The organism is Pelosinus propionicus DSM 13327 (genome assembly GCF_900114615.1).
Lineage (GTDB): Bacteria > Bacillota > Negativicutes > DSM-13327 > DSM-13327 > Pelosinus > Pelosinus propionicus.
This window is the reverse complement of sequence record NZ_FOTS01000003.1, coordinates 1-57,671: the sequence shown is the minus strand read 5'-3', so window position 1 is coordinate 57,671 and position 57,671 is coordinate 1. Positions and strand designations below refer to the sequence as shown.

General features: G+C 36.2%; 57 protein-coding genes, 1 tRNA gene and 1 riboswitch (1 of these 59 running past the window's edge). Of the genes, 3 read left to right on the top strand and 55 right to left on the bottom strand.

Going from position 1 to position 57,671, the window contains the following annotated elements:
• The 34 genes from BMZ99_RS02130 to BMZ99_RS01965 form a co-directional block, all read right to left on the bottom strand.
• Positions 1–457: the beginning of a DHH family phosphoesterase gene (locus tag BMZ99_RS02130; protein WP_090932482.1), read on the bottom strand. Its footprint begins 503 nt before the window's first position; 457 of the gene's 960 nt are visible here — the first part of the coding sequence; the start codon lies at positions 455–457; the stop codon falls past the left edge of the window.
• Positions 458–460: 3 nt separating this feature from the next.
• On the bottom strand, positions 461–817 hold the full coding sequence (gene rbfA / locus BMZ99_RS02125) for a 30S ribosome-binding factor RbfA (protein WP_007934215.1): 357 nt from the start codon (positions 815–817) through the stop codon (positions 461–463).
• Between the two features lie 15 nt (positions 818–832).
• Positions 833–3,289 carry a translation initiation factor IF-2 gene (gene infB / locus BMZ99_RS02120; protein WP_090932480.1) on the bottom strand — a complete coding sequence of 819 codons (2,457 nt, stop codon included), beginning with the start codon at positions 3,287–3,289 and terminating at the stop codon, positions 833–835.
• 42 nt (positions 3,290–3,331) lie between these two features.
• On the bottom strand, positions 3,332–3,640 hold the full coding sequence (locus BMZ99_RS02115; protein ID WP_090932478.1) for a L7Ae/L30e/S12e/Gadd45 family ribosomal protein: 309 nt from the start codon (positions 3,638–3,640) through the stop codon (positions 3,332–3,334).
• Positions 3,637–3,903 carry an RNase P modulator RnpM gene (gene rnpM, locus BMZ99_RS02110; RefSeq protein WP_090932476.1) on the bottom strand — a complete coding sequence of 89 codons (267 nt, stop codon included), beginning with the start codon at positions 3,901–3,903 and terminating at the stop codon, positions 3,637–3,639. The genes BMZ99_RS02115 and rnpM overlap by 4 nt, the downstream gene beginning before the upstream one ends.
• 9 nt (positions 3,904–3,912) lie before the next feature.
• On the bottom strand, positions 3,913–4,950 hold the full coding sequence (gene nusA / locus BMZ99_RS02105; protein WP_090932474.1) for a transcription termination factor NusA: 1,038 nt from the start codon (positions 4,948–4,950) through the stop codon (positions 3,913–3,915).
• A 28-nt stretch (positions 4,951–4,978) separates the two neighbouring features.
• Positions 4,979–5,437 carry a ribosome maturation factor RimP gene (locus BMZ99_RS02100; protein WP_090932472.1) on the bottom strand — a complete coding sequence of 153 codons (459 nt, stop codon included), beginning with the start codon at positions 5,435–5,437 and terminating at the stop codon, positions 4,979–4,981.
• Between the two features lie 248 nt (positions 5,438–5,685).
• Positions 5,686–9,351 carry a PolC-type DNA polymerase III gene (locus BMZ99_RS02095; RefSeq protein ID WP_090932470.1) on the bottom strand — a complete coding sequence of 1,222 codons (3,666 nt, stop codon included), beginning with the start codon at positions 9,349–9,351 and terminating at the stop codon, positions 5,686–5,688.
• A gap of 219 nt (positions 9,352–9,570) precedes the next feature.
• The gene (cobC, locus tag BMZ99_RS02090) at positions 9,571–10,182 is read right to left on the bottom strand and encodes an alpha-ribazole phosphatase (protein WP_090932467.1); all 612 of its coding nucleotides are present in this window, start codon (positions 10,180–10,182) and stop codon (positions 9,571–9,573) included.
• Positions 10,182–11,279 carry a threonine-phosphate decarboxylase CobD gene (gene cobD, locus BMZ99_RS02085; protein ID WP_090932465.1) on the bottom strand — a complete coding sequence of 366 codons (1,098 nt, stop codon included), beginning with the start codon at positions 11,277–11,279 and terminating at the stop codon, positions 10,182–10,184. The genes cobC and cobD overlap by 1 nt, the downstream gene beginning before the upstream one ends.
• Complete coding sequence (locus BMZ99_RS02080; RefSeq protein WP_090932463.1) at positions 11,257–12,153, bottom strand: GHMP family kinase ATP-binding protein; 897 nt, start codon at positions 12,151–12,153, stop codon at positions 11,257–11,259. The genes cobD and BMZ99_RS02080 overlap by 23 nt, the downstream gene beginning before the upstream one ends.
• Positions 12,154–12,222: 69 nt before the next feature.
• A complete protein-coding gene (gene cobS, locus BMZ99_RS02075) occupies positions 12,223–12,969 on the bottom strand; it encodes an adenosylcobinamide-GDP ribazoletransferase (protein ID WP_090932461.1) in 747 nt (248 codons plus the stop codon).
• 65 nt (positions 12,970–13,034) lie between these two features.
• Positions 13,035–13,985, bottom strand: a complete 951-nt coding sequence (gene cbiB, locus BMZ99_RS02070; protein WP_090932459.1) for an adenosylcobinamide-phosphate synthase CbiB — start codon at positions 13,983–13,985, stop codon at positions 13,035–13,037.
• Positions 13,985–15,505: a cobyric acid synthase gene (locus BMZ99_RS02065; RefSeq protein ID WP_090932458.1), complete on the bottom strand. Its 1,521-nt coding sequence runs from the start codon at positions 15,503–15,505 to the stop codon at positions 13,985–13,987. Before BMZ99_RS02065 ends, cbiB begins: the two co-directional genes overlap by 1 nt.
• Positions 15,498–16,079: a bifunctional adenosylcobinamide kinase/adenosylcobinamide-phosphate guanylyltransferase gene (gene cobU, locus BMZ99_RS02060; protein WP_090932456.1), complete on the bottom strand. Its 582-nt coding sequence runs from the start codon at positions 16,077–16,079 to the stop codon at positions 15,498–15,500. The genes BMZ99_RS02065 and cobU overlap by 8 nt, the downstream gene beginning before the upstream one ends.
• A gap of 23 nt (positions 16,080–16,102) precedes the next feature.
• Positions 16,103–17,497, bottom strand: coding sequence for a cobyrinate a,c-diamide synthase (locus BMZ99_RS02055; RefSeq protein WP_090932455.1), 1,395 nt, complete (start codon positions 17,495–17,497; stop codon positions 16,103–16,105).
• Between the two features lie 41 nt (positions 17,498–17,538).
• A complete protein-coding gene (locus tag BMZ99_RS02050) occupies positions 17,539–18,165 on the bottom strand; it encodes a precorrin-8X methylmutase (protein ID WP_090932453.1) in 627 nt (208 codons plus the stop codon).
• The gene (locus BMZ99_RS02045) at positions 18,162–18,926 is read right to left on the bottom strand and encodes a cobalt-precorrin-6A reductase (protein ID WP_090932451.1); all 765 of its coding nucleotides are present in this window, start codon (positions 18,924–18,926) and stop codon (positions 18,162–18,164) included. Before BMZ99_RS02045 ends, BMZ99_RS02050 begins: the two co-directional genes overlap by 4 nt.
• On the bottom strand, positions 18,923–19,621 hold the full coding sequence (gene cobJ / locus BMZ99_RS02040) for a precorrin-3B C(17)-methyltransferase (protein ID WP_245754779.1): 699 nt from the start codon (positions 19,619–19,621) through the stop codon (positions 18,923–18,925). The genes BMZ99_RS02045 and cobJ overlap by 4 nt, the downstream gene beginning before the upstream one ends.
• Positions 19,622–19,647: 26 nt before the next feature.
• Positions 19,648–20,709 (bottom strand): cobalt-precorrin 5A hydrolase, encoded by a 1,062-nt coding sequence (locus tag BMZ99_RS02035; protein WP_090932447.1) that lies wholly within the window; start codon positions 20,707–20,709, stop codon positions 19,648–19,650.
• A complete protein-coding gene (gene cobM / locus BMZ99_RS02030; RefSeq protein ID WP_090932445.1) occupies positions 20,706–21,461 on the bottom strand; it encodes a precorrin-4 C(11)-methyltransferase in 756 nt (251 codons plus the stop codon). The genes BMZ99_RS02035 and cobM overlap by 4 nt, the downstream gene beginning before the upstream one ends.
• 43 nt (positions 21,462–21,504) lie before the next feature.
• Positions 21,505–22,086, bottom strand: coding sequence for a precorrin-6Y C5,15-methyltransferase (decarboxylating) subunit CbiT (gene cbiT / locus BMZ99_RS02025; protein ID WP_090932443.1), 582 nt, complete (start codon positions 22,084–22,086; stop codon positions 21,505–21,507).
• Complete coding sequence (gene cbiE / locus BMZ99_RS02020; protein WP_090932441.1) at positions 22,083–22,709, bottom strand: precorrin-6y C5,15-methyltransferase (decarboxylating) subunit CbiE; 627 nt, start codon at positions 22,707–22,709, stop codon at positions 22,083–22,085. Before cbiE ends, cbiT begins: the two co-directional genes overlap by 4 nt.
• Positions 22,694–23,794 (bottom strand): cobalt-precorrin-5B (C(1))-methyltransferase CbiD, encoded by a 1,101-nt coding sequence (gene cbiD / locus BMZ99_RS02015; RefSeq protein WP_090932439.1) that lies wholly within the window; start codon positions 23,792–23,794, stop codon positions 22,694–22,696. Before cbiD ends, cbiE begins: the two co-directional genes overlap by 16 nt.
• Positions 23,795–23,875: 81 nt before the next feature.
• Positions 23,876–24,050: riboswitch (cobalamin riboswitch) on the bottom strand.
• Between the two features lie 139 nt (positions 24,051–24,189).
• Positions 24,190–25,731, bottom strand: coding sequence for an ArnT family glycosyltransferase (locus tag BMZ99_RS02010; protein ID WP_090932437.1), 1,542 nt, complete (start codon positions 25,729–25,731; stop codon positions 24,190–24,192).
• A gap of 116 nt (positions 25,732–25,847) precedes the next feature.
• The gene (locus BMZ99_RS02005; RefSeq protein ID WP_090932436.1) at positions 25,848–26,765 is read right to left on the bottom strand and encodes an NAD-dependent epimerase/dehydratase family protein; all 918 of its coding nucleotides are present in this window, start codon (positions 26,763–26,765) and stop codon (positions 25,848–25,850) included.
• 13 nt (positions 26,766–26,778) lie between these two features.
• Positions 26,779–27,768, bottom strand: a complete 990-nt coding sequence (locus tag BMZ99_RS02000; RefSeq protein ID WP_090932434.1) for a lysylphosphatidylglycerol synthase transmembrane domain-containing protein — start codon at positions 27,766–27,768, stop codon at positions 26,779–26,781.
• On the bottom strand, positions 27,761–28,615 hold the full coding sequence (locus tag BMZ99_RS01995) for a ChbG/HpnK family deacetylase (protein ID WP_090932432.1): 855 nt from the start codon (positions 28,613–28,615) through the stop codon (positions 27,761–27,763). The genes BMZ99_RS02000 and BMZ99_RS01995 overlap by 8 nt, the downstream gene beginning before the upstream one ends.
• Before the next feature lie 139 nt (positions 28,616–28,754).
• Positions 28,755–29,543: a GTP cyclohydrolase FolE2 gene (gene folE2, locus BMZ99_RS01990; RefSeq protein ID WP_090932431.1), complete on the bottom strand. Its 789-nt coding sequence runs from the start codon at positions 29,541–29,543 to the stop codon at positions 28,755–28,757.
• A 3-nt stretch (positions 29,544–29,546) separates the two neighbouring features.
• Positions 29,547–30,227: a 7-cyano-7-deazaguanine synthase QueC gene (gene queC / locus BMZ99_RS01985; protein ID WP_090932429.1), complete on the bottom strand. Its 681-nt coding sequence runs from the start codon at positions 30,225–30,227 to the stop codon at positions 29,547–29,549.
• A gap of 122 nt (positions 30,228–30,349) precedes the next feature.
• The gene (larC, locus tag BMZ99_RS01980) at positions 30,350–31,585 is read right to left on the bottom strand and encodes a nickel pincer cofactor biosynthesis protein LarC (protein WP_090932428.1); all 1,236 of its coding nucleotides are present in this window, start codon (positions 31,583–31,585) and stop codon (positions 30,350–30,352) included.
• Positions 31,586–31,589: 4 nt separating this feature from the next.
• Positions 31,590–32,342 carry a nickel pincer cofactor biosynthesis protein LarB gene (gene larB / locus BMZ99_RS01975; RefSeq protein ID WP_090932426.1) on the bottom strand — a complete coding sequence of 251 codons (753 nt, stop codon included), beginning with the start codon at positions 32,340–32,342 and terminating at the stop codon, positions 31,590–31,592.
• Positions 32,343–32,478: 136 nt separating this feature from the next.
• Positions 32,479–33,504 (bottom strand): HD-GYP domain-containing protein, encoded by a 1,026-nt coding sequence (locus tag BMZ99_RS01970; RefSeq protein ID WP_245754768.1) that lies wholly within the window; start codon positions 33,502–33,504, stop codon positions 32,479–32,481.
• 230 nt (positions 33,505–33,734) lie between these two features.
• Positions 33,735–33,932, bottom strand: a complete 198-nt coding sequence (locus BMZ99_RS01965) for a hypothetical protein (protein ID WP_090932424.1) — start codon at positions 33,930–33,932, stop codon at positions 33,735–33,737.
• A 223-nt stretch (positions 33,933–34,155) separates the two neighbouring features.
• Between BMZ99_RS01965 and BMZ99_RS26165 the strand changes: the two genes are divergently transcribed.
• From BMZ99_RS26165 to BMZ99_RS27290, 3 genes are all read left to right on the top strand, one after another.
• Positions 34,156–34,323 carry a hypothetical protein gene (locus BMZ99_RS26165; RefSeq protein WP_175490452.1) on the top strand — a complete coding sequence of 56 codons (168 nt, stop codon included), beginning with the start codon at positions 34,156–34,158 and terminating at the stop codon, positions 34,321–34,323.
• A 913-nt stretch (positions 34,324–35,236) separates the two neighbouring features.
• Positions 35,237–35,812, top strand: coding sequence for a hypothetical protein (locus BMZ99_RS01960; protein ID WP_245754767.1), 576 nt, complete (start codon positions 35,237–35,239; stop codon positions 35,810–35,812).
• A 45-nt stretch (positions 35,813–35,857) separates the two neighbouring features.
• Positions 35,858–35,980, top strand: coding sequence for a hypothetical protein (locus BMZ99_RS27290; RefSeq protein WP_281246730.1), 123 nt, complete (start codon positions 35,858–35,860; stop codon positions 35,978–35,980).
• A 161-nt stretch (positions 35,981–36,141) separates the two neighbouring features.
• Here the strand turns inward: BMZ99_RS27290 and BMZ99_RS01955 are convergent, their stop codons facing one another.
• From BMZ99_RS01955 to BMZ99_RS01855, 21 genes are all read right to left on the bottom strand, one after another.
• Complete coding sequence (locus BMZ99_RS01955) at positions 36,142–36,327, bottom strand: hypothetical protein (RefSeq protein ID WP_139214732.1); 186 nt, start codon at positions 36,325–36,327, stop codon at positions 36,142–36,144.
• Positions 36,328–37,015: 688 nt separating this feature from the next.
• Positions 37,016–37,092, bottom strand: a tRNA-Pro gene (locus tag BMZ99_RS01950).
• A 46-nt stretch (positions 37,093–37,138) separates the two neighbouring features.
• On the bottom strand, positions 37,139–38,047 hold the full coding sequence (thrB, locus tag BMZ99_RS01945; RefSeq protein ID WP_090932420.1) for a homoserine kinase: 909 nt from the start codon (positions 38,045–38,047) through the stop codon (positions 37,139–37,141).
• Between the two features lie 31 nt (positions 38,048–38,078).
• Positions 38,079–39,374, bottom strand: a complete 1,296-nt coding sequence (locus BMZ99_RS01940; protein WP_090932418.1) for a homoserine dehydrogenase — start codon at positions 39,372–39,374, stop codon at positions 38,079–38,081.
• Between the two features lie 17 nt (positions 39,375–39,391).
• On the bottom strand, positions 39,392–39,838 hold the full coding sequence (locus BMZ99_RS01935; protein WP_007934159.1) for an ACT domain-containing protein: 447 nt from the start codon (positions 39,836–39,838) through the stop codon (positions 39,392–39,394).
• A 168-nt stretch (positions 39,839–40,006) separates the two neighbouring features.
• Complete coding sequence (spoIVA, locus tag BMZ99_RS01930; RefSeq protein WP_090932417.1) at positions 40,007–41,485, bottom strand: stage IV sporulation protein A; 1,479 nt, start codon at positions 41,483–41,485, stop codon at positions 40,007–40,009.
• Between the two features lie 223 nt (positions 41,486–41,708).
• Positions 41,709–42,323: a glycerol-3-phosphate 1-O-acyltransferase PlsY gene (gene plsY / locus BMZ99_RS01925; RefSeq protein WP_090932415.1), complete on the bottom strand. Its 615-nt coding sequence runs from the start codon at positions 42,321–42,323 to the stop codon at positions 41,709–41,711.
• A gap of 26 nt (positions 42,324–42,349) precedes the next feature.
• On the bottom strand, positions 42,350–43,672 hold the full coding sequence (gene der / locus BMZ99_RS01920; protein WP_090932414.1) for a ribosome biogenesis GTPase Der: 1,323 nt from the start codon (positions 43,670–43,672) through the stop codon (positions 42,350–42,352).
• 37 nt (positions 43,673–43,709) lie between these two features.
• Complete coding sequence (locus BMZ99_RS01915) at positions 43,710–44,246, bottom strand: cob(I)yrinic acid a,c-diamide adenosyltransferase (protein ID WP_090932412.1); 537 nt, start codon at positions 44,244–44,246, stop codon at positions 43,710–43,712.
• A 4-nt stretch (positions 44,247–44,250) separates the two neighbouring features.
• Entirely contained in the window at positions 44,251–45,558 is a 1,308-nt protein-coding gene (locus BMZ99_RS01910) for a DUF512 domain-containing protein (RefSeq protein ID WP_090932410.1), read from the bottom strand.
• Between the two features lie 214 nt (positions 45,559–45,772).
• Complete coding sequence (spoIIP, locus tag BMZ99_RS01905) at positions 45,773–46,975, bottom strand: stage II sporulation protein P (protein WP_245754766.1); 1,203 nt, start codon at positions 46,973–46,975, stop codon at positions 45,773–45,775.
• Entirely contained in the window at positions 46,923–47,678 is a 756-nt protein-coding gene (locus BMZ99_RS01900; protein WP_090932406.1) for a DUF1614 domain-containing protein, read from the bottom strand. Before BMZ99_RS01900 ends, spoIIP begins: the two co-directional genes overlap by 53 nt.
• A gap of 75 nt (positions 47,679–47,753) precedes the next feature.
• Entirely contained in the window at positions 47,754–48,818 is a 1,065-nt protein-coding gene (gene fni, locus BMZ99_RS01895) for a type 2 isopentenyl-diphosphate Delta-isomerase (protein WP_090932404.1), read from the bottom strand.
• A gap of 12 nt (positions 48,819–48,830) precedes the next feature.
• On the bottom strand, positions 48,831–50,798 hold the full coding sequence (locus tag BMZ99_RS01890; protein WP_090932402.1) for a bifunctional 4-hydroxy-3-methylbut-2-enyl diphosphate reductase/30S ribosomal protein S1: 1,968 nt from the start codon (positions 50,796–50,798) through the stop codon (positions 48,831–48,833).
• A 142-nt stretch (positions 50,799–50,940) separates the two neighbouring features.
• Positions 50,941–51,531, bottom strand: a complete 591-nt coding sequence (locus BMZ99_RS01885) for a lysophospholipid acyltransferase family protein (RefSeq protein WP_245754778.1) — start codon at positions 51,529–51,531, stop codon at positions 50,941–50,943.
• Between the two features lies 1 nt (position 51,532).
• Complete coding sequence (gene cmk / locus BMZ99_RS01880) at positions 51,533–52,207, bottom strand: (d)CMP kinase (protein WP_090932398.1); 675 nt, start codon at positions 52,205–52,207, stop codon at positions 51,533–51,535.
• A gap of 26 nt (positions 52,208–52,233) precedes the next feature.
• The gene (aroA, locus tag BMZ99_RS01875) at positions 52,234–53,535 is read right to left on the bottom strand and encodes a 3-phosphoshikimate 1-carboxyvinyltransferase (protein WP_090932396.1); all 1,302 of its coding nucleotides are present in this window, start codon (positions 53,533–53,535) and stop codon (positions 52,234–52,236) included.
• Between the two features lie 102 nt (positions 53,536–53,637).
• Positions 53,638–54,171 carry a DUF5359 family protein gene (locus tag BMZ99_RS01870; protein WP_090932394.1) on the bottom strand — a complete coding sequence of 178 codons (534 nt, stop codon included), beginning with the start codon at positions 54,169–54,171 and terminating at the stop codon, positions 53,638–53,640.
• Between the two features lie 114 nt (positions 54,172–54,285).
• Positions 54,286–55,530 carry a BaiN/RdsA family NAD(P)/FAD-dependent oxidoreductase gene (locus BMZ99_RS01865; RefSeq protein WP_090932393.1) on the bottom strand — a complete coding sequence of 415 codons (1,245 nt, stop codon included), beginning with the start codon at positions 55,528–55,530 and terminating at the stop codon, positions 54,286–54,288.
• Between the two features lie 69 nt (positions 55,531–55,599).
• Positions 55,600–56,322: a pseudouridine synthase gene (locus BMZ99_RS01860; RefSeq protein ID WP_090932390.1), complete on the bottom strand. Its 723-nt coding sequence runs from the start codon at positions 56,320–56,322 to the stop codon at positions 55,600–55,602.
• Positions 56,323–56,340: 18 nt separating this feature from the next.
• Positions 56,341–57,309: a hypothetical protein gene (locus BMZ99_RS01855; protein WP_090932388.1), complete on the bottom strand. Its 969-nt coding sequence runs from the start codon at positions 57,307–57,309 to the stop codon at positions 56,341–56,343.
• Between the last annotated feature and the right edge of the window lie 362 nt (positions 57,310–57,671).

The window sequence follows — 57,671 nt, the reverse complement described above, 5'->3', positions numbered from 1 at the left end:
ACAAACAGGTTGCTATTGTAGGAGTCATTTTTGCATTTAATAAGTATAACAATTCTAAAATGATTTCTCCAGTTGCTGCTGATTGACTATTGATGTACCAATAGTCAGCAAACTTAGTATTAGAGATATGATGATCAATATTTAATATAGGGGCATTTACATGCTCTTTCACTTTGCCAATTCGTTCAATATCACTGGCATCAAGTACTACTAGTAAATCAGCGCTAATTATTTTAGTTGTTGGTTTTCCAATGGTTTCATAGCCAGGAAGAAAATTATATAGTGCAGGCACTTCATCATCAAGTACCATTTTTACACTCTTTCCTCGTGAGCTAAGATATTCATTTAGCGCCAACATCGATCCCAAACAGTCACCATCAGGGTGAACGTGAGCAGTAATAATAATAGTGCTGCTATTTTGTAAAAGTTCAGCAATCTGTTTAAGTGAAAAATCCATAATTTATTGATTGCCCTCTTCCTGCTTGATTTTAATTAATAATTCTTGAATATGCGCACTATAATCTAAAGACTCATCAAGATGCAAAGATAATTCAGGTGTGATTCTCATTCGAATGCGCTTACCAATCTCGCTGCGCATGTATCCTAAAGAACTTTGTAATCCTTTCCAAGTATCAGCTTTTTGCTCGTCACTACCCATTAAGCTTACATAAATCTTTGCACTACGCAAATCACCCGTAGCCTCAACTTGGGTAATTGTTGCAAAACCAACACGTGGATCTTTTAATTCAGTTAGAATAATTTTGCTAATTTCTTGCTTTATAAACTCCTGAACTTTTTCAACTCGGAGCTGGCTCATATAAATCCTCCGCCTTTAACCTTTAGGTTTTATTTCTTCCATTGTGAAAGCTTCAATAATATCGCCTTCTTTAAGATCACGGAATTTATCAATTGTAATACCACATTCGTAACCTGCAGCTACTTCTTTTACATCATCCTTGAAGCGACGTAAGGATTCTAATTCACCTTCATGGATCACAATACCATTGCGAATTACACGAACTTGAGACGAATTGAGTATTTTACCTTCTAATACATAAGCACCAGCGATAACAATCTTTGAAATTGTAAACAACTGACGTATTTCTACACGACCTTGAAGTGCTTCTTTGTATTCTGGCGCCAACATGCCTGTCATAGCAGCTTCCACATCATGCAACGCTTCATAAATGACACGATATAGCCTAATGTCGATCTTTTCAGATTCGCCAGCTTTACGAGCATTTCCATCTGGACGGACATTAAATCCTATAATTAATGCATTAGCAGCAGAAGCTAACATTACGTCGGATTCATTAATTGCACCTACTCCAGCATGCACAATGCTCACTCTAACTTCTTTATTTTTAGCATTTAATGCTAGCAATGATTGACGTAACGCTTCAACAGATCCCTGAACGTCAGCTTTTATAACAATATTGAGATCTTGGATGTTTCCATCTTGAATTTGTTTAAATAAATCATCTAGTGAAACTTTTTGTGATTGCATTAATTCATCTGTACGTCTTTTTGCAATACGTTTTTCTGCTACTGCTCGCGCTATTTTTTCATCAACTGAAACCAGAACATCGCCAGCTTGTGGTACATCAGCCAAGCCAAGGACTTCTACAGGGGTAGAAGGTTCAGCTTTTTTCACTTTCTCACCACGGTCATTTACCATGGCTCGAACTTTACCATAAGCAATTCCAGCAATAATGGTGTCACCAATATGCAAAGTTCCTTTTTGCACTAATACAGTGGCTACTGGACCGCGTCCTTTATCAAGCTTCGCTTCAATAATTGTACCATAGGCTTGGCGATTTGGATTTGCTTTAATTTCTTGCATCTCTGCTACTAGTAATATCATCTCCAAGAGCTCATTTATACCAGTTTTTTTCTGTGCGGAAACTGGTACCATAATGGCGTCACCACCCCAGTCTTCAGCAACAAGGCCATAATCAGATAGTTGTTGTTTGATTCGATCAGGGTTGGCACCTGGACGATCTATTTTATTAATTGCTACGATGATAGGAACATTAGCAGATTTAGCATGATTAATAGCTTCAATAGTTTGTGGCATAACACCATCATCTGCTGCTACTACTAGAATTGCAATATCTGTTACTTGTGCCCCTCGAGCTCGCATCGCTGTAAAAGCCTCATGGCCAGGAGTATCAAGAAAAACAATTTTTTTACCTTGGCAAGTTACTTTATATGCACCAATATGCTGTGTAATTCCACCAGCTTCTTGAGAAGTTACATGTGTTTGCCTAATCGAATCCAATAAAGACGTCTTACCATGATCGACATGCCCCATGACGGTAACAACTGGTGGTCTAAGAACAAGGCTGGAAGGATCATCTTCAATTTCAGCAATTTCAGTAGGGTCTTCTTCAGGTGGCAACTCGAGTACTTCCACTCCAAATTCTGTTGCTAACAATGATGCTGTCTCAAAATCAAGATCTTGATTGATAGTAGCCATAACACCGAGCATCATAAGTTTTTTGATTACTTCACCAACATCACGACACAATTTACTCGATAGCTCTTTAACCGTGATAGATTCACCTAATTTAACACTTTTAGGTTTTGGTGGCTCAACTTTAACAGCTGGCGCGGTACCACGGGATTGGAAATTGCGATTTGTTTGAGGGCGTTTATTAAAATTACCTCCTCCTTGATTTCGTTGGGTGTTATTATTGTTTGTAGAGCGGTTGTTATTTGATTGAAATTTATTAGGAGCAGCAGGTCTAGATTGTACAGGAGGTTGTTGGGTTCCTACATTCCTGGGTTGAAAATTTTGTTGTGGACGTTGTTGATTATGAGTATTTTGTTGTGGACGTTGTCCTTGGAAAGGTGCTTGCGGTAAACGTTGCTGATTATGAGTATTTTGTTGTGGGCGATGTCCTTGGCTGGGTGCTTGCGGTGGACGTTGTTGGTTCTGCTGCGGTTTGTTTTGGTTAGAATGATTTTGCCAAGGGCGTTGTGGCTGTGAATTAGTAGCAGGACGCTGTTCCCCACTGTTACTTAGAGCTTGTTGCCTGCTATCATTTCCAGTAGAACTTGTTGCGGGTTCTTGAGTTCTCGATTTATTTTCATTAGTTGAAGTCCCTGTTGCAGGTGCGGTAGTTATCTTATGTGCAAAAGTTCGGGTAATAACATTTTTGGCATCATCATCCACACTACTCATATGATTTTTGGCTTCCATATTGTTACGGTTTAAAATATCAATAATAACTTTACTTGTGGTATTAAAATCTTTGGCTAATTCATATATTCTATATTTGGACATTCATCTACCCCCATTTTCTTTTTCAATAGTGCATTGTATTACTTAACTATTGAGTAATTTCTTAACTGCATTTGTAAATCCATCATCTGTTATTGCTAATGCAGCACGATATACTTTTCCGATACATTGTCCTAATTGTTCTTTTGAAAATATTTCATAAAGATCAACTTTATAATAGACAGCCATATCATTATAACTTTTCTTTGTAGCATTCGAGCAGTCTATGGCAATAATAATAAGTTTAGCTTTACCCGATTTTATAGCCTTTTCAACAGATAATTCTCCAGAAGAAATTTTCCCTGCTTTTTGTGCTAAACCGAGCAATGAAATTATTTTTTCTTCTTTGATCATGTTACAATTCCAGAGCGTAATTGTTCATATATCTCGGGATTGACTACTCTTTTTAATGATCGTTCTAATCTTTTTTCTTTAAATGCTTTTATCAAGCATTGTTCATTACAGCAAAGATATGCGCCTCTTCCCGATTTTTTACCAGTCGAATCCAAGATAATATCATCATCAGGAGTGCGGACAATTCGCAATAACTCTTTTTTATTTTTCATTTCTTGACAACCAACACACATACGTTGAGGAGTTTTTTTCTGTATAACCATAAAATCCTCCTAAGAACCAACTTGAGATTCGCTTTTGATATCAATTTTCCAACCAGTCAATTTTGCAGCTAGACGAGCATTTTGACCTTCTTTACCAATTGCTAGCGATAATTGATAATCTGGCACTACTACTCTCGATATTTTCTCAACTTCATTAATTTCTACACTGACTACCTTAGCTGGACTTAATGCATTAGCAATGTATTTAGCTGGATCAGTGTTCCATTTAACAATATCAACCTTTTCACCTTTCAATTCATTAACGATTGATTGTACACGCATGCCCTTGTGACCAACACAGGCGCCTACTGGATCAACATTTTCATCACGTGAATATACTGCAAATTTCGAACGTAAACCTGGTTCACGAGCAACAGACTTTATTTCAACAATTCCATCGTGAATTTCTGGAACCTCTAATTCAAATAATCGTTTTAATAATCCTGGATGTGTCCGGGATACTAATATTTGAGGTCCTTTCGTTGTTTTCTTTACTTCAATTATGTACGTTTTTAATCGATCACCATGCTTGTAGACTTCCCCGGCGATTTGTTCAGAGGGCGCTAAAATAGCTTCTGCTTTGCCAAGATCAATAAAAACATTTTTTTGTTCAATTCGTTGAACAATACCAGTTAGAATATCACTTTCTCTATTTGAAAATTCATCATAAATAATACCACGTTCCGCTTCCCGAATACGTTGAACTACTACCTGCTTGGCTGTTTGAGCTGCAATACGACCAAAATTTTTCGGTGTAACTTCGACCTCGACAATATCTTCTAAATCATAGCGTACATCTAATAATCTTGCCTCAGTGAGATCAATTTCCAGACGTGAATCAGTTACTACCTCAACAACTGCTTTGCGGGCGTAAACATGAATTTCACCTGTTGTGCGCTCTAACGATACCCTTACATTTTGAGCTGAGCTAAAGTTTCTTTTGTAAGCTGAGATAAGTGCTGCTTCTATTGCCTCAAACAAGACTTCAGGGGCAATCCCCTTCTCCTTGCCTAATTGTTCAAAAGCCTGCATAAATTCTGCGTTCACCTAAATTCCTCCTATTCAATTTTGCGTATTAGAAATCGACAAATAACCTAACTTGTGAAGTTTGATTGCGTGGAATGATCATTTCAACACCATCAACATCAATACTGATATTACCATTACTTAAGTTGTTTAATGTACCAACGGTACGTTTCTGACCATTAATTGGTGCAAATGTAGTAATTTCAATTTTATCGCCAATATGACGGACGAAGTCCCTGTCTTTTCTTAATGCACGGTCAAGTCCTGGTGAAGAAACTTCTAAATAGTAACTTTCTTTAATAGGGTCAAGCTCTTCTAATTTTGCTTCAAGCTGCTCGCTTACCCAATGGCAGTCTTCAATTTCAATACCGCCTTCTTTATCTAAAAAGATGCGAAGATACCATTCGCGTTCTTTGATATATTCTACATCGACTAATTCAATTTGGCTGTTAGCGACAATATTTTGAACAATTTTTTCTATCAAATTCTCAATATGCTCTTTTGACATACAAAACCTCCTACCTAAGTATATTTTTCTATTATCTTAGTCTTGCCTAAAAATATGTAAGCTTATACCCTATATTTGGTAGGCTAAAATAACCACTAAGCTGAAAGAGTGGGTATTATACCCACTCTTTCAGCGCGAAAAAAACATTTATACTATCATTTAGTATATCATTATATAGTGGCATTTACAATAACATTTTGCTTTAAACAAGGAATTTGGAATCGGTTCTAATAAATTTATTGTTTTCATTATCCAAAAAGCATCATTTGATCCGATTCAGGTAAATCATTGAGGCATCCGTGGGTTTTTAATATATCTACCACTGTTTTTGATAGACGTGCTCGATTTCTCATGTCCTCCATAGAAGAAAAAGGAGTTCCTTCACGTGTAAGAACAATATTTTGCGCTGCATTTTCCCCCACACCTTGTAGTGAGGATAAGGGGGGTAAAAGTCCAGTATCTTCAATTAAGAACTTAGTTGCATCTGATTTATATAGATCAACTCTTTGAAAAGTGAAACCACGCAAATACATTTCCAAGGCCATTTCAATAATAGTAACGAGTCCCTTTTCTTTAACAGTTATGTTATTTCCTTTTGATTCAAATTCATTTAACTTGTTGCGTAATACAACCTCTCCCTGTAACACAAGTTCTGCGTCAAAATCAGTACCTCTTACCGTAAAATAAGAAGCATAAAAGGCTAAAGGGTGATGAACTTTGCAATACGCTATACGAAAAGCCATCATAACATAAGCAACTGCATGGGCCTTTGGAAACATATATTTAATTTTCTGGCAAGATTCAATATACCACTCTGGTACATTTTTCTCATGCAATTTTGTGACATCCTCTGGTTTGATGCCTTTTCCTTTACGTACCCCTTCCATAGTCTTGAAGGCTAAAGAAGGATCAACACCTTTGTGAATCAGGTACATCATAATATCATCACGGGCTGAAATTGCTTCAGATAATTTAGCTGTACCTGCTTTAATCAAGTCTTGAGCATTATTTAACCATACATCTGTTCCATGAGAGAATCCACTGATCCTTACTAATTCACTAAATGTTTTGGGTTTAGTGTCTTCCAACATCTGTCGCACAAACTTTGTTCCAAATTCGGGAATGCCAAATGTTCCAACAGTGCTTCCTAATTGTGCAGGTGTTAAATTTAATGCAGTAGTTGAGGAAAACAAGCTCATCGTTTCTGTATCGTCTAATGAGATGGTTTGCGCATCAATTCCAGTTAGATCCTCTAACATTCGTATGACCGTTGGATCATCATGACCGAGAATATCAAGCTTAACTAAGCGGCTACTAATGGAATGATAATCAAAATGAGTGGTAATTGTTCCAGAAGTCTTATCATCAGCGGGGTGTTGTATAGGAGTAAAATGATGAACATCCATATCCCTTGGTACAACCATAATCCCTCCTGGATGTTGTCCAGTAGTTCGCTTTACTCCAGTGCAGCCACTAATCAAAGCATTAATGTAAGCATTGCGTGGGGTTATTCCTTTATCAGTAAAATAATTTTTCACATAACCATATGCTGTTTTATCTGCAACAGTAGCAATCGTTCCTGCACGAAATACATTGTCTTTGCCAAATAATTCTTCCGTATATTTATGAGCTGTAGGTTGATAATGTCCAGAAAAGTTTAAATCAATATCAGGAACCTTGTCACCATGAAAACCCATGAAAACAGCAAATGGAATATCATGGCCATTTTTTACTGTAGGAGTGTTGCATTGTGGACAAATTTTATCAGGCAAGTCAAATCCGCCTCCATAGCTCCCATCCGTAACAAATTCACTATATTTACAGTTCGGACAGCTCCAGTGCGGAGGCAGAGGATTCACTTCCGTTATATCTGTCATAGTCGCAACAAAAGAAGAACCAACAGAACCTCTTGAGCCTACCAGATAGCCATCATCTAATGATTTCTTCACTAATTTATGAGCAATAAGATACAAAACAGCAAAACCATTATTAATAATGGAATCCAATTCATATTTTAATCGCTCTGCTACCACTGGTGGCAATGGATTACCATATAATTGTTCTGCCTTATGATAAGACATCGATCGGATCTGATCTTCAGCGCCAGGAATTTGTGGTGAGTAAAGCTCATCAGGAATCGGTTTAATTATTTCAATGAGCTCGTTAATGCGTCGTGGATTTTCTACAACAACTTCATAAGCCTTGTCATTGCCAAGATATACAAATTCATTCATCATTTCTTCTGTAGTACGAAAATATAAGGGGGGTTGTTGATCAGCATCACTAAAGCCTTTACCAGCCATCATGATTCGGCGATATACTTCGTCTTCGGGGTTTAAGAAATGTACATCGCAGGTTGCTACCACAAGCTTATTAAGCTTAGCACCAATTTCGCAGACTTTGCAGTTAATTTGTCTTAATTCCTCTTCATTTGCAACCATCCCTTCTCGGATTAAGAAAGAATTATTGCCGATAGGCTGAATTTCCAAATAATCATAAAAATCAGCAATTCTAAGTAATTCCTCGTCACTTTCTCCACGCAGTATAGCTTGAATCAACTCACCTGCTTCACAGGCTGATCCTAATAATAAACCTTCTCGGTACTCCATCAGTATCTTACGAGGAACACGAGGTGTTCTATATAAATATTTTATGTGGGATAATGAAACTAAACGATATAAATTTCGCAAACCAGTACTATTTTGGGCCAATATAATAATGTGACGAGCTTTCTTTAGATCTTCGTCAACTAGGTATCCTTCCATACCGTAAATTACTTTAATGCCTGCTTTGAGGGCAGCTTCATGAGCTTCTGGGAACGCTTGGACTACACCATGATCAGTAATTGCAACTGCAGAGTGCCCCCAGTTAGCAGCAGTCTTGATAAGATCTTTGGCTGATACCACAGCATCCATATTACTCATGCGCGTATGAGCATGTAATTCAATTCGTGTTGTTGGAGCATTATCCATGCGTGTGACAATATTAACCTTGCACATACTGTCAGCATAGAGAACTAGTTCGTTGCTGTATTTATCAAATTGAACAGTACCTTTTGCTTTTACAGTCATCCCTTTTTTCAAAACTGCAGAGACTTTAGAAAACTGTTCTTTATCTTTATCTTCAAAGAATACTTTGCCACTAAGACCATCTGTTAAATCACCCATATCAAAAGTTAAGAGTTGTCTTCCTGAACGCAATTCTCGTAATTCAAAATTTACAAGTTGACCCTCTACTACAATATTACGAGCTTCATCTTGAATACCACTCATAGGCACTGGGTCAGCTTTAATATTTCTGCCAAAAATTATGGGATTATCGGTCTTTGTCTCACTCGGTGATTTATGTTCAGTTAATGCTTCTAAATATTCAGGAGTTAATAAGTCTTCATGACGAGTAATTTCAGTAGTAGCTGTAGTGATACATTTGACGGTGCAGTTTCGATTAAACTCAGCCGATATAAAGGACTGCATATTTTGTATAGTTCCATGGGTAGAAAAGATTTCAGCAGCTAAATCACCGACGGTTTCAATCGTTAAAGTTTGACCATCAAAATTCCACTTAGCATTTGTAAGTAAATGTTTAACAGAATGTATATTATTCGAAACTTGGTTAACAAAATCTAACCAATTATGCGCTAAATAATCTTCTAATACTCTAATACGTTGAATAAAATTTACTTTTTTTAAGCCGCAATCAGTGCAGAATTTTTCTTCCGCTACTAATAATATGTTTTTGGATAATTCTTTTGGTACCGTTATAAATATATCCCAAGTACTTAGTGTAGTATGAACTTCAACCTTGGTAATTTTACAACATTGAATTAGTTCTTTATCTTCAGCTTTCATTGGCAATTGTGAAAGGAAAGACAAGAATTTTTCGGGATTCTCAGGTATAATACAATAACTATACATAGTCACAAACCTCTTTCGCGCTCTAACACTCTTTAGAAATATAAGCTTTAATAAGGAATAAGAGAATTTTGATACTTTATTATTCTTTTATTTTAGCATAGTTTTTATAAAATAGAGAGTGTAATTGAAGATTCTTAGCATATATCAGCAAAAAGTATACATCAAAAGAAAATTTAGCTCTTTTGGTGTATACTTTTTCTACTAGCAAAGGGTATTGATTTAAGAAATATTTAAATGATGTGTGCTATTTACTAATGAAACTAATACTTGATTGTCATAATATTCAAGTATATTAATCGCGGTATTATCTTGCTTTATATTCCAGAGATAATTCAAATGAATATTAAGCACTGCACATAAAATTGTACGTATGGTTCCGCCATGAGAAACAACAACAATTGTTTGATCAGGGTGTTTTTCTACCAATTTTGTTAAGGCAGCGGTAGATCGTTCTTTTACTGCTCTAAAGGTTTCACCCTCTGGGATTTCTATTTCATCAGGATGAGTGAGAAGCTTAGTCATCAGATCTGACCACTGATCATTGATAGCAGCGTAGGTTAGTCCTTCCCATTTGCCAAAATTAATTTCCCTAAGTTCAGGTATAGTTTCCACCTGCAGTTGATGTTTTTTGGCAATACATTTGGCGGTCGTAAAAGCACGGCATAAATCACTAGCATATACCGCAGAAATTGATTCTTCTGCTAGACTATTTGCTGCATAATTAGCTTGTTGTATGCCTTCTTCAGTTAAAGCTACATCACAATGTCCTTGGTATTTCATTTCCAAGTTCCATTGTGTTTGTCCATGACGAACTAATATCACTTTTGTCATTAAATGCCTCCTAATAGCTTTTTAAATGCATCGATTAAAATATGATTTTGTTCCTTATGTTTTACAGCTAGCCGGATGTATTCTGAAGATAATCCTGGGTAATTACTGCAATCACGAATTAAAATATTATGGTTTTCCATAGTGTTCCGTAATTGCTTTGCTGTCATAGCAGTCTCTTTAATATTTATTAAAATAAAATTAACAGATGGTGAGTATGGTTTTAATTTTTTAATTGCTAATAAGTTATTGTATAATTCTATTTTTGCCTCTGCAACATAGTCTCGGCTTAGTATTTGATAATCATTGTCAGATAATGCCACAACACCAGCATTTTGTGCTAAAGTATTGACGTTCCAAGGATCTTTTCCTGCATGTAACATCATCGTAACTTTAGGGCTGGCTAGACCAAAACCAAGTCGTAGCCCTGGTATGGCATAAAACTTGGTAAGTGAATGCAAAATGATAAGGTTTTCATATTGCGCTATTAAATGACGACAAGTGTACGTAGCTGCATTGGGTAAAAAATCGATAAATGACTCATCAATGACTACATAGGTATCCTGGATTTTAGCGACTTCCAATAGCTTTTCTAGCTTTTTATTTTCCAATAAGGTACCAGTAGGATTATTAGGATTGCAGATGAATATTACATCGATGTCAGTTAAGCTTTTCATTAGTTTTTCTATATCAATCTCAAAATTATCTCGCTCATCAAGATAAAAATATTCTATATTTGCTCCACTGGCTCTTGCTGCACTTTCGTATTCACTAAATGTCGGTGCAGTTACCAATACTCGATTAGGAGCTAGCATATGACATAAAATATACATCAGCTCTACTGCTCCATTACCTATTGTTATTGATGCAGAGTCTACTTGATAATGTTGGCTGAGTGCATGCTTTAAAGCATAACCTTCTGCATCAGGATAATGGATAATAGATTCTAGAGACTCATGTAATGTTTGTCGAATTTTATCTGAAATACCTAAGGGATTAATATTAGCACTAAAATCTAATATTTCAGATAAACCGCCACCTGTCTCTCGCATTTTAGCATACAAATTACCGCCATGTTCAAAAACATTGAGTCCACTCATTACTATCACCTTCTTGTTTCTTTAATCCACCAGAAATAAATTTTACAATACGCAAGAATTTAACATCATTACAGTGCCTATTGATCTCTTCGATACAAGGTGAACAACGATGCAGTTGATTTGGCGGAAATAAAATTCCAACCACAGTACCGCTGTGAGCAACATTTACTCCTACTGCTCCCCAGGATAAACTAATGCTGATCATTTCTTCTAAATAGGGTTTAAATAATATTTTTTGATTCGCTAATGCACTAAGGGTAGCGCCTTTACCGAGAAGAGAGAGATCATTTGTAGTAAGTCCTTTAAGAATTAAATTCATAGCCTCTTGTACTTGTAACTCTTTAGCTTGGTTTAATTTTTCTAAGTCATTGCGTTGATTAAAGTAAAGAGTATCTATTTCTCCTCCAACATCAAAAATAGCAATATACATTGGAATTGCATTTCCTAAACATTGACGAATATGTCCTTGTATATGGTCAAATAATACAATCCCCGGATAAAATATACCATCGGTAGGTTCTATGGATAAAGCAATATCTGCTATTTCATCAGGCGATAAAATTCTTCCGGTACTTAAAGCAATACTTTGGCAAGTGGCACTAATATCTGCACTGCTGGAAGCCATCCCTTTACCTATTGGTAATTCTGACCTTAGATTAACATAAAAGTTATCAGTAATTTGTAAATAATGGAGTGTTTTCTCGATGGCGGATATAACCTTATTGCCAACATTCAATGATGACGTATCCTCACATGGTTTTACTGTAACTTCAGAATATAGATCAATAGGACAAGTAATCAAAAAGTTTTTTCCAGCAATTGTACCTTGTGCTAATTCACCACAAGACCCAGGAGCTTTGACTGTTATCCTCATACAATTGTTCTCCAATGAAGTTATTATTTTAGATGCATATTACATTTGACGATTCACAATATATACCAATTAGTACAAAAATACGAGGAGTAAAACTATTTCGGTTATTTCAGTAATTGCACCATAAATATCACCTGTCAAACCACCGATTAGTTTTTTTACATAACTAGAAAATAGTAGAGTAACAATAATCACAGCAAATAGGCTCACAATAGCCTGTTTACCTAAAGGTATTACAAATAGTAAGGTAAGTATAGTGGCAATACACAAAGTGTATTTACCTGCATATTGAGCAAAAGCTTTACCGATACCATCAGGACGAGCATAGGGAAATACAGTAATTCCAATGACCATTGCAAAACGGCCTAATAATGGCATCATAAATAAGGCTGTAGGAAGCCCTTGGGGAGGAATGTCCATAATGAGTGACCACTTTAGTATGGCAAGCAATACAAAAGCCATCACACCATTAGCCCCAATTCTGCTGTCTTTCATTATTTCTAACATTCTGTCTTTAGATCGACCAGAAAAAATGCCATCCATAGTATCCATGAAACCATCACAAGTTAGACCACCAGTAAGTAAAACATTAGAAATGATCAAAAAAATTGATAATACATGGGGGGAGAGATACATTCCACCATTAGGGAAGAATTCAGCCAATACATGATGTACTAGCACGAGAATAATCCCAAGAATAGCACCTATTAAGGGGAAATACTTGACACTTCGACCAAAGCTTTCAGGTGACCATTCCGATTGTTTAGCAACTTGAATTCGCGTTAAAAACTGTAATCCGGTTATAAAATTATTCATTTTTATTCTATAGCGTAAGTACGCTATCCTCCAACATAGTCATTTTTAGCACTGCTTTAAAAATATTATACCATCAGCTTAGAATAGATGAATAAACTCGCAACAAAAAAAGCCGTTGTTATGTACATGATATGAATTGTCTGTTTGATATGAATTGGAATTAAGGAGACTTTTGCTTCTCCCATATAAGCACGTTGTGAAGCGATTCCCCCATAAAAATTTAAACCACCTAAGCGGATACCTAGCGCCCCAGCGACAGCTGCTTCAGATAGTCCACTATTAGGACTAGGATGTTTTTTTGCATCTTTCCAAATTGTCTTACTTGCTCCGATAAAATTAAAGCGCAGCACAATTGTAGCAAGCAGAATGAAGAGCGCTGTTAAACGCGCTGGAATATAATTAAAGAGATCATCAACACGAGCTGCGCACATGCCGAAATCCTTATATTTATCGTTCTTGTATCCTACCATAGAGTCCAGAGTATTTACTGCTCGATATAAAAACGCTAATGGAACTCCACCAACTATAAAATAAAAGAGGGGTGAAATAACGCCGTCAACAATATTTTCAGCGATGGTTTCTACTGTTGCTCTTGTAATTTCTGGAACAGTAAGTTTATCTGTATCCCGCCCAACAATCCAGCCTACTTTAAATCGAGCTTGTTTTAAATCACCAGATACTAAGTAATGGTAAATTTCATTTCCTGCCTTAGCTAAACTATTAGGTGAAATGGTAAGGCTCAACAAAAGAGCTCCTCCAACAAATTCGGCCCAGGGATGGATTTGAGATAAGAGTTTTAATATCCACCAAGTAACACCATAAGTGATCCCTAAAACTAGGATTACAAGTAGCATACCAGTTATTTTTTTTAATCTATGAGAATACTGAGGGTTTAATAACTTTCTTTCCCCAAAAGCAATACAATTGCCAATCATTACTACAGGATGCAGAGAGGAACGAGGGTCGCCGAGAAGCGAATCAATTAATATGGCAGCTAGGGGCAAATATTGCTCCATTATTTTGAACCCAGAAGTGTATAAATTAATTTCATATTAAGGCTATTCCTCACTGTGTCTGCTAAACGATTATAACTATTTTCTTTTCGGGTGTGAGTGTCATTTACTGATTCAATAGGAGCTAAACCTTTACGTATTCTTAAAGCGTTTAGTAGGTTACGGCGATATTCATCATTATCAAAAATACCATGGATATAAGTTCCCATGACTAAGCCATCCGAACGTACCACCCCATCAACAGATGTTAGTGGCTGATCTGATCGACTAGTTATCGTAAAAGCGTGTTGTAGATTCTCCAAAAACTCAGTACGTCCCATATGAATTTCATATCCTGTCAAATGATCACAGCTAAATTTTACGCCCAAGAAACCATTATCATTACAGATAGCAGTTACTTGATGTGTTACTTTACTAGGTGTAAATGTTGTGGCAATGTCTAATAGACCGATACCTGCAATACTATCTAAATTCGACTCCGTATGTTCAGGATCGGCTATTTTTTTCCCTAACATCTGATACCCACCGCAAATACCAATAAGCGGTGTACCTGAGTTTACTAATTCAAGGATTTGTTCTTCATATCCTTGTTGGCGTATATATAATAAATCTTCAATTGTATTTTTACTTCCTGGTAACAATATAAGATCAGGTTTACCAATGGACTCGCCTTGTTTAATATAACGGACATTGACATCTATTTCACTGGCAAAGGCCGCAAAATCGGTAAAGTTAGATATTTTAGGTGTTCTAATGACTACAATTTCAAGTTCACGGACACTCATGATTTGTTTATCATCAAGAGAGACGGAATCTTCATCGTCAATGCCTAATTGATCAAGATGTGGCACTACGCCTACGACAGGTTTACCCGTTTTTTCTTCTAAAAATTCTAAGGCGGGCTTTAATAGATCAATATCGCCACGAAATTTATTAATAATAATTCCCTTAACTAAATCACGTTCATCAGGATCTAATAATTCCAAGGTACCGACAACAGATGCCAAAGCGCCTCCGCGATCAATGTCGGCAATTAATAAAACGGGTGCTGTCAGCATTTTCGCAATATGCATATTCACAATATCATTTGCTTTAAGATTTACTTCAGCTGGGCTGCCAGCTCCTTCAATCACGATGACATCAAATTCAGAATCTAAATGGTCCAAACACTCTTTAATAACACCTAATGCTTTGAGACTGTAACCAGTATGATATTCTTTAGCCGTCATATTACCGATGGGTTTACCCATTAAAACAACCTGTGAACAAGAATTACCCGTTGGTTTTAATAAGACTGGATTCATTTCTACTACAGGTTCCAAACCAGCAGCTTCTGCTTGGGCAACTTGAGCTCGACCCATTTCGCCACCTGTTTTAGTTACATATGAATTTAAAGCCATATTTTGTGCCTTGAAGGGTACTACCCTTTGTCCATCTTGCAAGAAGATGCGGCATAAAGCGGTTGTTATTATGCTTTTTCCCACATGTGAGCTTGTTCCTTGTAGCATAATGGTTTTAGCCATGATGCACCTCCTTAGAAATCTCTAAAGCTATTTTCTTTAATTCGACAGGCAAACCACAAATGACCAAGTAAACTTCATCAGATTCGGCGGCTATTTTTTGATTAACCATACCTGCGATATCACGATATTCACGAGCCAGCGCATTTTCTGGCACAATACCCATACCTACTTCATTTGTAACAAATATTACGGTAGCTTGACTTTTACGAGAAGAATACAATAATTTATCGATTTCTTCCATGATGTATTGATATCTTTCTTCTCGCTTGGCAGGTGTACTATCTGACAATAACAAATTACTCGTGTATAATGTCAAGCAGTCGAATAAGATAACATCTGCTTTTTTAGCAGCTTCCAGGAATATTTGGTCAGCATGATATGGTGCTTCAAATGTTTGCCACGTATCTGGCCGACGTTTACGGTGCAGATTTACGCGGCTTTGCATTTCTTGATCATAAATATGAGCAGTAGCAATATACGCTACTTGATCGGATTGTGCAGCGGCATATTGCTCAGCAAAAACACTTTTTCCACTTCTGGTACCACCAGTAATAAGAACAATTTTTCCTTGCATTTATATCAATCTCCCAAGGATCTTTATTTTCTTCCTTGCTTAAACTCCATACATTTAGTAAGAAAACGCAGGGCATTCTGCTCATTGCCAGCAAAATGCATATGCAAATAAGAGGCAACTATGTTTTTCTCAGCATAACCGCCAGAATAAACTGCTCCTGTACGTGTTTTCTTAAACTCAAAAGCCCAGGGAAATGATTCCTGAATATCGTCGTCATGAGTCATCTGTGAAAAATGAAACTCATGACCTCGTAAGACATCTCCGGCAGCACATAAGACACTATCAGTCAACGCAGTTGCTTCTACATAACCCACCGTTTGCAATTTAGATTGCATATTGCAATTGGCTGGTATTACTCCCACCATATTATATCCTTGGCCATTAAAATCAATAATCTTTTTGGTCAAATACATAAAACCGCCACATTCAGCATAAAGGGGCATCCCCTCCCGGCAGGCTTGCCGAATGGATTCATGCATGCTTGTATTGTTAGTTAATTCATTGACAAACATTTCGGGAAATCCACCGCCAAATATCAAACCATCAACTGGAGGAAGTGCACTATCGTTGATCGGACTAAAGGGGATGATTTCTGCCCCCAACGCTTTAAGAACATCAAGACTTTCTGGATAGTAAAAGGAAAAAGCTTCATCTTGTGCAACACCGATACGTACATGTAGTGGCGATTGATGAAAATCATTTGTCCTTTCTGATTTTGTATTTAAGGTTGAAGATTGATAAGCGATTTTTAAAAGTTCTTCAAGATCAACTTGCGCAGAAATTTGTTCTTGCAATTGACTCATCATACCATAAGCGTCATGTTCCGTAACTGGAGTTAAACCTAAATGTCGTTCTGGCATATGTAAGGCTTCATTACGATAAATACAACCTAATACAGGAATTTTTATTTTTTCTAAGGCTTCACAGATCATATTCTGATGATTTTTTGAACCCAATCGGTTAATGATGACCCCTGCCAAATTGACCTCTTGGTCATACATTTTAAATCCTAGTGCAATGGCTGCAGCACTTTCACCGATAGATTTTGCATCAATTACTAAAATGACAGGAGCATCGAGCAGCTTTGCTATAGCAGCTGTGCTGCTTATCCCTGTACGGCCTCCATCATATAACCCCATTACTCCTTCAATAATAACGATATCATTATCAAGAGCTGTTTTAGCAAAAATAGGTACTAACTTATCGGCCGGGATTAACCAAGTATCTAAATTATGTGCGGCTTTTCCACTTGCTAATTGATGATATCCTGGGTCAATATAATCAGGTCCTACTTTATAGGATTGAACCGTAAGACCCTTTTGCTTTAAAGCTGCTAAAATTCCTGTAACAATCGTGGTTTTCCCCACGCCGCTGTTTGTGCCCGCGATAATGATACGTGGGATCTTAAAGTGGGACATAGTTCTCCTCCCTCCTTAGTACATTGTATCTTATTAACGCTTTATCTTCTATGCATATACAATAGAGCATTTGTGACTGCAGCAGCGATTGGACTGCCACCTTTATTACCCCTGACTGTAATATATGGAACAGGTGACGTTTCAGCTAAAAAGTCCTTGGATTCACTGGCACCAACAAAGCCTACAGGAACACCAATAATAAGGGCAGGCCTGATTGCTGTTTCCTTCATCAAATTAAGTACTTCAAATAAAGCAGTTGGTGCATTGCCAATAGCTACAATCGAGCCGTGCAAACGTTCACCGAACGTACGCATAGCTACCATTGAGCGAGTTATACCAAGCTCTTTTGCTGTAGATGCGACCTTTTCATCTCCAATCAAACAATGGACAGTTCCACCATTGTCTGCTAAACGACGCTTATTTATGCCAGTACGCACCATTTCCACATCACAGAAAATATCGCATCCACTCTCCAATGCAGCACATCCGGCCCGAATAGCATCTTTATGAATTTCAATAACTTTCGAATATTCCGGGTCACCCGCTGCGTGAATGATCCGTGAGAAAACCTTGACTTCTTCCGGTGTCAAATTAAGTTCAGCCAAATAAGGAGCAATGATTTCCATACTGCGCTCTTCTATAGCCATAGGTTCTGTTATATAGTTCATTTATGTACCTCCCTAATAAACTTTATTACATCCTTTGTATCATATACTAAATTCTGATATGGAATAACCGGTCTATCGATCATTACTAAAGGCAGATTTAGTGACATGGCAGCAGTAATTTTAGTATCGCTACCGCCAATTTGTCCACTATTTTTTGTTATAATTACCTCGGTGTTATATTCTTGAAATAATGCGATATTCAGATTATGAGAAAAAGGCCCTTGCATTGCTACGATATCCTTAGGCTTAAATCCTAACGATAGGCACTCTGTTAATACGCTTGGCTCAGGTAATACACGGGCAATTAACCTGTGATTTTGCAGACAGCTTGTGTTTCTAAACAGTTTGAGGTGGCGACTGCCAGTAGTGAGAAAGACAACCTTGCCTAAGACGGAGGCTACTTTTGCAGCCTCATCATAATCATGGACAACATGTAAACCCTGATATGCTGGCAAAGGAGCTTTAGGGCGTTCATATCTAACATAGGGTATGCCAGTAGATTGACAGGCTTTCATTGCATTTTGGGAAACATTAACAGCATACGGATGGCTAGCATCTACAATTAAATGAATCTGATTTGTGCCGATAAAAGAAATAAACCCATCTGTATCTAAAGGACCAGTATGCACTAATTCTTTATCCAGTTGTATCAAATCACGACCATAATCACTAAAAACTGATACTATGACTGGGTATCCCTTTTCGGTTAATAAGGCTGCCAGATCCCGTCCATCTTTTGTTCCTCCAAGAACTAAAATCATAATTTGTATCCACGAGGTGTAATCATACGATTTTCTTGTACATAGGTTTGACTATTCCCGATAATAACTAAAGAGAACATATCGATGAATTCTTGAGTAAAGTCATTAAGATTAGAGATTACCATGTTCTCGCCTTCCCTAGTGGCATGATGGACAATTCCTACAGGGGTGGCTGCTGTTCGATGCTTCAGTACAATTTCCCGCACTTCTCTAATTTGGCTGGTCCGACGCTTACTCTTTGGATTATATAAGGCAATAACAAAATCTCCTGCTGCTGCCATTTCTACCCGCTTTCTAATAACATCCCAGGGGGTTAAGAGATCGCTTAAGCTAATTACAGCAAAATCATGCATGAGCGGTGCTCCCAATACCGCAGCAGAAGCTCCTACTGCACTTATTCCTGGTACGATAATGACTTCTGGGCGAACAGCTGCTTCGTATTTCATGGCTAATTCTAAAACCAGACCTGCCATACCATATACACCTGGGTCACCGCTGGAAATAACTGCAACCTTTTTTCCTGCTAATGCTTGGTCCACGGCACTTTGACAGCGTTCAATTTCTTGCATCATACCAGTGCCGATAATTTTTTTATCAGTTAATAATTCAGAAACTAATTGAACATAGGTATTGTAACCCACGATTACATCCGCATTTTCAATACTTTCTCTGGCTCTAGGACTCATATCAAGCAAACTGCCTGGCCCTATTCCAATTACTGCTATTTGACCGGGGCAATGGCCACCGTTACATTCTTGTACTTGGTCTTCGGAAGAAGAAGTTTGTTCGACTGTCCCGCTAAGATTGCTGCTGCTGCACATACATTTCCCACTCCTATCTTTTTTTTGACAAAATTTGATTCTTCTAATTGATATGTTTCAATACATTCCTGCAATTGCTCGTTAACGAAGAAAATACTAGGTACATTCAACTGTTGTATGACTGATAGTAAGCCTTTTTCATCCTGTTTTACAATCGTACTGCCAATAATTGAAATGCTGTTTATACTATGTCCAATTTGAGTACAAGCATCTTTTATTGCTGCTAAGATTTCTTCTTTGCTAGTATTGCGCCTGCAACCGATACCAACTGCAAGAGTCAAGGGACGTAAATATAATTGATTCTTGTTGATGGGCAATAATTGATCCGTAATAATAACAGCGGCATCATATTCTTCATTAGGTAATAGAGATAAATCTTTAAAAACAACACCTTGTTTTACTGCTTCCTGCTCATATCGATTTTGATTATTCAAGGTTTTATCTAAGAAAAATTTGACAGTATCATTATTGACAATCGCAGAATTAATTGCTTTTAATTGGGTAAATGGTTCTATCTTTAAGTTCAGTTTTACGGCTAACATATCTGCTGCTGGCTTTTGTGCAAGATCGGTAGCTGTAGTAATGACAGGCTCAGCATCTGAGATTTCTGCAATTAAGTGGGCCAGTTCATTGGCTCCACCAATATGCCCTGACAATAGACTAATTACATGTTCTCCATTATCCCCCATAACCACGATAGCTGGGTCGACACGTTTATCAGAGATATGGGGAGCTATCACTCTCACCACAATACCTGTTGCCATTATAAACAAGAAACCATCATATTTAGAAAATATATCACTGATTAGCTTGCTTAATAAATCATAAGATATTGAGTTCATTGGATTGCGTCCTGCTTTAGCAAAAACATCCGCTTTCTTTCCCAGTTTAGCCAGCTTTTCTGCTAATGCATCACCCAGTAATGCGCCCTGGTTTGTTACGGAAATGATTGCTAACTTCATTTTGCATCTCGGTACATATGCCCAAATTCGGGGGCATACAATCTAGAAAGTGCATATTGACTGTCTAAACATCGCCCTACAACGATCATCGCTGTGCGATCAATTTTCGCATCAGTGACAATTTTTCCAATTGTAGAAACTGTACCTCTAAAGATTTTTTGATCAGGCCAAGATGCTTTTTGTACGATTGCTACTGGAGTATCTTGTTGATAACCACCATCTATTAATTCTTTCATAACGCTGTCTATCATATGTACACTCAAAAAGATACACATAGTAGCATTATGACTGGCCAATAAAGCCAGCTTTTCTTTTTCGGGCACTGGTGTACGGCCTTCAAGACGTGTAATGATAACTGTTTGTGAAACATCAGGTAACGTATATTCACGTTGTAAAGCTGCGGCAGTTGCCAAGAAAGAACTGACACCAGGTATCACTTCATAAGAAATACCTTTCTTATCTAAGGCGTCCATTTGTTCTTGAATTGCCCCATAAATACTTGGATCTCCAGTATGTAAGCGAACCGTTTTCTGACCACGTTCTGTGGCTTTTTCCATAACTTTTATAACTTGATCCAAAGTCATAGAAGCACTATTATAAATGGAAGTTCCCTGTTTTGCTAGTGACAGCAAGGCTGGATTTACTAACGAACCTGCATAGATAATAACATCAGCCTCACCTAATAAACGTTGTCCTTTTACAGTAATAAGCTCAGGATCCCCCGGACCTGCTCCTACAAATGATACATGCATGAATGAACCTCCTGATTAATTAAAAATTCTCTAATGAATAGAGTTAGATATTCTTAGTGGATGTAATAACATAGATTGGATTTAAAGCCTGCAGCATATTACTTGTTTTAATATGTTTGATACGTGTTACTTGCATACCGAAAGCTTCTACGGTAAATTCAGGTTTAGCTTGCATCGTATGCAAGGTTTCATATAAAGTTTCAACAGTAATTGCCGTAATTACTAATCGTCCGTTTGATTTTAACAAATCATTACTTTGTTTTAAGATTTCCTGTAAATGACCACCGCTGCCTCCAATAAAGATTACATCAGCCTTTGGAATGTTCTGTAATGCTGTGGGGGCAGTTCCAGAAATGACTTCAACATTAGCCGCACCAAATTTTACAGCATTCGCACGAATTAAATCAACTCCCTCTGGATGACGTTCTATAGCATATACAGTACCTTGATGAGCCTGAAGTGCAGCTTCAATTGAAAGAGATCCAGTACCTGCACCGATATCTATAATAACATCGCTGGGGCGTATCTTCGCTTTATTCAGAACTAAGATACGAACTTCCTGCTTCGTCATTGGAATGTCGCCCCGCAGAAATTCATCATCGTTAATACCGGGAAAATATGTCATATTGCCACCACCATTACACAATGAGTAAATCCATCGACTTCTTTGATTTCACCTAATGTTAAATGTTTAATTTTTTCATTTTCATAAGATAAATTAGCACATAACCATACCTTTGAATGTAATGGCCACCCATGCTCAAGGAGTAGGTTTGCAATATATAACGGATTTTGTTCAAAATCCGTTAATATACCAAGTTTTTTTTCTGGAGCATAATTCAGATCAATATCTTTGGCTTGTCGTCCATGCATACTAATTAAAACTGCATCCTGCCAAATGTCAGTGATCCTGGCAAAAGCTAACTGCATCGAACTAATACCAGGAATAACCGTAATCTGTGCCGAAGAAAATTTGGTTTTAAGGGTAGCTAAAAAACTATAAAAGCCGGGATCACCGGAAACCATTACAACTACATCGTTATCCCTTAGGGAGGCAGCGATAAATGTTAATACCCCTTTTAGGTCATTGTCAATTACCTTAGTAATCGCATGATCAGGAGCAAAGGTTGCAAGAGCACGCTTACTGCCTGCTATCACCTTTGCATCTGCAATGATGCGGCTAGCCACTGGCAAGATGTAATCAGGTGAACCTGGTCCTATTCCTACAACGATTATTTTATGTTCCATCCTAACTTGCCTCCAATTTCTCGTGCCGTATCGTCAACCGCCAATAATTCACCTTGCAGAGTGATCATTGCGGTACCTACTTTTAAATCACCAAATACATATCGTTCAGACCGAATGCTGACTCTTTCAGCAATTACACGATACACATCATTTAATTTATATTGTGTAATTATGGGCATAGCGGCTTCTGTAGTATTGCACGTTAATATTTCTTGTATAGCCTGCTGCGGAGCACCAAGGGCAGCCATATAGGCTGCTAACGTTTCAAAGCGCGCATCAGCTACGCGGTTATGAGTATGAAAAATTCCAGCAGCTACTTTTACGAGCTTTCCTAAGTGCCCAAAGATTAATACTTGTTTCATACCATACTGCACAGCACTTTCTAACATATGTCCTATAAAATTACTAGTTTGGATTACCGTTTCTGTTGGCAGATGATATCGGTTAATAGCAATATCCTGACCAATTTTCCCAGGAGCAAAGACCACTTCGTCATATCCTAAGGCTCTCACCATTGATATTTGCGGTGACAATGAATTTTTAAAAGCTTCCTCTGACATTGGCTCAACAATGCCTGTAGTACCTATAATCGATAAACCGCCGATAATACCTAAAGTAGAATTTAAAGTACGTTTTGCTAATTTTTCACCTTCAGGTATCGAAATAGTAACCGTTACGCCATGACCATCAGGTAATACATCCTGTATTGCTTGCATGATCATTTTGCGTGGACCAGGATTAATCGCAGGTTGTCCAACTGCTACAGATAGACCTGGTTTCGTTACGATACCTACTCCAACACCAGCTTGCAGTATTATTTCATTCGTAGTATTAATTTCTATTTCGGCAGATATGATGGTACCATGTGTGACATCCGGATCATCGCCTGCATCTTTAATTACACTGGCTTTTCCACCAGAACTTAGACGTTGACTTGTTGCAATTTCCACTTGAATCATATGTCCCTGCGGCGATGCAACAGCAACCATTTTAGGTAATTCACCTTTCCAAGCTAATACAGCCGCTTTAGTGGCTGCAGCTGCACAAGTACCTGTAGTAATTCCAGATCGCATTTTCTTTGACAAAATAAATCCCCCTGCAGACAGGGGGTACAATAAACCAAGTGAATAATTTATTCTACCACCTGCCTATCCTTCGTAGGTCATAATGGTGTGTTAGAATAGGCAGGTCTCCTGACTCTGGCTCATTACACACCTAAACCTTCCCGGGGATTCCCCAGTGGCATATCTTAGTTGCATTCCCCAATACAGTGGCGGGACCGCGCTGGCTTCTAACCAGTCTTCCCTTTTAAGCGTAAGCACCTATTCCCATAGATCTATTAAATTATTATTATATTCTAAGACTTCTATAATTATATGTATTCCACTAGCAAATAAAATTTTCCTGCTATTCTTTCATTAAATATCAATGTTAACTATATTTTGGTAGTGAATAACATTTTTTCCCACATATTTAAGTATCATTCTTTTAGCAACAACACTTTGTCACCAATGCTGGATAAAATAATAATAGATTGTCGATTTGCGACTGTTAAACGATCATATTCAGATTGTCTGATTAGAAAATAGGAACGCTGGCTTTGTTGAATCAATTCATTAAAATCTGTGCCTAACAAAATTTCTTTGCCATAAACGTTGGTGTAGAAAGCAAAACCAGGACGTAAGAATTTTACCACATACACTGGAGATTTGCCATCATATTGCTGGTTAAATTCTTGAGCAATATTTTTAGTTGTGAGCATAGGTGCTGCAATGGGAAAAAGTATAGCAGTTAAAACTATGGAGAACAATGCCATAGATATGATTTTGGTCCAAAAAGCACGACTAATATCTTTTTTCCATAAAAAAAATCCTACTAAAGAAGACATTAATACAAATATTATGGCAGAGATATATATACCATTTGCTAATATAGGCACAGCCTTAACACCAATAATCATAAGGCCTATAAGTAGTATTGTTACTATGCTTAGACCTATAGTCCAACTTGTAAAAACAAATTTACCATGTGATGTCCAAAGACGATCGATATACCAACCGACAATCATAGACAATGGTGGATACATAGGTAAAATATAAGATACCAATTTAGTTTGAGAAATTGTAAAAAAAACAAAAATAAATAATGCCCAAATATTTAAAAATAATAACGTTGAAAAATGGAATGTACTTTTTGTTAAAGAATTCCATATCGATTGAATCATGACACCTGTCCAGGGGAAGAAGCCAAGAATAAGAACTGGAATATAATAATACCAGAGTACGCCCTCTGGATGCTCTGGAGACGTAAACCTTGTAATATTATGAAAACCAAGGAACGTATCGACAAAGATGCTTCCGTGAATATTATACATCAAGATATACCAAGGTGCAGCTATTGCAGCATAGATCAACAATCCCGAGAATATTTTCATACTTTTTAATAGAGCCCAGTTACGTGTAACAAGTAAATAAAAAAAGATTATTCCTCCAGGAAATAACAGTCCAATAGGTCCTTTCGTTAATGTAGCAAATCCGGCGAATAAATAGGCAATATAATATTTTTTGTCTATAAAAGCCAATAAAGAAGCAGAAAGAAAAAAAAGTAAAGTAATATCGGTTACAGCAGCTTTTCCTAAATAAAAGAACTCAATACTGGTAGCTAATACTAATGCCCCAGCAACACCCGCTCGTTCACTAAATAATCGCCGACCCGATTGATAGACTAGTAATGTACAAGCTACAGCTAATACTGCAGAAGGAAAGCGAGCGGAAAATTCATTTATGCCAAAAATTTTATAAGAAGCAGCTACTAACCAATAATACATAGGAGGCTTATCATACCAATACTCCCCATAGATACGAGGAGAAAGAAATTCATTAAAAATAAACATTTCTTTAGGTGTTTCTGCATATACAGGTTCATCAGGATCTAACAAAGGTACTCCACCTAAATTTAAAAATACGATTACTATTGTGATTATAGCCACCAACCAAAAACCATTTCCTACCCTTTTAACCATTTAATCTGCAACCTCCGAAAGTTGAATTAATAAAAGTAAATATTCCTCACAAAAGTAATAGAATATTAGAATATAACAAATACTTTTCATGTTAATAATATATCCCAAAAGAAATTTTATAATTTGGAAAGAGAATGATATGTTTTATCCAAGCCTTCTATTAGTGTCATATGTGGCTGCCAATCTAGATCTTTTCGTGCGATTGCATTTGATAAAGAAGATTTATAAATATCACCTTCACGTTTTTCATTATAGTTTCTACTTACCATCTTACCTGAGATCATGCCGATATGATCGATTAAGGAATTTACACTTGTTTCTATTTGTGTACTAATATTACATATTTTGTTAGCAGAACCGACTAATAGTGATTGATAATTAGCATTAGCCACATCACCAACATAAATAAAGTCTCTTGTCTGACTGCCGTCACCAAAGATCAATACTGATTGATCTTGGCTGATCTTACGAGTGAAAATACTAATAACACCACCCTCACCCCCATCGCCTTGGCGTTCACCATATACATTGGCATATCGTAAGATCATATAATCAAGGCCATAGACTTCCTTGTATAATGACAAATAATTTTCACAGGTCAACTTGCTCAATCCATAAAAAGAAGTAGGTGCTTTCTGATTAGTTTCCATTACAGGTAATGTTGTTACATTACCGTATACTGCAGCTGTAGAGGAAAAAACGATACGCTTTACACCGGTTTTTCGGCATGCCTCTAAAATATTTACAGTACCCATTACATTTATATCACAATCATAGCTAGGCGTTTCTAAAGATTTATGTACCATTGTTTGAGCAGCGAGATGAATTACAAAATCAAATTTTTCACACATAAATAGAGTAAGTACCTCTTCACTACGAATATCTAACTGAAAAAATGTAGCGGATGGATTAATATTTTCTTGTAATCCAGTACTCAAATTATCAATAATCACTACCTGATATTTTTCTTGTATTAATTTATCAACAACATGTGAGCCGATAAAACCAGCTCCACCAGTTACTAATACTTTCATTTTATAATTCCCCCTATTTAATATGATTAGCTAAAAATTTATGTCCAAACACTCTAATGGTAAAATACAAACCAATAACAAAAGGTAAATACTCTACGATGATTCGCCATGCTACAGCGACTATTCCTACAGTTCCTGATGGTAGAAAGCTACTAAATAAAAGAACAAAGCCACCTTCAGCAATACCCGATCCTCCTGGTGTAGGAGCAAAATAAAGCAAAATGTTTAACAAAATCATCCTTCCCATAATCTGAGGTATATAAATTGCTATGTCCATTCCCATTCCCATAAACAAGATTGGCACAACGCTATATAAAGCTAGTAAACTGATAGCTGATTCAATAAAGACTCTCGCCATGCTTAAGGGAGAAGAGGATAACATGAATACAGCGCCTCTGACATCACGATAAAGTAGAAAAATCCGCCGCCGATTACAATGACTAAATTTCTTTGTAAGTGTTACTAACCAATAATAAGGCAGACTAGTACGAAATAACCAAATTAGCCCCAGAATGATGGCAATTAGTGATGCAAAAACAATCGTAAGAGTATCATCTGAAAGACCTGGCATAATCCCTGGATCATAGTAAAAAATAACTGGCAAGCAAAGCACTAAAAAAATAATAGATAATAATGTTCTAACAACTATTAATACAGTAGCTTTACCGGTAGGGACGCCTGCTTTACGCAAAAACATGACTTGTGCTACTGCGCCACCCGCAGCTCCGGGCGTTAGAAGAGCTAGGAAATAATTCCCAAATACAACATGAACAGCCTCAATTAGACGAATCTTTTCCCCCGAGATAGATACAAGATGCATAAGACGAATTCCATCAAAGTATAAGCCAATTATTAAGAAAACAAAAGCTAAAGCTAAAGACCAAGGCTGAAAGCTATTAAGGTGACGTAAAGTGTGAATATCAACAGTAAAATAGATTACTATACTGGAGATGCCACCTACAAACAGTAGTAAGAGAATCAGCCGTTGATAAAACTTAATCATGTTCTAACTCCCTAAATGAAATTAATTGAATATGATGATCTATGATATGTTGAGAAATCATAGGGCTGGTTACTGCATTTAATTCAGCTTGCCAGTGATAATTCCAGTTATACGTTTTTTGTAAAATCGAATCATTGGTTCCTGGATGTATCATAATTTCTGAAGTACCTTCTGGTAAAGAGGATAATATACGTAATAAATACTCCTCCTGCATATTTCCTCCGGCTAACATTCCAAAAAAATGTTCAGGAGCGGCAAATCTATGTTTTTGTATCTTACAGCGTGCTATTTCGGCTAAGAAAGTTAGACCGCAACGTGCTATAACTCGTGCTGTTTCAAAAGGATAACCACCTAAAAACAAATAGGGTTCAGCAGGAATACGTATTTTTTTTATACCAAAATGTTTAGCAATTTCTATTATAATATCAATGATTCCAGGTACAATATGCATATGTTGGTGACTATCTAAATGTGTAATTGCTATTCCACAGTCCACTACTTTTTTTACCTGAGCAGTAAGTTCCTTATGAATATCATTGAGCTTTATCTTTCCTAAACAATAGCGCCGTAAGAACTCAGTGTAATGAAGTGATAAGCAGCCTTCATTATTTACTAAAGAGGGGATCTTCTGAGGATCACAAAGTGAAGTTTCACCTACTAATGTTAAGTGTATACCAACTCCTAGCTCTTTATTAGCCGAAGCTAACATTATAGCATGATCGAAGGCATTACCTGAGGGCATAATGGTTGTGCTGGTAATAATACCATTTAAATATCCTTGAATAATGCCTAGGTTTACCATTTCATTAATGCCAAAATCATCAGCATTTATGATTAATTGTTGCATATAGAACAGCTCCTTATTATACACCTCAACTATATATGGTAGCATGTATAAGGAAATATGGCAATTTATGCTTAAATAAAATTTATTTAAAGTCAAATATAAAGAGTGAAGGAGCCTAAATTAGGCTCCTATTGCTGTATTAAGAACTCAGATTTTCAACGTGCTTGGCATAAGCACTGTGGTTATGAATAGACTCATAGTTTTCACACTGTACTTCAAACCAACGAATTGATTTTTGCTGACGTAAAGATAGAACCAAATCCCTTAGGACATCTTCAACGAATTTTGCATTTTCATAAGCATGCTCTGTTACGTACTTTTCATCTTCTCGCTTTAATAAAGGATAAATTGGGCAGCTTCCCTCTGCCTCCATTAGTGCGACTAAATCTTCAATCCAGATAAATTGTCCATCTACATTTTTAATTTTTACCTTCATCAATCCCCGCTGGTTATGCGCACCATATCTTGAAATTTCTTTACTACAAGGGCAAAGGGAAGTAAAAGGAACATTAACACCTAGGATAAAATCTAAAGATTTACCTTTAGTCAACTGAGCTGAAAATAGGCAATCTACATCAAGCATACTCCTCAGTTTACTAATAGGAGCGATTTTTTCAATAAAATATTTAAATTTAATATCCATTTGCGCATGCTCAGCATCAAGTTTATTAATAGTATCCATTAAAATCAATTCCATTTCTCGGTAGGAAACAGGCTTTTGGCTCCATTCACTCAAAATTTCGATGAAGCGGCTCATATGAGTACCTTTATATTCTTTTGGTAAATCAACGGTAAGGCTTATCGTTGCTAAGACAGACTGAAGGGATTCTGCCTTAGTTTTTATAAGAAATGGCAAGCGTACATCACTAACACCTACATTTTGAATTGCAATGCCACGATCATCGGAGATATTTTGAACGTCTTTCAAATCTTATTCACTCCTAGTTCTATACATAATAGGATCTATTGTACCTGCTTCAGCAAAACCTCTTAAACGTAAAAGGCAACTATCACATTCTCCGCAGGCAACTGGCTCCCCATTATAGCAACTGGTAGTAAGTTGCAAAGGAGCATCTAAGCTATTTCCCAGCATAACAATATCTTTCTTAGTTAATTGCAATAAGGGAGTTTCTATTACTATTTTTCGATGCTCCTGTACACCAGCTTTTGTGCTATAATCTGCGACTTGTTGGAATAAATTGATAAATTCAGGACGACAATCGGGATAACCTGAATAATCAAGAGCATTCACACCAATAAAAATTTTGTCTGCTCCTGCCACCTCTGCATAACCTAAAGCATAGCTTAAAAAAATCAGATTTCTAGCAGGAACATAGGTTACAGGAATTTGACGGCTATCGAGATTGCCAGTGGGTACTGCCAATTGCTCATCTGTTAAGGCACTGCCACCAATTGCATTCATGTTGGTTTCAATAACAATATGTTTAGTAACATTATAATATTGGGATACCTTTTTGGCACATTCTAATTCACGAGCATGACGCTGATTATAATTAAAGCTAATAGGAAAAAGCTCATAACCTTTACTACGAGCTACGGCCATGCATACTGTGGAATCTAATCCACCTGACAATAATACAACTGCTTTCATGCTGCGAGAACACTCCTAAGTTTTAATTTTTATTCAAACGCTTGGACTGATTTATTTTATTTGCTGATCAAGATAATACCTCAATACTTGACAAGTATAGAACGCCGCTCACATAAGAAATATTAACTCTCAAACGAAATCACGTCTTCTTTAATAACAGCTGAGGCTATTTCTAAAGCAGTTTGCTGTACTTTCTTTAAAGGAATATTATGTTCATTTGCTATGATTTTGCAATCTTCATATTCAGGAGTTATGCTACATATTTTTCCTTCATATGCACTTACCTTCACTTTAACTTTCCCCCAAGGTACATTCACCTCTATTATTTTACGCGTCGCGATTTTTCTTTCAGTTGCATAATATCGTAATCCAATAGTAGAAGTTTGTTGGAAGATAAGCGCAAGAACTTGATTCAAAATTAAATCATTTACTAATACAGATAACATTGTGGCAGAACGGTTTTTTTTCATAATAATTGGAGTGAGCCAAACATCAAAAACACCCATTTTCAGTAATTTATCCATAACATATGGATAAATTTGAGGGTTTAAATCATCAATATTGGCTTCTACAACGAAAGTTTTTGTCATTAAACTTTCGTCCTTGATTTCACCCACATGCATTCTTAGTACATTAGGAATTTCTAAATCCCATGTTCCTGCTCCATAACCGATTGCTTTACTAAGAAAGTTAGCAGGCATATTTCCATGATTAATACTTAGTGCTGCAATTACGGCTGCTCCAGTAGGTGTTACTAATTCCTTACTTATTTCTCCGTTAGAGTATGGAATATTTCTTAATAACTCTGCTGTAGCTGGAGCAGGTACTGGCATTAATCCATGAGCACACTTTACAAATCCCTTGCCAACTTGAAGTGCAGAAGTATAAATCGCCTGAATTCCTAAATAATCTAAACCAATTGCTGTTCCAACAATATCAACAATAGCATCAACAGCCCCTACTTCGTGAAAGTGAATTTCTTCTACTTCTACCCCATGTACTTTGGCCTCTGCTTGAGCTAGAAATAAGAATATTCTCTTACTATCAGCCTTAATTTTAGGAGATAATTGAGACTCATCAATGATCTGAAAAATATCTGATAAATGGCGATGATGATGGCGATGATGATGGTGATGATCATGGTGATGATCACCATCATCATCATGGAGTTTTACATCTACATAAATGGCACTAATGCCGCATTTATTTACCTCTGTAATGATTAAATCATAACCATGAACAGGTAAGAGCGATAAATTTTGTCTTAATACATCTTCTGGTAATCCTACATGTAGCAAAGCTCCTAATAACATATTACCACTAATACCAGAAAAACAATCTAAATACAGGGCTTTCATGATATCACCTCATTTGATTAATTATACTTGCTAATCGTCCTGCTCCAAATCCATTGTCAATATTCACCACGGAAATTCCAGCAGCGCAACTATTTAACATGCTTAATAAAGCTGCTAAGCCGTTAAAACTAGCACCATAGCCTATGCTAGTAGGTAAAGCAATTACCGGTTTGGAAACCATACCGCCAACTACACTAGCTAACGCACCTTCCATACCTGCAGCTACAATAATCACATTAGCATTTTGAATAATATCCTGGTGGGCAAATAATCGGTGAATGCCAGCAACGCCAACATCATAAATTCTCTCAACTTTATTACCCATAATTTCTGCTGTCACAGCGGCTTCTTCGGCGACGGGTATGTCGCTTGTGCCTGCGGACAGAACTAAAACAAATCGTTTGCTATCAGGCTCTATCGTATCACGTTTAACATAAATTATTTTAGGTACTTCATAAAATTGTGCTTCTGGCAATACAGCCTTTACCACTGTATACATAGCTTCAGTTGCTCGAGTCGCTAATATACTCTGATTATGTGTCGACAAACTTTTCATAATTGTCGCTACTTGCTCTGCAGTTTTTCCTTGACAAAAAATTACTTCTGGAAAACCTTGTCTAATCATACGATGATGATCAATTTTTACAAATTCCAAGTCTTCATACGGTAAAATTTTAAGCTTATTTACTGCTTCGTCCAACGACAATCGACTTGCTTGTAAGTCTTCCAATACATTGCGTAGATTATTAATATCCATGCTTGTCTCCTTATTGCTAGTTTTAGTTCGAGTATTTATAAGATTTTCTTTTATTATATCACTTTTTTTACAGATTAATTTTCGCATTTACAAGTAGTATATAATACTAAAAACTTGGCCTTAGCCAAGTTTTTAGTTAACTTGCAGCAATAATAGCAATATCTGTTTCATATAATAAATTTACTATACCAATTGGAGTGGAAATAAGAGGTCGAGATAAATCAGAACTGTTAAGTTTAATTACTTTACCTTCGATGCCATTTGTAAGTTTTACATTACTATCAATTTGATATGGAATGGCAATACGATTAAAAGCCTTTATTACATTTTCATCAAAATGAATGCCATTACCTTTATTAATAATTTCCATTGCCTTGAAAGAACTCAGGCGTGAGCGGTATACACGATTTGTAGTTAACGCATCATAAACATCGGCAACTGCTACGATTCGTGCTAATGGATGTATCTGGTGCCCTGAAATACCCCAGGGATATCCGCTGCCATTGCAACGTTCATGATGCTGTAATGCCATAAACGTAACACGGTAATCGAGGTATGTGTCTATTTTTAGAATATTATAACCAAGAGTAGCGTGTTCTTTAATTTCATTAAATTCTTCAGGTGTCAATTGACCTTGCTTATCTAAAAGACACTTTGTAATTCTGGTTTTTCCAAAGTCATGCAGCAATCCGCCCATACCTAAAAGGCATAAATCATCATAAGCTAAATCCATTGCAATACCGATAATAATAGAAAATAAGCCGACGTTAACGCTATGCATAAATAAATAATCGCTTGTAGAATTAACTTCATCTAAATACATAAGAATATTTTTGTTTTTCACTAATGTAGATACAATACCATCTATATAATTCTGCAATTGTGTTAAATGTCGAACTAAACCATCAGTGCTGTTAAAAGCATCTTCAACATTTGAAATTAATTTTAATCTAGTATCCATATTTATTAAATCATGTGCTTTACTAATTTCATAATTAATAATTTTATTATCACGCACAGAAATAGAAAAGATTTCATGTTTTTTAAGTAAATTAATTAATTCTTGCTTTAATGGCACACCTGCTGTTACGAGTGTCCTACCATATCTATCGACTATATCTTGTGCTAAAATCATATTTTCCTTGACATCATTTAACAACATTTGCTGAATTTTTGTTACCTCCTATCTAGGGTATGTTCTTCTTATGTAGTAAACCCAGCTTGCTTTATGATAATTCTACACAAAATTAACATTTCCCTTCTAGATCTAAGAAAATATTGGATATAATATTATATAGTTCCCAATAAATGTGTGACATCTTGTAAAAAAGGACGCCATCATATAGCATAATCAAGACTATTTTTTATCTAGAAGAAAGACTTATACTATAATTAATCTTGTCTGCAAAAGTCTAAAAAATTACTGTTCTTGCCAAGTTCTTCAATTTTTCGCTTTGCATCTTTTATAGTATTACCAAGATTAACAACTTTTTTGATTTCTGAATCAGTTAAAATAAATTCACCATTTAACATTATTATATGCTCGTTCAAATCATTACCACACCAAAATTGAGTAATTTCGGTTTTCACTAAAACAGCTCCTTTACTAATTTCTTAGAGTTTTATTTCGGGATAAGGGTATAATTCCCTGCATATTATTGCTGCTAGAACGAATTAACTTCTACAATTTATATAAAATATCACAAGAATAAGTAGATTGTATAAATTAATCTATATATTACCAATAGACTTTTTTAGCTTCAGGAAGCTATACTCAAAATATCCATAAAATAATTTTAAATGAGGAGTTATTGTGAGGCGTTTTAATCGTACTTTTGACTGGAATGTCAAGTGGAGTAAAAAAAATTATCCAGATCGCACGAATGAATGGGATAAGCAACAGCAAGCCTTGAAAAATTTGAAAACAATCGATATTTTATTACCATCTCTTGATAAAGAAGGCAAGACATCTAAGCATTAGCTATATAGCCTTGCAATATGTGAATTACTTGCCTTTTTCCAATTAGCAAGACTATAAAATGAACTATTGCAAGCTACATATCTTTAAGGGTGTTAAGAGTATCTTTCAGCAGCATCATATACAAAATAAAGGTTACAATCATTACAAAAATCCCAATCGTAAATATAATTGATTAGTTCTTATTGTATACTAACTTCTTTTGGGTATTTCTCTTACTTCATAATAAATTGTAAGCGGTTTGGAGTTTGTTATATTATACGTAGTGACACTCACCTCTTTTGCTTAGCTATCATATAATATATTAATCGACGATAAGGGGGAATACTTATGGGTTTTGGTTTTGGAGGCGGTCGTAATGGTTTCGGTGGTTCCGGCTGCATTATTATCATAATTATTATCTTGTTATTTTTCTGCTTCGATAATAACGATTGCTCTTCTGGTTGTTAATGTTTGTTTAATCAGCCAAACCGTTTCTTTTTGCAAACCACGTTTTTAACAAGACGTGGTTTATTTTTTATATAAAAGTTCATTAGGATGCTCTGAAATATTCAGCTTCGACAAAACATAATCAGTTGATCATGGAAACTATTTTACAAGATAAAAATAAACTTGATATGCTTTTTTAAAATAACGCAATTCAATTGTTGCCTTTGTTCCACCTGCTATTTACAGTTTATTAGTATTCACTACTTTATCACATGTAGCGGATTAAGCTTTGTATATCATCCTATGATAAAGTTTGCATGAATTAACCTACGTGTCCCTTTAACAAGTCTTATTAGTTTAGGATTTCCATTAGAGGGATCTTTTACAGAAGATATTTTATAAGTCCGTTATTTAAGCGGATTTATGTCACAATCTAAATAATCTGCATATTATGTAACAAAAGAATTAATTATTAGGAGGAACCATAATGTCTGGATCTTGTGGTTGTGGAGATAAATGTGGATGTATGTTTAGTGAAGATGGAATCCTTTTAAGAGACTGTTTTCGCCTCCTTTGGGAACAACATGTTTATTGGACCAGAATGACTATTATAAGTATTGCTGCTAGCTTACCGGACTTAGAGCCTACCACCAATCGACTTTTACGTAATGCACCAGACTTTGCGCGAGTATTTAATCATTTCTATGGAAATAGAGTTGCTTTTAAATTTGAGCAACTATTGACAGATCATCTAGTTATTGCAGCCGAACTTGTAAATGCAGCAAAGGCTGGTAACAGCACAGCAGCAGCAGACGCAGAAAGAAGATGGTATGTAAATGCAGATGAAATTGTTCATTTTCTTAATTGCATAAATCCTTATTGGACTAAAAAACATATGAGAGAAATGTGGTATGATCATTTAGCGTTAACGAAGGCTGAAGCTGTCGCTAGGCTGAATAATGAGTTCAAAAAAGATATTGCAATTTTTGACAACATTGAAAAAGAAGCTTTAATGATGGCGGATGATTTCTCCAATGGTATTATTAGGAAATTCTGCCTTTAAGTATATTGTAGTAAATTAAATAATACATCGTGAGGAGGTATATGCATGCAAGATCATTTATGTTGCGTAGTTTTATTTGCAGCGAGTATAGTAGCCATTGGTACTGTAATTGCTTATTTCAATTCTAAGTTATCTTTTGTTCGTGGAAACACTAAAAAAAATATTTAATATCTGTTATTCGCGTTACCTGTATAAGTCAATTAATCACATAGTGAAAAGATAATTACACTATACAATATGAGTCTCTTACACGGTTTCAGTGAATTCTTTACTTTAATGGCTGTTTGTTAAAGCAGCTTTTCTTTTTTTAAAAATTTTTTTAAGCAATCTTAACTTTTCAGATTGGTTTGTAAAATATATAAATCCTTCTTTTCAGCTACTATGCTTCTATTTTTAGAATTGTTCTTTCGATCTGTAAATACCTTCTTTGGCGCATTTACAACCACAGTGCCAGCATTCGCAACAATTATCAAAACAGTGATGACAGCTAGGAAATTCACGATATTCTGAATCACATTCGAATGGCAGCTTGGCATCTACGACGACACTTTGAACACTTTTTATGATGATGACAGAAATTGCGTTCAGAATCAACGGTCATTTTTTATGAACCTTCCTTATCACATTAATTACATAATATGTTGCTTTGATAAAAAAGTCTCAGTAGAGTATAATAAAAAGAGCCTTATGGCTCTTAATTAAGGATCTATTTTGAGAAAAAGCTTTCAAGCTTTTTCTTTTGCTTATTTACTTAAAACTCATTTCAATCGTCATGTGAATTTTTGTACTTTACCTAGGCTTCACCCCTTTAACCAAAAATAAACTCTTTTTTATTGCATGACGGACTTAAATACAGACGTTATATGTAGGAAAAATATTGATAATCCAACCTGCTAACTGCCAATTTTGATCACCTCTTAGTCCTGCAAATACGCCAGAACAAGATGCTCGATCATAGCGATAAATCATTTACTATGATGATTTACATTCATGAATTACAATCAGCCGAGCAGCACTTGACTCATATAAACAGCTTAAAATCAGAAATAAAAAAGAGGATAGGCCAATTAAGGTCTATCCTTTTCGCATGCACATTATTAAATTTTATCCACTCAAAATTGTATTAGGAGACAACTCAGGGGATAAAATTACATAAATAAAGGATTCGCATTTCTGTGAATCCTCGAATTTATTGTGTTTTGCTGGTCGGAGCGGCGAGATTCGAACTCACGGCCTCTACCACCCCAAGGTAGCGCTCTACCAAACTGAGCCACGCCCCGACTGACAAAATCCATTATACCTTTTTTTAGGTAATGTGTCAATAAATTATTCGATAACTTTAGCGCCTTCAATATCAATACTAAGTGAAATGTATTCAGCTTTTACATCGCACTTAGAAAAAGCCTGAACCATAGCCTTGCCGATTCTATCGCAATTAGAATCTGTAAAGGCAATTAAACAAGGGCCAGCACCACTTAAAGCTGCTCCATACGCACCTTTAGCTACTGCGGCATCAAATACCTGTTGCATGCCAGGAACGAGCTCCTGTCTATAGGGTTGATGAACTTTATCTTCAAGTGCATATTGCAGATGATGAAATTCTCCTTTACATAATGCTCCGATTAATAGTGCCACCCTGCTAATATTAAAGACAGCATCCTTCATTGTTATTGTGTCTGGTAATACTTGACGTGCCGTATGTGTAGATAGATTAAACTCAGGGATCGCCACTACCATATTCAGCATTTTTTCAGGCATAAACCGTAAATGGACAGGTTGAGTATCTTGCATTACACTTATAGTAATTCCTCCAAAAATTGCAGGTGCTACATTATCTGGATGTCCTTCTATTATAGTAGCCATAGAGAAGATTTCTTCTTGAGTTAATGTATTCCCTGTTGCATGATTTGCTGCTATGAGTCCACCTACAATGGCAGCAGCGCTACTGCCTAAACCACGGGCTAGAGGAATTTTATTATATAACTTAAGGTATATTCCTTGGTAGTGTTTTCCTACTCTATCTAACACTGCTTGCACAGCCTGGTAAATAATATTATTACTGTCAGTTGGAATGCGTCCTTTGCCTTCGCCTTCTATCTCAATTCTTAAAGTTCCTTCGTCACTTAAGAATAATTCGAGCTCACTATAAATAGTACAAGCTATGCCCACTGCGTCAAAACCAGGGCCACAATTTGCTGTAGTTCCTGGCACACGAACTTTAACTGTAATCGACATATAGTATCTCCTATCTCATTATCATGGAGTATTATTCAAAGTCCTCTGCTTCTACTCGAATTACGCTACTTACTTTATTTACTACTGACATGCCGGAAATTGTATTAATAGCCAATCGTAGATTAGCATCAGATACTTGGTAAGTAATTAATACCAGCTCAGAAGAATTATTTACTTTTCGTTTTTGAATTACAGAGTGTAAACTAACTTGCTGTGCACCAAAAGCACCAGCAATTGCAGCCAATACACCAGGCTTATCTGCCACTAGTAATCGAATATAATAAGGTGATTCTGTATTTTGTACAGGGCAAAAGCTTTTTTGTGAAAAACAAGTGCAAAGAATACGGCTGTTTGCATTATGGGTGATATTACGAGCTACATCAATAATATCAGATACTACAGCACTAGCTGTAGGCATGCCGCCAGCACCGCGTCCATAAAACATAGTCTCTCCTACCGCATCACCTTTAATATAAATAGCATTAAAGACATCGTGAACTGAAGCTAACGGATGTTTTGCAGGGATGAAGGCTGGATGAACACGTACATCAATACCACGGTCATCATCTTTAGCAATTGCCAATAATTTAATTGCATATCCAAGTTCTTTTGCATAAGTAATATCTTCTGTGGAAATAGTAGTAATGCCTTCAACATAAACATCATCGATAGATACTCTGCTACCGAAAGCTATCGAAGCTAATATTGCAATTTTGCGAGCAGCATCAAATCCTCCAACGTCAGCAGTAGGATCTGCTTCAGCGTAACCTTTAGCCTGAGCTTCAGCTAAGACACTATTAAAATCCAGACCTTCATTTGCCATTTTAGAGAGCATGTAATTTGTTGTGCCATTAATGATTCCCATAACTTCGCTAATTTTGTTTGCTGCCAAGCATTGCTTTAAAGGGCGAATAATAGGAATTCCTCCAGCAACGCTGGCTTCAAATAAAAAGTCTACTTTACTTTTATCAGCAGCTTCAAATATTTCCTGACCATGTTTTGCTACAACATCCTTATTGGCAGTTACCACATGTTTACCTGCAACTAATGCTTGAACAATATAATCTTTAGTAGGATTCATGCCACCCATGACTTCTACTATAATATCAATATCTGGATCATTAATAATATCATCAATAGAAGTAGTAAATTCTACTTTTATATCTATATTTCTAGCTTTATCAAGTTGACGAACCAGTATTTTTTTTATATTTACAGGCATACCAATCTTTTGTGAAATGTCATTTGCTTTTTCGGTAAGTATTTTAACAACGCTAGTTCCGACAGTTCCCATGCCAAGTAAACCGATAGTAATCGTCTTTCTCATCAATGTTTCGCTCCTTTTTAAGCTTGACCTAACACTTCTAAGCGTTTAACACCTTCAACCATCCTTACTTTATCCAATAAAGCTTCTAAATCAATTACTAATTCAGCTGTCTCAATGGAAATGGTAGCATTAGCTACGCCTTGAAGTGGTATACCTTGGTTAATCGTTAACACACTACCACGTTCATTAGCAATTGTATTTAAGACTCTTGATAAAACGCCTTGTTTATGTTCAAGCAAAAGTGCTAAAGTTACTATTTTTTCTTTACTTGCTTCATAAAAAGGAAATACATAATCTTTATATTTATAGTAAGCGCTGCGACTTAACTCCATCTTTTCTACAGCCTCATTAATTGTACGTGCTTCACCACGTTTTAGCATATCTTTTACTTTAATTGTCTTCTTTATCGCTTCAGGTAATATTTCTTCACGAACTAGAAAAAATACGGATTTTTGTCCTATCACTACTATACCCCCTTAGTATTACTCATGTGGATAATAATCTATTCTCAGTAGACAGTATAGCACTACTACACTACAAAAAACAAGTATTATTAATAAAAAAAATGGTCAATCTGTACAGATTGACCATTTTTTTATTTTTTTGCTATGATTTTTGTCTATAAGTTTAATTTAAAAAATGATACATATTAATCCGCCACTTCCATCATTTACAACTTTTTGTAAGGTATCACGCAATTTTACCTGTGTATTCTCTGGCATACCAGCAAGTTTATTTTGAATACCTTCTCGTACTAATGCGTTTAGTGATTTACCAAATAAATTTGTCCGCCATATTTTTTCTGGCTCTCCTTCAAATTCTCTCATTAGATATTGAACGAGTTCTTCACTTTGTTTTTCACTGCCAATAATAGGCGATATTTCAGCTTGGACATCGGTTCTAATAATATGTAATGATGGTGCTGATGCTTTTAATCTTACACCAAAGCGATTTCCAGTTTTTATAATTTCCGGTTCTTCTAAAACCATTTCATCTAGCTGTGGTGATACAATGCCATAACCTGTTAAATTAACTTGCTCTAATGCATTTGAAATTTTGTCATACTCACGTTTCGCAACAGATAAATCTTGCATTAGACGCAATAAATGGTGTTCACCTGAAATCGTAAAGCCTGTAAGTTCTTCCAATACTTGGTAGAATAAATCGATCCTGGCTGTAATTTCAATCACTGCAATTCCATTACCAAGATCCATATCGTGCAAAATTACATCTGCAATAAAATCGTATCCTGATAAATCATCTATGGCTCGATCAATGTCTCTAAGTCTTCTTACATATTGGACTACTTCGCGAACTGCACCATCAAATTTTTCTCTAAGCCAATGATCAGTTTCCAATTCTTCAATCCATTTTGGCAAAGAAATATTTACTTCTTTTACTGGAAATTCATATAAAACTTCTTGTAAAATAGCATAGATATCATCCTGATTAAGTTGAATACAATCAACAGGTACAACAGGAACATCATATTCATTTTCCAGTTTTGCGACTAATTCACGAGTTTCTTTTGAAGTTGGGCGACATGTATTTAATATAACTAAAAATGGTTTTTCTAATGCTTTTAATTCATTAATAACTCGTTCTTCAGCAGGTACATATTTTTCTCTCGGTAAGTCTGTTACACTGCCGTCAGTAGTGATCACTAAACCAATTGTAGAATGTTCATCAATTACTTTTTTCGTACCAACTTCTGCAGCGTCTTGAAATGGAATTTCATGATCAAACCAAGGCGTAAGAACCATACGCGGTCCATCTTGCTCTTCATACCCTAATGCACCATCGACAGTGTAGCCCACGCAATCAACCATTCTTACTCTAACATTTATATTATCTTTAACATTAATTTCAACAGCTTCATTTGGGATAAATTTGGGCTCAGTTGTCATAATTGTTTTGCCAGCTGCACTTTGTGGCAGTTCATCCTTAGCTCTTTCTTTCTCATATGGATCAATCATGTTAGGTAAAACCATCGTTTCCATGAAACGTTTAATAAACGTTGATTTTCCTGTCCTGACTGGGCCTACAACACCAATGTAAATATCACCACCAGTGCGTTCGGCAATATCCCGAAATAAATCGAATTTTTCCATTTACCGTTTCCCTCCCTACAGCTATGCTTTATGGAAAATACTAGCGTATATTCTACACTTGTAACCATCCCTCCCTTAAAGAAAAAAATAAGAATCGAATAAAATAGTATTTTAAAATTAACTAAATAGTAGTCAATTAATCATTATAAATATATGACATGCCAGCAATATTATTACAAAGTAAGAAAAAAGACTGCGCTTAAACGCAGTCTTTTTTCTTACTTTATTTTTCTTTAGAATTAACACTCATATTGCCCACTTTTATTTTTAATTCAGTACCTTTCAATAGCCTTTCAATATTTGGCTTATGCCTACCCACAACGAACAAGGCGGCAAGAATACCAAAATATAAGAATTCAATTTTTTCACCCCAAAACCACATGAAAATTGGTACTAATACAGCAGATACAATGGATGCCAATGATACATAACGAGTAACATATACTATAATTGCCCATATTAAAAATACGATTGCAGTAATTTGAGGAACTAATACAAGTATGACACCTAAACCAGTAGCCACGCCACGTCCACCTGTAAATTTCAAAAACACTGACCAATTATGACCAATAATAGCGGCGATGCCACCTGTTAATAATGCAATTGGCGTGCCTATAAAAAAAATACTTATATATACAGCAATAACCCCTTTGGCTGCATCGGTAAGAAATACCCAAAAAGCGGGCCACAGACCTAACGTTCGAAATGCATTTGTAGCTCCAATATTTTTACTTCCGAATTGTCGTAAATCCACATTATATATGTTTTTCCCGATAAGCAACCCATTTGGAATCGAACCAATCAAATAACCAAGAATAGCGATAAGTAAATAATTCATTATATCATTATCTTCTCCCCATCATTTTATTCTTCCTCTTTACGTCCACGCACTACAAGTTTTAGTGGTGTACCTTCAAAGCCAAAGCTCTCACGAAGCCGATTTTCTAAGAAGCGCAAATAAGAAAAATGCATAATTTCGGGTTCATTAACAAAAAGAACAAATGTTGGAGGTTTTACATTAGGCTGAGTAGTAAAATAAATTTTTAAGCGTCTGCCAAATTGTGATGGCGGAGGATTAATAGATACCGCATCTTCAATTACTTGATTTAAAACACTGGTAGCAATGCGCATAGTATGCTGCTCAGCTACAAATTTTATCAATTCAGTAACACGAGAAACTCTTTGATTCGTAAGAGCTGAAATGAACAGTATTGGTGAATATTGCATAAAGGCTAATTCTGTGCGAATATCCTCCGTATATCTTAGAGATGTTTTGCCGTCTTTCTCAATTAGATCCCATTTATTCACAATAATAACAGAAGCCTTACCTGCTTCATGGGCATAGCCTGCAATTTTTTTATCCTGCTCTGTAACACCATCTACAGCATCTATTACAATTAATACTACATCAGAACGGTCCACTGCTCGCAACGCTCTCATAACGCTATATCTTTCAACAGGAAGCTCAACTTTAGCCTTACGTCGCATTCCAGCAGTATCAATTAAAACAAAAGATGTATCGTCTTTTGTAAAGTGAGTGTCAATTGCATCGCGAGTGGTACCTGCCACATCACTTACTATAACTCTTTCTTCACCAACTAATCGATTGACTAAAGAAGACTTTCCAACATTAGGACGACCAATAACTGCTACCTTAATTGTTTCATTATCCTCATCTACAATTTCTTCATTAGGTAAACGTTTAACAACCTCATCCAGTAGATCACCAATATTTAAAGCATTTGCTGCGGAAATAGCAATTGGATCACCAAGTCCCAAATTATAAAACTCATATATTTCATTTGCTTTTTGCATGTTATCAACTTTATTTACAGCTACAATCACTGGTTTACGAGTATTACGCAAAATAATAGCAACTTCCTCATCGGCTGAAGTTAGGCCAACCTTTCCATCTACGATAAATAAAATCGCATCTGCCTCGTCAATCGCCAATTTCGCTTGATACCTCATTGCAGTTAATATTTTGTCGCTAGATTCTATTTCAATGCCACCGGTATCAATCATCGTAAATTCACGATCAAGCCACTCTGCATCAAGATAAATCCGATCTCGAGTAACGCCTGGAATGTTTTCGACAATCGATACTTTTTTCTGTCCAATATAATTAAATAACGTAGATTTACCCACATTAGGGCGTCCAACAATAGCTAAAATTGGTTTACTCATTTTTATCTCCTATACGTATTCATATATTTTTTATAACTTAAAATTCAATACCTTGGCGTGATTCCATTCCAGTCGAAAAGTTATGGCGAATTTCCTTCATTTCCGTTACTAAATGAGCAATGTTAATAATTTCATGTGGTGCATACCTGCCTGTTAATATAATTTCTGGAATTTTTGTTAATGTCATACGATCTTCAGTTAAAAAACTTACTACAGAATGTACATCTACTATTTTACATGCCATAGCTACATTAATTTCATCAAGAATGACGATGTCATATTTACCAGAAACAATCATATGCTTTGCTTTATTCCATCCATCTTGGGCTAATTTCTTATCAATCGCTTCTGGGTTTTCCAAATTTACAAAATCATTTCGACCAACTTGAAATAACGTAAAACCAGGTAAATTACTACTAGACTTAAATTCACCATATTCTGTATTATCTTTCATGAATTGAATCATACAAACTTGAAAACCATGTCCACAGGCTCTGAATGCTAAACCTAAGCTAGCAGTAGTTTTCCCTTTCCCATCACCAGTATATACTTGTATTAGTCCTAAACTAGTCATGAAATTACCTCCAGGCTTGTAATAATTCCCTTAAATCTTTGGCACCATAAGCTGCACGTACAGGAACAGCAATTTGGTCTTCTAATTGCTCACAGGTCATATTATCTAAAAATATAGTCTCACCTTTTTTTAAAGCCGCTCCAGGTATGATGACACCTGTCCGCATTCCATCATTTTCTCTCAAAGTTCTAATTATATCTTGCCCTGTCAGCAATCCACTTACAGTTATATCAGTACCAAAGAACATGTTTTCAACAGACAAAACACGAATTGTTAAATTAGGGATAGCAATATCTTTTAATAATGGTCCTAAAATTTTTTGCGCAGATATACCGCATACCACATCTAGATAATGAGGTTCAGAATAACCTTTCACTATTATAGGTTCTTCTTGCCATTCAAATAGAAAATTTCGCACAAGACCAATTCCATTTTCAAGTTGAGGAAAGCCATCATACATGTCATAATCTGGAATAGGCTGATTCGCTGCAAGATAAAATTCATCTGATAAATATACAAAGGATACTCCATTCTCTTTTCTACATTTTTCTTGCCAGCTATTTATTTTTTCAACAACTGCAAGGGCTTTTTCTGGTGTAAAAGTATCTAATTCATAACAATTATCTCGAAAGCGACTCAATCCAACTGGGACGATTGCCATTGATAATACATTAGGGTGTAATTCATATAACTCACGAATTGTTCTTTCCAGCTCATCATCATCATTGATATTGGGGCATAATACGATCTGCGTGTGCATTTCAACGCCATTTTCAATTAACGTATGTAATTGATTCATAATTTTACCTGCAAACTTATTATTCAGCATTTTCTCACGTAGCATGCCATTTGTAGTATGGACTGATATATATAAAGGTGATAAATGAAGCTGGCTAATTCTTTTAATGTCACGGGGACCAAGATTGGTTAGTGTAACAAAATTGCCATATAAAAATGATAAACGATAATCATCATCTTTTACGTATAAACTTTCTCTCAGATTAGGTGCCATTTGATCTACAAAACAAAAAATACATTTATTGGCGCAGCGACGAACACCATCAAAGACCGCGCTTTCAAATTCAATACCTAAATCTTCATCATAATCTTTTTCTATTTCAAAAACTTCTTGTTCTCCATTTTTCTTTTCAATCAAAAGTTCTATACACTCATCAGCCAAAGCAAAGCTCAAATCAATAAGATCTCGAATATTTTCTCCATCAACTGCAAGGAGACGATCTCCCTGTTCCAAGCCTATTTCTTGTGCAATACTTTCTGGCATAACCTTTGAAATAATACCACTATATGCCATCAATGTCACCTCTCATGCTATATTCCCTTTTTTTTCTTTATTTCCTGCAAATAAAAGAAAGAGTGATGGAAGGGCATCACTCTAAATAAATCATTATTTAGATCTTTTCAATAGAGATTATACTTTTTTATATTATCTCTATTCCATTCTATATCATACTATAAATTGCAAAGAAATACTATTTATATTATAAAAAAAGTATTTCTTTCCTGATCTATTCTTTTTCTTTATCATGATTCGGCTTATTATTATGCTTTTTATCTTTTAACTTAGGCCCTAAAAAATTAGCAAATTCTGTTGAGGCAAACTGCTTCAGCTTTCCTTTGGCTTCTTTCATGCTACCAGTACTCAAAAACAAGAAAGCAACAACACCAACAACTAGAAAACCAACAATCCAACCGATTGATTTACTTGCGCCTGAAGGACCTGTTTGTTCTGTTCCTACTCCAGCTGCTCCTTCTGCATTAGTGGGAGATGCGGATGTTTTTCCTAGGATACTCGGTATTACATCTGCAAATAGAGCAACACCTCTTTCTGCCGATTCACGATCATTGGTTTCTGAACCGACTTCCAATAACATGGAACGAGGATGTAAATCTTGATTATAATCTCCACCTTTAGCGAAGAAAATGCCTTTAATTAAACCTGGATGCTGTGTATCTGAATTTGCTTTTATTTGTAAGGCATAATCTTCAATTTGCTTTCCGGTAGGTCCATATTTCCCAACGACTAGTTGCAGTTTAGTAATATCTTTTCCATCAATATTAGCTTTATAGACTTCTGGCGGAGCTGCATCGCGGTGAATATCAAAGATCGCATCTGGCTGTTTTTTTAAGAGTTCTGTAACTGTACGCCGTGAACGCTCATAAGCCATATTATCATGAGGATCATGCTTAGCTTGAGAATGAAAAACTTCCATTCCTTTACCTTGTAGAGCGCTCGTAAATGCATCTCCTACTTTATAAATGCCACCAGCTCCTAAGATACTATCTTTGCCGTCAGTAGGGATATAGGATTCATCAGAGTGAGTATGATAAACAGCAACTTTACCACTTGCCTCTGCCCACGCTATAGATGGTTGTAGTATACTAAAAAAAGTATTATTTGGTTTAGCGTATTGACTTAGATTTACATCACCTAAAAACTTACTTTGTACAATATCTCCTGAAACACTAATTACTTCATAACGTTTATTATTTTCAGTAAGAAATTGATCACCCACATCGACGCCCCAACCTGTTATATAAACAATATTGTTATTTTCATCGACTAAGGTATAGTATCCCCCATCTGATCGTTCATGAGTGTACCCCTGTATAGTTACGCTGAATACTAAAAGTAATGTTATAACTGCCCCCCACAGCTTATTCATGATCTTCACCTCTATCTTTTTCGTCCTTACCTTCAAGTTTTTCATTTTGTTTACGAAGTTTGCTTTTACGATTATTATGGGAAAGCTCCTTGCTAAATTCGTATAATCCTTCTGGCCGATATCTGCCAAGCATAGGACCACCTTGCATTTTTTCTCTCGTTTCTCCAACTAATTCTGCAACCATAACAGCTATAACTCCTGCAATCATAACTACGTCAAAAGCACCTGCACCGCCAATATCTGTTGTACCAGGTATGCCTATCCCTATAATCGTAACCATATGCACAATATCGCTTAAGACAATCCCCAACACTCCACCTACAAACGCACTTCGTCTAGAACGACCAGCTAAATAGGCAATGAGACCTGCTGATATGCCATATATAATTTTAGGATCTAAAAACATATTTTCTGGCTCATAAGGTAAATAGCGAGATCCTAAAGATACAGCTACAGCTACTAAAATAGCTGCCAATATAGCTCGTACTCTTTCTGCAGTTTCATCGGCTTTAAAAATAAGCCAAATAGCTAATAAAGCCGGTAATAGGGCTCCTCCAACGTTAATACTTACTTCAACGGGAGTGCTCATTAGTGGAATATCAATAAAGCTACCTACAATTACGGCACCGATAAAAAGTAAAGCTTGTTTATCGGTTAAGCGCATTCTGTCTAGGATTCTATGGGCTACACCAAAATAGACCAAAACACCAACAACCAATAGCATAATCATTCCTATTGGCATATTCATATTTATTCACCTCTACTGTATTTTATAGTTTATCTTGCCCCTTTAAGAGATAAAACATACAAAAAAAGCATGGCATCAGCCATGCTTTCGATTAACAGCATATTTACTTATATCAATTCCCCTAGTTACCAGCCAATCTTTGCTATAACCAGAAATAATCAGAGGAATGCATCCTAGCTCGTTTACATTAGCAGTACCTAGCAGTAGCATATAACGATGAATCTCATGCAAAAACTCTTGAAACCAATTAACAGCAGAATCTACATTTTTCTCGCATAACATTCTTACTATTGGTGTTGCCATACCTGTAGCAACACCGCCTAAAGCAAGAGATTTAACTACATCTAAAGAAGTACGTATTCCTCCAGAAACCATCATATCCATTGGTTTAGGCAATACAGACATCGTTTCAATAGCACTTATAACCGTAGGAATTCCCCAAGATAAAGTTTCTTGATTGACATCTAATTTACGACGAGCAGCTTCAATTGCTAGGAAGTTTGTTCCACCAGTACCACCAACGTCAATCGCCTTAATGCCTGTTTCTGATAATAATTTTGCCTGTTCTTTGGCAATACCGCAACCAACTTCTTTAACGATTACAGGAACCTTTACCTTATTTACAATATTGGTTATATTCGTTAAATATCCGGTGAAATCTCGATCTCCTTCAGCCATCATCATTTCTTGAGCAACATTTAAATGGATCTGAATACCTTGAGCATCAATCATATCTATTGCCATCTGTGCTTGCTGTGGAGTGACATAAGCACCTAAGTTTGCGAAAATTATTCCGTTGGGATTTTTTTTACGAACAATTTTGTAAGAATGCTGCACTTCAGAATGCTCTAAAGCTGCATACTGAGAACCAATTGCCATTGCTGTATTAGTTAAGCTGGCGAAATCAGCGATCCGCTCATTAATTTCTGTAACATCATTCGCTCCACCAGTGATTGCATTAATTATAAGAGGATGGGCAAGGGATATACCAGCCAGCGAAGATGAAACATCAATATCATTCCATGATAAATTAGGAAGGCAATTATGTATTAAAGAAAGGTCGGCAAATCCGCTAGCATTAGGTCCATCATGTAATGCTAATGAATATTTTAAATGATCTAATTTACGTGATTGGCGCACCCTGTCATCTCCCTACTCAAATTTCTTAAATAGGTGTCCGAGTTTATCACCAATTGTTGATCCGGTTCCTTCTTGCTTATCCAAATACGATTGATATTCTACCCGTTCAGCATCCTGCTGAGCTTTGTTAATACTAAGAGAAATACGTTTATTTTCTTTACTAATCTCCAGTATTTTTACAGTTACTTCCTGGCCAATTGCTACGACATCCTCGACCTTATTGACTCTCTCATCGGATAGTTCTGACATATGAACCAGACCTTCTATTCCTGGAACTAATTCTACAAATGCTCCAAATTTAGTAATCTTAGTAACTTTTCCTTTTACAATTGCACCTACTGAATATTGTTCGATTAAGTCCAGCCATGGATCACGCCCAACTTCTTTTAAGCTAAGGGAGATTTTTTTTGCCTCATTATCAATTTTTAAAATGAGTACCTTTACCTCATCTCCTAGAGCTACAATTTCTTGAGGGCTTTTTACACGGTGCCATGACAAATCTGAGATATGTACTAACCCATCAATACCACCGATATCAATAAAGGCACCAAAATCAACAATACGTCGTACCGTTCCTGATACAATTTGTCCCACGGCTAACTTTGAAAAGGTTTCTTCTTCAAGGATGCGGCGCTGTTCTTGCAATATAACCTTACGAGACAAAATTACTCGTTTTTTTATACGATCAACTTCAATCGGTTGAAAAGTTAATGTTTGACCTTTAAAAGGTGATAAATCTTCTACAAAGCGTAATTCTACTTGAGACGCAGGAACAAAGCCATGAATCCCCAGAACAGAAACCTTTAAACCACCATTTACAACTTCCAAAACCTTAGCTTCAACTTGCTTTTTATTATTTACGGCCTCTTCTAATATATCCCACGCTACTATTGCATCAGCTTTTACTTTAGATAATTTTATACCATCATTGCTTTCTAAATCTAATATAAGCACGTCAATGATTTGTCCCTCGCTTACTATATCTGCAGCATTCTCTGGTGCTGGATATGCTAATTCAGTTAAGGAAATACTTCCTTCTCCTTTATAGCCAATGTCAACAAAAATCTCATCTTTACGAATACCTACGATTTTCCCCTTGACAATACTGCCTTGCTCAAGTTTGATTACTTCATTGTTTAACAATTGATTGAATTCTTGCATTTTTTGATAAACCTCCTCTATTAACCAATCTGGAGTGGATGCACCTGCTGTAATTCCAACAGTTTCTACCCCAGAAAAATCTTCAACTCTCAACGCCGCAGCTGTTTCTATGTGATATACCCGGCTGCCAGCATCATGACATAATTGGGCTAGCCTTGAAGTATTTGCACTATTTTTACCACCAATTACCAACATTACATCTACTTTTGCTGCGATATCTAATGCTGCTTGCTGCCGAAGATCAGTTGCAGTGCAGATTGTGCGGCGAATTTGAATTTCGTTGCATTTCGTTTGCAATACACTAACTATAGTTTGAAAAATTTCTCCAGAAAAAGTAGTTTGTACCACTACACCTAATTTCGGTATAAGAGGTAACTGCATTGCTTCTTCGACTGTTTCGACTACGATACCCTGGTTGTTTGACCATTCCAAAATACTCTTTACTTCTGGATGGTGTTTCTCACCAATAATTACTACAGCAAAACCATCTTGTAGTAATTCATAAGCTGCTTGTTGTGCTTTTTTCACATGGGGACATGTAGCATCAACAACCGTTAACTTTTTAGTATGGGCTTTCGCATATATGTCAGGACCTACTCCATGAGAACGTATAATCACGGTACTTTCATCATCAACAGAAGATATGTCGTTTATTACTTCAATACCCTTATCTGAAAAGCGCTTAACTACTTGTGGATTATGAATAATGGGTCCTAAAGTATGTATATTGCCTTCCATACCTATACATTCTTGAGCCATTGCCACTGCGCGTTTAACACCATAACAAAAACCTTGGTGTTCAGCCGCAATTATCTTCATACGTTACCTCCTATAGATTGTAAATTACTTATAGTGATATTCCCTATAAATAATAATTATTCCTTTTATTTTGATGTGAAAATAAAAGGATATATTTAAAGTCAAGGTGATTGATCATCGGATAAAGAGAAGGTAAACTATCTTAAAAGTTTACCTTCTCCTCTAATAACAAAGAAATTTCTTGCATGATTTTAGTACTGAGGTTTTCCATCGTTTCTTTATCAGCTTTTTCCTGATTTACAATAATTGGATTGCCAAATTTAACAATGAAGCGAGGAAATAGCTGTCCCTCTTTCCATACTTTATTTGTACCAATAACCGCAGTGGGGATAATTGGCACACCAGCTTTCAAGGCGATCATTGCAAGGCCAGTTTCAGGTTTACCCAATTTACCAGTTAGACTACGTGTTCCTTCTGGGAAAAGACCAAGTAATTCACCATTTTCTAACAAATTAATAGCATGCCTAATAGCAGTACGATCAGCTGTAGCCCGTCGTACTGGAAAGGCGTTTAACTTCTTTAAAAACCATCCAATAAACGGTACTGCAAATAACTCTTCTTTAGCCATAAAATGAATGGATCTTGTAAAAGCAGTTCCTACAACGGGTGGATCAAAGAGACTCACATGATTAGAGGCTATAATAGCCCCTCCTGTCACTGGAATATTTTCAATTCCGATGATTCTGCAACGAAAAAAGATTTTAAAAAAATAATGCAAAAAAACTCTAATCACACTATACAAGGCCTTTTCTCTCCTCACAAAGTTTTGTGATTGCCGCCACTGCTTCTTGTATGGAAAGAGTGGTAGTATCAATTAACACAGCATCTGACGCTTGTATTAAAGGAGCAAATTCACGTTCAGAATCGTTTTTATCGCGAGCCATAATTTCTTGTTCAAGTTCTTCTAGATTTACTTTAAATCCCTTTTCCGTTAACTCTCGCCAGCGACGTTCTGCCCGCTCTTTAATTGATGCTGTTAGAAATATCTTTACATCTGCATTAGGCAATACATGAGTACCAATATCACGACCATCCATAACAACTCCGCCACAGCCTGTCATCTTGCGTTGTAATTTGAGCATAGCATCGCGCACCGATTTAATTTGAGCAATTTCTGAAACGACACGAGAAACTTCAGGTGTACGAATTTCAGCACTGACATCACATCCGTCAACGAATACTGTAGTTTTACCATCAACATAATTTAATTGAATATTAATATCCTGAGCGATGTTTCCGATGGCCAAAGGATCATTTAAAACGTCACTTTTTATTGTTTTCCAGGCAATTCCGCGATACATAGCTCCGGTATCAATATAATTATAATGAAGACGGTGAGCTAGAATTTGGGCTACAGTACTCTTTCCTGCTCCAGCAGGACCATCTATAGCAATAATTAACTTTTTCATAACTGCCCCCATACAAAATCTGAATATTATTTTCTAATACTATCTAAAGTTGCAAAAAAATTAGGATAAGAAATATTAGCACAATTATGCTTATGAATATTTACTCCCAAAGATGCAGCACCTGCTATAGCGAGTGCCATTGCTATTCGGTGATCATGATAAGAGTCACAATTAGCAAAATTCATCTTTTGAGGACCATCGATAATTAGACCATCACTTGTTTCCGTTATAATAGCTCCCATTTTTCCTAATTCGCTAGCGACTGCCTTTAATCGATCTGTTTCTTTAACTCTTAATTCCTCTGCACCACGAATAATCGTTTTTCCGTCTGCAAATAATGCTGCAACAGACAGGATTGGTATTTCATCAATTAATCTTGGAATAATCGCACCATCAATTGTGGTACCTTTTAGCTTCGCAGATTTTACAACAAGATCAGCTACAAGTTCTGCACCACTAAAGCGTTGATTTTCAATTGAAATATTTGCGCCCATTTCTTTAAGAACATCTAGGATTCCTGTACGTGTCGGGTTTATTCCGACATTTATAAGAGTCAAATGACTCTCAGGAATGATGGTTGCCCCTACTAACCAAAAGGCTGCTGAGCTTATATCTCCAGGTACGTTTATTTCACCTGGTGCATGTAATTGGGATGAAGGACTAATACTTACACTCGTTCCCTCTCTTGCGACCTTTACACCAAAGGTTTCCAACATCAGCTCAGTGTGATCTCGAGATACATAGGGTTCAGTAATGGTACTAGGGCCACTTGCAAATAAGGTTGCTAGCAAGATCGCCGATTTTACCTGTGCACTAGCCATTGGCATAGTATATTCTATACCATTAATTTTCTCCTTTTTACTTTTTTCAATTGAAATGGGGACGTATCTTGTATCTTGGCGTCCTTTGATTTCCCCCCCCATCATCGTCAGAGGAGTTACAATCCTAGCCATAGGCCGGCTGCGTAAAGACGCATCACCAGTCAATACACTAAAGAAAGGTTGTCCAATTAATATACCTGATAATAAGCGTAATGTAGTCCCAGAATTTCCAGCATCAAGAATATCCTCAGGCTCTTTCAAACCGTATAGTCCTTGACCTAGTACATGTAAGTTATTCTCTTCATCTTTTTCAATTTTGGCACCTAATTTTTGCATACAGCTAACGGTTGATAAACAATCTTCTGCATATAAAAAATTTTTTATAATTACAGGTGTAGATGCAAGAGATGCAAACATAACACTTCGATGAGAAATGGATTTATCTCCTGGGATGTTTATACTGCCGGATAAACCACCTTTAGGACTTATCGTAATATTTTCCAACATAAAATTCTCCTCCATACTTTAGGTAAAACTAATTAAATAGAGTTTTCAAGTAGTAATGAAAACGTATTTAATTATAATTCACCGAAAAAGGCTATTATCCTTTTAGTATTCATCCTTAAATTTTATTTTGCCAACAGTCAAAATGCCCTTACTTCCTTCTACTATTAAACCATCTACGGGAGAAAGTAAATCTTTTTCTGGAACTTTAATAATAAATTGGATTGGCTGTTCTAATTCACTAGCATCAATCTCAAGATAATCACCATCGTAGACGCTAATTTTACTATTTCCATTAATAAAATCACTAGCTCTTTTTCCATTTACAACAACGTAAACTTTTGCATTTGCAGATGGTTTTACCATATGGAGAAGAATTACTTTACTTTTTCGCAACATACTTTGATAATTTTTGATGGCAGTAGTTTCTTCTTTAATTTGTAAAGGCGTATCTGCATATAAGGGCATAGCGGTATTCAGTTGTTCACCTTCCATTTTGTCAACTTTTGATAAGTAAGAGCGTGTTTCGTCTCTAAGCAACAACAGTTGGGAGAAGATTAATGTCATCATACAAATGGCTATAATTCGTAATAAAATAGATTCGCTACGTACCATCCAATTGTCTTTTGATTTATCCACGAAGGATGCCACCTGCTTTTTTGTCATTTAGCCTATATTATGCGCTATTTTATACCATACATACCTCGCTAAGTTTCTACAGGTTTCCTCTTGTGGATTTAGACTATTACGCAATTATATCTCGGCTGCATTGTAACCTGCTACATAACCTGTGGAAAAGGCAGCTTGTAAATTAAAACCACCAGTATATCCATCAATATCGATTACTTCACCAGCAAAAAATAATCCAGTTACAATTTTTGATTCCATTGTCTTAGGATTGATCTCTTTTACATGAACTCCGCCTGCTGTCACAATTGCCTCGCTAACTGGTCGTGTTGCGGTTATAGTAAAAGTTAATTTAGTAATTTGTTCTTGCAAACGTGCACGCTCACTTTTAGTTATTTGATGTACAAATTTATCAGGATCAAGATGAGCCAAATCGATCACAACATTGATTAATTTGGATGGTAATAACTCTCCAAGAGAATTTTTTAATTGCTTACGAGCAAATTTTTCGAAATCTCGTTGGATGCGTTTATCAAGTATTTCTACTGACAAGGCAGGTTTTAAGTTTATTTCCACCAAGATCTCTTCATTAGGATGATGATTCAATAATTCAGCTACTTTTTTACTCAATGACAAAATAATGGGTCCTGATAAGCCATAATGAGTAAATAACATTTCGCCAAAATCATCAGCTACTTTTTTTCCTGCAAAAATGACGCTAGCTGAGACATTTTTTAAAGAAAGCCCTTGCAATTCACCTATCCAGTCCTCTCCAACCTCTAATGGTACTAATGAAGGTTTTAATGGGATAATAGTATGTCCAACTACCTCACTCATACGATACCCGTCGCCAGAAGAACCGGTTCCCGGGTAAGAAGAGCCACCTGTGGCCACAATTACAGATTCAGCATCATATTTTACATTATTATTAACAAGTACTCCTGTCACCCTGCCATTATGAGTAAGAATTCTTTTTACCTGTTGCCCTGTTATTACTTCAATATTTAGGTCTTTAAAAGCTCTTAAAAAGGCTCCGACTACATCTTTAGCTTGATCAGTTGCTGGAAAAACCCGCCCGCCTCTTTCTATTTTAGTCATAACACCATAATGCTGTAAAAAATTTATAATATCCTGGTTGTCAAACTTATGCAAAGCACTATAAATAAAAGCTCCATTTCCTGGAATGTTTTTAATAATGATCTCTTTTTCAGCAATATTAGTAATATTGCATCGACCTTTACCAGTGATCGATAATTTTCTACCTAAAGAAGCCATCTTTTCCAAAACAATGACTTTACCGCCATTTTGACTAGCACTAACTGCAGCCATCATACCAGCAGCGCCACCACCAACTACAATAATATTCTTCATTTTATCACCTTTTTAATTTTTTAGTTAAACAAAAAACCCTTATTATCTGCACAATAAGGGCTAGCACACTCACTTATTAAGGTTCTGTAACGCTTCTACTTCTTGAGGCAATAAATGACGATAGCCGCCGCGACGTAGCCCTTCTAGTGTTAAAAAAGCAAATTTAACCCGTTTCAGTTGTTTTACATCAGAGCCGATAGCTTCAAACATACGGCGAATTTGACGATTCTTTCCCTCATGAATGGTAATCTTTAAACTGGTTAGGTTTCTTTCTCGATCAAATTCCATTTCATCAATTATCGCAGGAGCTGTCATACCATCTTCTAATCGAATACCAACTCTTAGTAAATCAATTTTATCTTGTGAAGGTCTACCAGCAACTTTAGCAATATAAGTTTTATCAATTTTTTTGCTAGGATGAATTAAGGCATTGGTTAGTGCACCATCATTAGTTAGCAGCAGCAAGCCCTCCGTATTATAATCCAGTCTACCTACAGGGTAAATACGCTGTGAGATATCAGTAACCAATGATGCTACTGTTTTACGGTCTTGAGGATCTTTTAATGTGGTTAATATTCCTTTTGGCTTATATAGTAAAATATATACTAGTTTTTCTCCTGCAATAAGTTTACCATCCACAGCAACACGATCTTTACCAGGAATGACTTTTGTACCTAACTCGGTAACTACTTTGCCATTTACTGACACTCGACCTTGTTGTATAAATTTCTCCGATTCTCTTCTGGAAGCAATTCCAGCTTGGCTGATAATTTTCTGCAAACGTTCTAACATCTTAAACTCCTTTAATAATTAATCCTCAACAAATTTCGAAAAATCAATTTGTTGCTTACACAATCTAATTTCGGTATTTCCCTGCACCTTTTTCAAGCAGCTACCACAAATACCTTCACCACAGCACATTGTTGCATTATTTGTAGCTACCATGGGTATATTAACACCTGCTGATTGCATAGCTCTTATAATTGCATAATGCTGATTATCAGGACCAGCGCTTACAACTAAATCAGGTTTTTGATATAACCCTTCTTTCAACATAGGGATCCCAGTTTTACGTAAGGAAGGTACGTTATATACTGTTACACCTAATTCAGTTAGTTGTTCTTCTATAAAAATCTTTCCTACTTTTCCTGGAGCTAAAACTGCTGTAACTTGATTATTATTTTTTCTCAAATTAACTGCAAGAGGCATCGCAGGAGCTTGCCCAATACCACCAGCTACTAATATTATCTTACCATAAGTAAGATTGTCAATCCAGGGTTGACCTAAAACTCCATTCCAGTAAGGTCCACGCAATACTAGTTTATTATTATTTTCTGCAATAATCCTAATTGATTTCGGTCCAATTGTCTCAATGACTACTTCTAGCAGGTTTCCATGCACATTCATAATATTAACAGGAAAGAAAAAAAAGGCGGGATCATTGGGCCTTTTCAAGAATGCAAAAGAGCCGATTTTCATTAAAGATTCTGCAAATGTATTACTCACTTGCATTTCTAGCATATATGTATTATTGCTAATCTGTTCTTTTATGGTAAAGGTGACTTCTTCCTCTATCCTTGCTACTGTACTTTCTTCACATTGCTGTATTTTTTTATACTGCCAATGTTTTTCATATAATATACATACACCGGCCCATTTACAATTACAGGTCGATTCTCCTTTTAAATGACTGCAAAAAGTACATTGATTTGTTTCAGCCAATAAACAAGGACAATATTTTGAATTAATATCAATACACTGGGAGATATTTCTGTCCATATTTATACCTCCTCGTATAATAAGTTTTGTAAGCAACAATCCGCCGTTGTTTACAAAACTTATTTTATTTTTTCAACACGTAAAGGAACCCCTTGATGCTAAAATATTTGTAAGAGAATTTAGCAAAGGTAACGTCTTATCCTCCTTGCGAAACCTTTTGGTTATTGCTTATAAAGCTTGACGCCTGCCTTATTCATCAAATACCGCTAACACAGATGTTGCGTCTCTGGGCGAAAGGTATCCAGCAAAATGACTTTCACAGATGAATGCTTATTATGCGAGGCTGCGGTCAGTGAATAAGATCAGGGTATTCCTTTTCTATCTTTCTTATTCTCAGCCAGAAAGGTGGTGAGATTTCTATG

Bases quoted from the DNA above. Each gene is read 5' to 3' on its own strand.
- rbfA (WP_007934215.1), bottom strand. From the start codon at position 817: ATGAGCCAGCTCCGAGTTGAAAAAGTTCAGGAGTTTATAAAGCAAGAA.
- infB (WP_090932480.1), bottom strand. From the start codon at position 3,289: ATGTCCAAATATAGAATATATGAATTAGCCAAAGATTTTAATACCACA.
- BMZ99_RS02115 (WP_090932478.1), bottom strand. From the start codon at position 3,640: ATGATCAAAGAAGAAAAAATAATTTCATTGCTCGGTTTAGCACAAAAA.
- rnpM (WP_090932476.1), bottom strand. From the start codon at position 3,903: ATGGTTATACAGAAAAAAACTCCTCAACGTATGTGTGTTGGTTGTCAA.
- BMZ99_RS02100 (WP_090932472.1), bottom strand. From the start codon at position 5,437: ATGTCAAAAGAGCATATTGAGAATTTGATAGAAAAAATTGTTCAAAAT.
- BMZ99_RS02095 (WP_090932470.1), bottom strand. From the start codon at position 9,351: ATGTATAGTTATTGTATTATACCTGAGAATCCCGAAAAATTCTTGTCT.
- cobC (WP_090932467.1), bottom strand. From the start codon at position 10,182: ATGACAAAAGTGATATTAGTTCGTCATGGACAAACACAATGGAACTTG.
- cobD (WP_090932465.1), bottom strand. From the start codon at position 11,279: ATGAGTGGACTCAATGTTTTTGAACATGGCGGTAATTTGTATGCTAAA.
- BMZ99_RS02080 (WP_090932463.1), bottom strand. From the start codon at position 12,153: ATGAGGATAACAGTCAAAGCTCCTGGGTCTTGTGGTGAATTAGCACAA.
- cobS (WP_090932461.1), bottom strand. From the start codon at position 12,969: ATGAATAATTTTATAACCGGATTACAGTTTTTAACGCGAATTCAAGTT.
- cbiB (WP_090932459.1), bottom strand. From the start codon at position 13,985: ATGGAGCAATATTTGCCCCTAGCTGCCATATTAATTGATTCGCTTCTC.
- BMZ99_RS02065 (WP_090932458.1), bottom strand. From the start codon at position 15,505: ATGGCTAAAACCATTATGCTACAAGGAACAAGCTCACATGTGGGAAAA.
- cobU (WP_090932456.1), bottom strand. From the start codon at position 16,079: ATGCAAGGAAAAATTGTTCTTATTACTGGTGGTACCAGAAGTGGAAAA.
- BMZ99_RS02055 (WP_090932455.1), bottom strand. From the start codon at position 17,497: ATGTCCCACTTTAAGATCCCACGTATCATTATCGCGGGCACAAACAGC.
- BMZ99_RS02050 (WP_090932453.1), bottom strand. From the start codon at position 18,165: ATGAACTATATAACAGAACCTATGGCTATAGAAGAGCGCAGTATGGAA.
- BMZ99_RS02045 (WP_090932451.1), bottom strand. From the start codon at position 18,926: ATGATTTTAGTTCTTGGAGGAACAAAAGATGGACGGGATCTGGCAGCC.
- BMZ99_RS02035 (WP_090932447.1), bottom strand. From the start codon at position 20,709: ATGAAGTTAGCAATCATTTCCGTAACAAACCAGGGCGCATTACTGGGT.
- cobM (WP_090932445.1), bottom strand. From the start codon at position 21,461: ATGCATGTATCATTTGTAGGAGCAGGTCCGGGGGATCCTGAGCTTATT.
- cbiT (WP_090932443.1), bottom strand. From the start codon at position 22,086: ATGACATATTTTCCCGGTATTAACGATGATGAATTTCTGCGGGGCGAC.
- cbiE (WP_090932441.1), bottom strand. From the start codon at position 22,709: ATGGAACATAAAATAATCGTTGTAGGAATAGGACCAGGTTCACCTGAT.
- BMZ99_RS02010 (WP_090932437.1), bottom strand. From the start codon at position 25,731: ATGGTTAAAAGGGTAGGAAATGGTTTTTGGTTGGTGGCTATAATCACA.
- BMZ99_RS02005 (WP_090932436.1), bottom strand. From the start codon at position 26,765: ATGAAAGTATTAGTAACTGGTGGAGCTGGTTTTATCGGCTCACATGTT.
- BMZ99_RS02000 (WP_090932434.1), bottom strand. From the start codon at position 27,768: ATGATTAAGTTTTATCAACGGCTGATTCTCTTACTACTGTTTGTAGGT.
- BMZ99_RS01995 (WP_090932432.1), bottom strand. From the start codon at position 28,615: ATGCAACAATTAATCATAAATGCTGATGATTTTGGCATTAATGAAATG.
- queC (WP_090932429.1), bottom strand. From the start codon at position 30,227: ATGAAAGCAGTTGTATTATTGTCAGGTGGATTAGATTCCACAGTATGC.
- larC (WP_090932428.1), bottom strand. From the start codon at position 31,585: ATGAAAGCCCTGTATTTAGATTGTTTTTCTGGTATTAGTGGTAATATG.
- larB (WP_090932426.1), bottom strand. From the start codon at position 32,342: ATGGATATTAATAATCTACGCAATGTATTGGAAGACTTACAAGCAAGT.
- BMZ99_RS01970 (WP_245754768.1), bottom strand. From the start codon at position 33,504: ATGTTGTTAAATGATGTCAAGGAAAATATGATTTTAGCACAAGATATA.
- BMZ99_RS01960 (WP_245754767.1), top strand. From the start codon at position 35,237: ATGTCTGGATCTTGTGGTTGTGGAGATAAATGTGGATGTATGTTTAGT.
- BMZ99_RS27290 (WP_281246730.1), top strand. From the start codon at position 35,858: ATGCAAGATCATTTATGTTGCGTAGTTTTATTTGCAGCGAGTATAGTA.
- thrB (WP_090932420.1), bottom strand. From the start codon at position 38,047: ATGTCGATTACAGTTAAAGTTCGTGTGCCAGGAACTACAGCAAATTGT.
- BMZ99_RS01940 (WP_090932418.1), bottom strand. From the start codon at position 39,374: ATGAGAAAGACGATTACTATCGGTTTACTTGGCATGGGAACTGTCGGA.
- spoIVA (WP_090932417.1), bottom strand. From the start codon at position 41,485: ATGGAAAAATTCGATTTATTTCGGGATATTGCCGAACGCACTGGTGGT.
- plsY (WP_090932415.1), bottom strand. From the start codon at position 42,323: ATGAATTATTTACTTATCGCTATTCTTGGTTATTTGATTGGTTCGATT.
- der (WP_090932414.1), bottom strand. From the start codon at position 43,672: ATGAGTAAACCAATTTTAGCTATTGTTGGACGCCCTAATGTGGGTAAA.
- BMZ99_RS01915 (WP_090932412.1), bottom strand. From the start codon at position 44,246: ATGACTAGTTTAGGACTAATACAAGTATATACTGGTGATGGGAAAGGG.
- BMZ99_RS01910 (WP_090932410.1), bottom strand. From the start codon at position 45,558: ATGGCATATAGTGGTATTATTTCAAAGGTTATGCCAGAAAGTATTGCA.
- spoIIP (WP_245754766.1), bottom strand. From the start codon at position 46,975: ATGAAAAACTTGAAGGTAAGGACGAAAAAGATAGAGGTGAAGATCATG.
- BMZ99_RS01900 (WP_090932406.1), bottom strand. From the start codon at position 47,678: ATGAATATGCCAATAGGAATGATTATGCTATTGGTTGTTGGTGTTTTG.
- BMZ99_RS01890 (WP_090932402.1), bottom strand. From the start codon at position 50,798: ATGAAGATAATTGCGGCTGAACACCAAGGTTTTTGTTATGGTGTTAAA.
- cmk (WP_090932398.1), bottom strand. From the start codon at position 52,207: ATGAAAAAGTTAATTATTGCTATAGATGGTCCTGCTGGAGCAGGAAAG.
- aroA (WP_090932396.1), bottom strand. From the start codon at position 53,535: ATGTTGGAAAATATTACGATAAGTCCTAAAGGTGGTTTATCCGGCAGT.
- BMZ99_RS01865 (WP_090932393.1), bottom strand. From the start codon at position 55,530: ATGAAGAATATTATTGTAGTTGGTGGTGGCGCTGCTGGTATGATGGCT.
- BMZ99_RS01860 (WP_090932390.1), bottom strand. From the start codon at position 56,322: ATGTTAGAACGTTTGCAGAAAATTATCAGCCAAGCTGGAATTGCTTCC.
- BMZ99_RS01855 (WP_090932388.1), bottom strand. From the start codon at position 57,309: ATGGACAGAAATATCTCCCAGTGTATTGATATTAATTCAAAATATTGT.